Raw genomic sequence first — 55729 nt, 5'->3', positions numbered from 1 at the left:
AGGGCGGGCGACCTGCCGAGGCGGACGATCGCAGGTGAAGACGTACTCCGCCCGTCCCAGGCCTCCCAACGGGAGGGCAGCTCATGCGCTATGAGATCCGCGTCGAAGGACACGTGTCGGAGACGCTGGCCAAGGCCTTTCCGGAGCTGGACCATGTCGTGATCTCCGGTCACACCGTCCTGTTCGGTCCCGTCGTCGACGAGGCGCAGCTGTACGGCCTGCTGGCCCGCTGCCAGTCGCTGGGGCTGCGGGTTCTGGAGATGCGCCAGCTGCCGGAGTGAGCCTCACAGGCTCTCCGTGCGCACCCGCCCGGAGCGGGCGGCGGCGCCCAGCGTCTCGAAGTCGCGCTCGTTCTGGTCGGCGTAGGCCTGGGCGAACACGGTGAGCGCGCGGTCGAAGCGGTCGCTCCCGCCGAGGTAGGCGGCGATGGCGACGGGATCGCCGGAGCGTGCGTGGGCCCGGGCCAGACTGGCCCCGCACAACTGCCCGAACAGGCGCAGCAGATCGGGGTCCATGGTCTCCGGCCGCGCGATGCCCTTCCAGTCCCGCAGCTGCCGTACGTAGAAGTCGCGTTCGCGTCCGTCGATGCCCAGGACGTGCGTCCAGCCCAGGAAGATGTCACTGGTCGTCTGGATCAGCCGCTGGCCCGACACCACACGGCGGCCCTGGTTGTCGTAGGTGGCACCGCCGGTCTGGACCGCGAGCACTGATTCCCCTGCCTCCTTGGCCTGTAGCAGCAACGGATCGTTGTCGTCCCGGCCCAGCAGGAGCATGATCCAGCAGCGCGTGCCGACGCTGCCGACACCCACCACCTTCCGGGCCATGTCGACCAGGCGGTAGTGGCGCAGCAGGCGCCGGCGCTCGGACGACAGGGTGTGCGCGTAGTCCTCCAGGAGTCCCTGGAGTTCCTTCTCCTGCGCGTCGTCCGACGGGTCCGTGAGCAGGTCCTGGAGCGGGGTGATCAGCGGCGGGTCCGGTGCGATCCGCCGACCCTCGGCCGTGACCCGGGTCAGTTTCTCGACGGCCTGTAGGTACGTGCGCGTACGGGCTCGGGCCGTCGCCCCGGCGGTGCGGCGCCTGGCCTCCTTGCTCATCGACGAGGCGAACAGGTTCCGCAGCTGGTCGGCGTCGTCCTGCGCGTACCAGATGTCCAGGGTGCGCATGCCGGCGAACTCCCGGATGCGCTGACGGTAGGACCGTACGCAGGTCAGGACCGCTTCGTCCTGATCCTTGACCGGGAACCCGTTGGCCCGCCCCGCGATCGCGAAGCTGGCCGCCAGCCGTTTGACGTCCCACTCGAACGGCCCGGGCAGCGTCTCGTCGAAGTCGTTGATGTCGAACACGAGATGGCGCTCCGGCGAGGCCAGCAGCCGGAAGTTCAGCAGGTGGGCGTCTCCGCAGAGCTGGACCGTCAGCCCGCTGTTCGGGAGGGGGCCGAGGTCCGTCGCCATGATCGACGCCGCTCCCCGATAGAAGCGGAACGGGGACTCGAGCATGCGGGCGTAGCGGATCGGGACCAACTCGGGGACCCGCGTTGCCGATTGGCGCTCGATCACCCCGATCGGGTCGGGGCGTTCCGGCCCTGCCTCGAACCGCTCGTGCTGTGAACGCGGGACGCGCCTGCGCGCGTTCCTGCCGTACGCCGTCCTGTCGGCCGAGGGCAGGGAGGCTGTGAAATCGCTCGCTGTGGTCATGGTTCAACCTCCGGGAGGAGCAGCCCGCCCGCCGGTCATCCGAGCGTCATCGCGCGCGAGTGTTACCACCCACCTCATCGCCCCGGCGGTGTGTCCGGATCACCCGCCGGGGGTGACCCGGCAGCCTGCGGAGAGCGGGAACCTGAGCCGGTGAGGCCCCGCACACCGCCCCGTCGGCGGTCCGGGAGCGACCCGCCCGATCACGCGAGGAGGAGCCATGACCGAGTCGCGTGGCCCGGCACCGCGCACCGGACCGGAGTACAAGCCGGTCGGGGCGGCCTCCGGACCGACGGGTGATCCCGCGGAAGCGCTCGCGGCGCTCGGACGCTCCTGGACGTGGATCCTCGCCTCGGCGATCGCCACGCTCGTGCCGGGCGTCCTGATCCTGGTCTGGCCCGACGAGACCCTGCATGTCCTGGCGGTCCTGATCGGCCTGTATCTGCTCGTGATGGCGGCGTTCCGGTTCGTCGAGGCGTTCGCCCGGGAGGACACGGGTGAACGGGTGACCCGGCTGCTCCTCGCCCTGCTGTTCGTGCTGGCCGGGGTGCTGTGTCTGCGGAACCCGCTCCAGACCATCGCCGCGCTCTCGCTGATCGTCGGCACCGTCTGGCTGGTGTCCGGCATCCTCACCCTCTACACCGCGATCGCCGCCAAGGACCTGCCCCACCGCGGCTTCGTCGTCGGCGTCGCCGTGATCGGCATCGTCGCGGGGATCGTGGTGCTGGCCCTGCCGTCCGAGTCGGCCCGGGCACTGACCCGGCTGCTCGGCCTGTGGCTCGTCCTGCTCGGCCTGGCGGAAGCGGCGGTCGCCCTCGCATGGCGGGCCGCACTCCGCCGGGCGGGGGTCACGGGGCAGGGCCCCACAGCCGGGAACCCGTAGCCCTCGGGGGAGACACGAACCGGGAGGATCCATGGCCTCGGACCAGACCCCCGACGCGTCCCACTCCGGCGGCACCGAGGAAACCGGCCGTGCCCTGACCCCCGAGGAACGCGCCGAGTACGAGCGCCTGCGCCGGGCCGCGACGGTACGTCACCGGCGGGCGCGCAAGGCCGGTGCCACGGTGCTGTTCGTGCTGACCCTCCTGCTCGCCCCCTTGGCCGTCGTCGCGGCCTGGGTCAACGACGAGGTGTCCGACACCGGCCAGTACGTGAAGACCGTCGCCCCGCTGGCATCGGACCGAGCTGTCCAGAAGGTCGTGACCGACCGGCTGACCGAGCGCGTGGTGCGCCAAGTCGACGTCGACGCGGTGGCGGCCGCGCTGTCGAAGGCGCTGGCCGACTCCGGGGCACCCCCCAGGGTGGTGGACGCGTCGGAAGCCCTCGCCGGTCCGCTGAGGTCCGCGGTGACGACCGTCGTGCGTAACAACGTCGAGCGCGTGATCACCAGCGACGTGTTCCGGCAGGCCTGGGAGGTCTCCAACAGGCGCGCGCACGCCGCGGTGGTGAACGTGCTCACCGGAGAGGGCGAGGGTGCGCTGCGGGACACGGGCGAAACCGTTCAGCTGGACATCGGAACCGTGGTCGACGAAGTACGGCAGCGCCTTGTCGACCAGGGCTTCGACCAGGCTGCCGCCATCCCGAACGTCGACCGCACCGTCACGTTGTTCGAGACCGAGCAACTGGGCAAGGCGCAGGACGGCATGCGGCTGCTGGACATCATGGGCACCTGGCTGCCCGTGCTGACCGTCGTCCTCGCCGCCCTCACGGTGTGGACCGCTCCCGCACACCGGGTGATGCTGATGATCACGGCTGTCGGCATCGGCGTGATGATGGTCGTGCTGCTCGTCGCGCTGGCCGTCGTACGGCGGGTCTACCTGGATTCGGTTCCCTCCGCGACGCTGCCGCCCGACGCCGCCGGGACGATCTTCGACACCTTCCTCCGTTTCCTGCGCGACAGCGCACGCACGCTCCTCGTCGTCGCCGTGATCACGGCCCTGGCCGCCTACATGTACGGCCCCGGCCGGGTGGCCCGTGGTGTACGGACCCTGGCCCGGCGGGGCGCGACAGCGGCAGGGCAGGCGCTGAGCGGCACCCCGGTCGTGCGCACCGGTTCGACGGGGCGCTGGCTGGACGCCCACTGGTCGTGGACCGGCGGTGCCGTCATCGGGGCGGGAGCGCTGGCGCTTCTGCTCTGGAACCGCCCGACGGTCGCAGCGGTGGTGCTCGTTCTCGTCCTGGTCCTGGTGGTGCTGGCCGTCATGGAGGTGCTCGCCGCGACCGGCGCGGGGGCCGAGGGTGAACCGGGCCGAGCGGAGGCCGGACCATGATCCGGTCACGATCACACGCTCACCCGCCTCGGGTGAGGACACCGGGTCCTTGCCGTGGGCACGCTGAAAACCGAACGGCTTCCGGGCGAGCGCCCTGGACGGAGGAGAGACATGAGCGCGCAGACGTACCTCGCGTACGACTATCCGCTGTTGAGCGCCTTCTGGACCATACTCGTGGTCTTCCTGTGGATCCTGTGGTTCGTCCTGCTCTTCCGGGTCATCGTCGACATCTTCCGTGACGACGACCTGAGCGGCGGGGCCAAGGCCGGCTGGCTGGTGTTCTGCATCGTCCTGCCCTTCCTCGGAGTCTTCGTCTACGTAGTGGCCCGCGGCAAGAACATGGGTCACCGCGAGGTGGCGCAGGCCCGCGCGCAGCAGGAGGCCTTCGACAGCTACGTCCGGGAGACCGCCGGCACCGGCGAGCAGCGGCCCACCAGCGCGGACGAACTCGCCAAACTGTCCGAGATCCGTGCTCGCGGCGACATCACGGACGAGGAGTTCAGCAGGGCGAAGGAACTGGTTCTGAGCGGCCACGGACCCTCGTCACCCACCTCCGGCGGCTGAGAGCACCGGACCACACCGAATGGAGGCAGCAGGATGACCGCCACACATCCCACGCATCCGCGGACGACCGGCCAGGCATGGGCCGGCGGCATGACAATGTTTGCGGCCGTCATGCTCATGATTGGGGGCATACTCGACATCCTGCGAGGCGTCGCGGCGATCGCCGAGGACGACGTCTTCGTCACGACCCAGAACTACGTCTTCGAGTTCGACCTCACCAGCTGGGGCTGGATCCACCTGGCCCTGGGCGCGGTCGCCGTGGTCGTCAGCATGGGACTGTTCCAGGCGTCGACATGGGCCCGCTTTGCGGGTGTTGGCATCGCCGCGCTGGTCATCATCGCCAACTTCCTTTCCCTGCCGTACTACCCGGTCTGGTCGGTCGTGATGATCGCGATCTCAGGCTTCATCATCTGGGCTCTCTGTGTGACGCGTGACAACGAGTCCGCCAGGTCGGCCACTTGACCGAGCGGTGCCGGCAGCGGCAGCACGGGGGACGCGGTCTGGTCTAGAGTGCGTCGGGTGGACGCGTTGACAACTGAAGATCCGCCCCGCATAGGCCCGTACCGCATGCTCGCGCGTCTTGGCGCCGGCGGTATGGGCCGCGTGTATCTCGCGCGCTCCGAGGGCGGGCGTACGGTCGCCGTGAAGGTGGTCAAGGCCGAGTTCGCCCAACACCCGGAGTTCCGGCGAAGATTCGCGCTGGAGGTGACCGCCGCGCGGCGCGTCGGCGGGAGTTGGACGGCGCCCGTCCTGGACGCGGACACCGACGCGGCAACTCCCTGGGTCGCCACCGGATACGTAGCGGGCCCGGATCTGCACAGCGTGGTCGCCAAGGAACACGGTCCGCTGCCCGAGTACTCGGTGCGGGCCCTCGCGAACGGTCTCGCCCACGCCCTGCACGCCATTCATGGTGCCGCGCTCGTCCATCGCGATCTGAAGCCCTCGAACATCCTGCTCACCATCGACGGGCCGCGCGTCATCGACTTCGGTATCGCCAGAGCCCTCGACATGGTGGCCGACGGGGTGAGGACCCATACCGGAGCCGTCATCGGCTCACCGGGGTTCATGTCCCCCGAGCAGGTGCGCGGGCAGCGACTCACTCCGGCCTCCGACGTGTTCTGCGTCGGCACCGTCCTCGCCTACGCCGCGACCGGCCACATGCCGTTCGGCACGGAGGACAGCGGTGTGCACGCCGTCATGTTCCGGATCGCCGAGGAGGAGCCGGATCTGACCGGCGTTCCGCCCGGGATTCTCGAACTCGTACGGGGCTGCCTGGCGAAGGATCCCACCGTGCGGCCCACCGTGGCTCACCTGTTGGCGTGGACCGCCGACGCCGACATCGAGAACGGTCACCCCTGGCTGCCCGGTCCGCTGCTCGCGGAACTCGGGCGGCACGCGGCCCAACTCCTCGACGCGGACGCCCCCGCCCATGAGCCGCGCCCTCCGGCGGTACGCATCGCAGCGCCGCAGCCACCGACCCCTACCGGGGGTGCGGGCGAGGGCCCGACACGCCGGCCTCGCCGCCGCTCCCGCGCCGCGTGGATCGCGGCCGCGACCGGTGTCGCCGTCACGGCCGCCACCGCCGTCGTGCTCACCCAACTCCCCGACGGTGAGGCGGGCGACGATCAGCAGGCCGGCGTCGATTCGGCCTCCGGCGCCCAGAGCGGCAGCGGCTCCGCCGGCCAGCAGGCGGCGAAGTTCGGCGGTGCCTGGGCGGGCCTCGTGCAGCGCACGGACAGCTCGATCTCCGACGAGCACGAGTATCTGCGCGTCGATGTCGACGGGAGCGCCGCGCCGGGGGAGAAGGCTGTGGACTTTCTCTATCTGAGCAAAGACACGTACTGCAAGGTCGAGTCGAGACTGGGGTCGAAGAAGGGGAACACGATGGCGCTCACCTCCTTCGACGTGGTGAAGGCGGTTCCCGCCACGGCCGCCCGGGGCGCATGCGACCTGAGCAGGTCCGGTGGCCTCAAGTCCTCGGCGGGCAGGCTCACTTGGGCGATGGGGGACATGACAGCCGAGCTGAAGCCCATGGCGCGGCCCGCCGGCGGGCCGCTCCCCGACAAGTTCCTCGGCACGTGGAGGTCCGAGATCCAGGGCACGCTGACCATCAAGCGGGGTGCGGTGGGCAGGAAGGTCGGCACGTACACCGGGTGGTCGATCGACTGGCGCTGCAACGGCACCTCGGAGCTGGTGTCGGCCACGAAGAACATCGTGACCCTGAGCCCACTGGAACTCGACGCAGCCACCCCGAGGAACATCGGCTGCCCGCACGGCGTACCCCAGACCATCACCTGGAAGTCGAAGAACCAACTGGAGCTGCGCTACCCGGAGAGCATCGCGGTGCGCCTCACCCGCGTCGAGTGACGTCGACGAGGGCCATCCGGTCGTCCAGGACTTCGTCCGCTGCTGCTTGGAGTACGGCGTCGCGCACTGGCCGATTCATGGCGCGGCCATCCACACCCCAAGGCGGAGCAACGCCCTGGCAACGAGCCAATATTGCAGGTCACGGCTTGGCCAACCCCTTCCCGCACGTTGGTGACAAGTTCATCACCCGCCCCTGATGCCCGGCGCCGACCCGGGCGAAGAGTGTTCGGCGGCCCGTCTCCCCACCCGGGCCGACCGTCACCGCGGAGCGCTTCCGGCGCTCAAGAAGGGGCATCATGGCTGAGTTGACCCGCCGTAGACTTCTGGGTTCCGCCGCCGGCGCGCTGGGCGGCGCCGCGGCCCTCTCCCTCCTCCCACCGAGCCTTCAGAAGGCCGTGGCAGCCGAACCGCCCAAGCACAGCTCGTTGCGGGACATCGAGAACGTCGTCCTGCTGATGCAGGAGAACCGGTCCTTCGACCACTACTTCGGCACCCTGTCGGGCGTCCGCGGCTTCGCCGACCCGCACGCACTCAAGCTCGGCAACGGACGCTCCGTCTTCTACCAGCCGGACGCCGAGAACCCGAAGGGCTACCTCCTGCCCTTCCACCTGGACACCCGTACGTCCAGTGCGCAGGCCATCCCGTCCACGAGCCACGCCTGGTCGGTGCAGCACGAGGCGTGGAACGGCGGCAAGATGGACCAGTGGCTGCCGGCCCACCGCAAGGCCGACGGCGTCAACGGCCCGTATGTCATGGGCTATTACACGCGCGAGGACATCCCGTTCCAGTTCGCGCTCGCCGAGACCTTCACCATCTGCGACCACTACTTCTGCTCGGTGTTCGGCCCGACCTGGCCGAACCGGCTGTACTGGATGACCGGCACGATCGACCCCGGCGGCACGCAGGGCGGACCGATCCTGAGCAACGTGGCGCCGACGCCGTACCGCTGGACGACGTACGCCGAGCGCCTCCAGGCGGCCGGGATCAGCTGGAAGGTGTACCAGCAGGACGACGACTACGGCTGCAACATGCTGGAGCAGTTCGCGACGTTCAAGAACGCGCAGCCCGGCTCCGACCTGTACGAGCGGGGTGTGCGACCGCAGCCGGAAGGCACGTTCGAGGACGACGCCCGCAACGACCGCCTCCCCGCGGTGTCATGGATCATGCCGACGAGCTACCAGTCGGAGCACCCGGACTATCTGCCGGCTGCGGGCGCCGACTTCGTCGCCTCCAAGCTCGAGGCGATCGCGTCCAACCCGAAGGTGTGGCGCAAGACCGCCTTCATCCTCAACTACGACGAGAACGACGGCCTGTTCGACCACGTGGCCCCGCCGACCCCGCCCGCGGGCACTGCGGACGAGTTCGTCCAGGGGCTGCCGATCGGCGGCGGGTTCCGTGTCCCGGCCATTGTCATCTCACCCTGGACGGTGGGTGGTTGGGTGGCGTCGGAGAGGTTCGACCACACTTCGGCGCTTCAGTTCCTGGAGCGCTTCACCGGAGTCGAGGAGGCGAACGTCAGCGACTGGCGGCGCGCGACCTTCGGTGACTTCACCTCCGCGTTCCGCTTCTCGGACGCCCGTCCCCGCCCGCCCCGGCTGCCCGACGACACCGCCGAACAGCTGGAGAAGGCGAAGGAAGAGGTGGCGACCCTGCCGAAGCCGACGCTGCCGGGAGCCGACCAGACGTTCCCGCGCCAGGAGCGGGGGCGCCGGCCGCACGTCTGACACGGACAAGGCCGTATACCTCAGATGCTGACCGGGACCGCGGGACTCCCCGCGGTCCCGGCCTCTGTTTAAGCCTTGCCTTATATAAGTCGACGATGGCATAGTCGGCCCCGTGCACGCCTTCGATGTCCTTGGAGATCCGGTCAGGCGCCGGATACTGGAGCTACTCGCATCCGGTGAGCAGGCGTCGGGCGAGATCAGTGCCGTGATCCGGGACGAGTTCGGGATCTCCCAGCCGGCCGTCTCTCAGCATCTGCGGGTGCTGCGGGAGAGCGGCTTCACGTCCGTGCGTGCCGACGGCACCCGGCGGTTGTACGCCGTCGACGCCGCGCCGCTGCGTGAGGTGGACGCCTGGCTGGAGCGGTTCCGGGGGTTCTGGGAACAGCGGCTCGACGCGCTCGGGACGGAGCTCGCGCGGGGCAGGCGCGAGCGCAGGCTGAGAGAGGCAAAGGAAGTGAGCGGGGATGAGTGAGATCGTCGACGAGATCAACCGTCTGCATCGTGAGGTCGGCGTCCGCGAGGTCGAGGCGGGCGAGGCGAGGACGGTACTCCTGCGCCGGGCGTACGACGCCGAAATCGCCGACGTGTGGGACGCGGTGACGTCACCGGAGCGGATCAGCCGCTGGTTCCTGCCGGTCACCGGCGAGTTCAAGCTCGGCGGGCGCTACCAGCTGGAGGGCAACGCCGGCGGCGAGATCCTCGAGTGCGCCGAGCCGACCCGGCTGCGCGTGAGCTGGCTGTACGGGCCCGACCCGGGCTTCAGTGAGGTCGAGGTGCGACTCACGCCGGACGGCGTGGACCGCACGGTGCTGGAGCTGGAGCATGTGGCCGTCGTGCCGGACGACTTCTGGGGCCAGTTCGGGCCCGGCGCGGTCGGGATCGGCTGGGACCTGGGGCTCCTCGGACTCGCCAGGCATCTGACCGGCGGCGGGATCGGCAGGGAGGAAGCGGAAGCCTGGGGCAAGACGCCCGAGGGGAAGGAGTTCATGACGCGCTCGGGCGAGGAATGGGGCGCCGCGTATACCGCCTCCGGAGCCGATGCGCAGGTCGTGGCCGTCACGACGGCGGCGACGATCGCTGCCTACACGGGAGCGTAGGAGTCGCACGTAGCTCGAAACATTCGAACCAGAAGACGACTTCAGCCAACTCGTATTGCCTCCTGCGCCATCCGTTGACGCCATGGGGGCCCGGCCGTATGTTCTCCCGCGCCATTCGGAAATCGTTCCGAAACTTTCGATATCGCGAAGAAGGGGAACAGATGGCTACCCGTACGTCCATCGCTCAGCCTTCCGTGCGCTCCCGTGCCCGCACGGCGCTGGTCCTCGGCATGGCGAGCCTGCTCGCCGCGGCCGGGATCTCAGCCCTGTCGGGCACCGCCGAGGCGGCCAGTACGCTCGGCGCCGCGGCCGCCGAGAAGGGCCGCTACTTCGGCGCCGCGGTCGCCGCGAACCACCTCGGTGAAGCCGACTACGCCGCCACGCTCAACACCGAGTTCAACTCGGCGACACCCGAGAACGAGATGAAGTGGGACGCAGTCGAGCGCACCCGCAACACGTTCACCTACGGCGCCGCGGACCAGATCGTCAGCCACGCCCAGAGCCGAGGGATGAAGGTCCGCGGCCACACCCTGGTCTGGCACTCCCAACTGCCCAGCTGGGTGGGCGCGTTGGGCGCGGCGGACCTGAGAACGGCGATGAACAACCACATCACCCAGGTCATGGGCCACTGGAAAGGCAAGATCCACTCCTGGGACGTCGTCAACGAGGCCTTCCAGGACGGCAGCAGCGGTGCCCGGCGCAGCTCGCCCTTCCAGGACAAACTCGGCAACGGCTTCATCGAGGAGGCGTTCCGCACCGCCCGCGCCGCGGACCCCGCCGCCAAGCTCTGCTACAACGACTACAACACCGACGGCGTCAACGCGAAGAGCAATGCCGTCTACAACCTGGTCAGAGACTTCAAGGCACGGGGCGTCCCGATCGACTGCGTGGGCTTCCAGTCCCACTTCAACAGCGCGTCTCCCGTCCCGTCCGACTACCAGGCCAACCTTCAGCGCTTCGCCGACCTCGGCGTGGACGTGCAGATCACCGAACTGGACATCGAGGGCTCGGGCACGGCCCAGGCGAACAGCTACAGCAACGTCGTACGCGCCTGTCTGGCCGTCTCACGCTGCACCGGCATCACCGTCTGGGGCGTCACCGACAAGTACTCGTGGCGCGCCAGCGGAACGCCCCTGCTCTTCGACGGCAACTACGCCAAGAAGCCCGCCTACACGGCCGTACTGACCGCCCTCGGCGGTACGGGCTCCGGCGGTACAGCCGCCTGCAACGTGTCGTACAGCAAGGCGGAGGAGTGGAGCGACCGCTTCAACGGCAAGGTGACCGTCACCGCGGGCGGTTCGGCGATCAGCACCTGGACCACCACCGTCACCGTGACGTCACCCCAGAAGATCTCCGCGACCTGGAACGGCACCCCCACATGGGACAGCAGCGGCAACGTCATGACGATGAAGCCGAACGGCAACGGCACCCTCGCCGCCGGAGCGTCCACGAGCTTCGGATTCACCGTCATGAACAACGGCAACACCGCAGCCCCCACGGTCGGTTCCTGCACGGCATCCTGACCCCCATACCCGGCGCGGCGGCGGACCGGGTCACCGCGCCGGGTCGTCGCCCGTCGGGGCGTACGACGGCAGGAATACGGCGAAACAGGCGCCCCCTTCCGGCGCCCGCCCGGCGGTGATCGTGCCGCCGAGCCGCGTGGTCAGGCGGTGGGCGATGGCCAGGCCCAGGCCGCTGCCGACGGGCCGCACCCCGCGATAGCGATCGGTGAGCGCACCCCGCTCGAACGCGACGGCCACGTCCTCGTCCGTGAGGCCGGGACCGCCGTCGCGTACCTCCAGCCGGGCGCCGGAGGCCTCCGGGCGCAGGGCCAGGACGAGGGGGCGCCCGGCCGGGGTGACCCGCAGCGCGTTCTCGGCGAGGCCGTCGATGAGCTGCCGTACCCGGAAACCGTCCGTGGTGATCCGCAGCGGGCGTCCCGGACGTTCGGCGCGGAAGTCGACGTCGTGCCGGGCGCAACGTGCCGACCAGGCGGCCGCCGCATCCGCGACCAGGGCGTCCAGGTCGACATCGGCGACGTCCAGACGGAAGTCGTCGGCTTCGAGGCGGGCCAGCGCGAGCAGGTCGCCCACGAACCGCTCCAGCCGCTCGATCTCGGACCTCAGGATCCGCCCGGCCTGCGGCACCTCGTCGCCGGTGATCACCTCGTCGGCGAGGGCCTCGGCGTAGCCACGTGCCGTGGTCAGCGGGGTACGGATGTCGTGGGAGACGGAGAGCAGGAAGTCCCGCTGCCGGTTCTCGCTGCGGGCCAGCGCCGCGTCCAGCGAGTTGAGCGCGGCGGCCAGTTCGGCCACTTCGGCAGGCCCCTCCGCGGGCACGCGCAGCCCGCGTTCACCCGCCGACAGCCGGTGCGCGGTGGCCGCGGCCGAGCCGAGCGGCCGGGCCAGACGCCGGGCCAGCAGTGCGCCGGCCAGCGCTGATCCGGTCAGCCCCAGTACGAGGGGAAGCACCAGCCCGCCCCGCATCCGGCCGCTCGCCTCGTCGACGGAACTCATCGGCTGGGTCAGCACCAGCCCACCGCCCGCGCGGGTCGGTACCCCTTCGACCAACACCTCCTGGCCGTCGAGCAGCGCGGTCGCCGACACCTTCGCTCCCGCGCGGAGTGCCTGTCGCTGCCCGCCGTCGACGACCGCCGCCGCCGGACCCTGCGTGGTTCCGGAGGGCTGCACGAGCGCGAGCGCCATGCCGCTCGACCCGGCGATCCGCTCCTCACGGGACAGCATCGCCGACGCCAGCGGGGGAGTGCGGGCCAGAACCTCCGCCTGCCGCGACAACTGCTCGCGTTCCTGCGCCTCGGCGGTCGTCCGGATCATCCGCCAGGCGAACAGCCCGGTCAGTACGACGGCCACCGCGGCGACGGTGGTGGTGAGCAGGACGACGCTGCCGGCCAGTGAGCCGCGCGGACGCGCCCCGGTCATCGCAGGGAGTCGTCGGCGACGCTGTAACCGACCCCGCGCACCGTACGGATCGGGCTGGCGTCACCCAGCTTGGAGCGCAGCTGCGAGACATAGACGTCCATCACGCGCGTGTCCCGGTACCCCGCGTAACCCCAGACCTGCGCCAGCAACTGATCCCGGGAGAACACCTGCCCGGGGTGGCCCATCAGAAAGGCGAGCAGATTGAACTCTGTGGTCGTCAACTCCACCGGGTGGTCGTCGACGCGCAGGGCACGGCGACCGGTGTCCAGCGTGAGCCGTCCCAGCCGGCGCACCGGATCCCGCTGCGGGCCCGCGGCACGGCGCAGCAGGCTCTTGACGCGGGCCACGAGCTCATGGGGTGAGAACGGCTTGGTGAGGTAGTCGTCGCCGCCGAGCTCGAGCCCGAGGATGCGGTCGGCCACCTCGTCCCGCGCGGTCACGAACATCACCGGAGTCCAGTCGCCCTCCTCCCGCAGCCGACGGCACACCTCCACTCCGTCGATGCCGGGGAGTGCGATGTCCAGCACGATCGCCACCGGACGCAGCCTGCGGACCGCGGCCAGAGCCCCTTCGCCGTCGGACTCGACATGCACGCCGAAGCCCTCCCGGCTCAGATAGCGCCGCTGAAGATCGGCGATGTTCCCTTCGTCCTCGACGACCAGGACGAGGCCCTTGTTCTCCGGCATATGTCTCTCCTCGCACCCCGGAACACACAGCCATCCCGGAACACGCAGCCGTCCCGGAGCACCGGGGGATGCCCCTGATGCTAGTCAGCGCCTCCGCGCCCGAGCGCCCGCGCCGCCGATCCTTACACCGCCCGAACACTGGCCGAACCTCCCGCTCGTACGGCTGCTCCAGGCTGGCGCCGAGATCGAGCAACGGGAGGACAACGTGAACAGCATGAGCACCGCCGTACCGCGCCGCACCCGGATGACCGCGGTGGCCGTCACCGTCGCCGCCGCGGCGACCGGGCTGGTATGGGCGGCGTCCACCGGCACATCCGGCGCCTCGACGGCCGCGGACACCTCGCTGGTCCTGCTCGCCGACAGCAACCCCATGGCCGTGGCCGACGACGACCCGCACCCCCTCTCCGGCCGGCTGCCGTCGGAGCTCCGCGCCGACCTGCGCGAACTGCGCACCCTGGAACCCGAACAGCGCCGTGCGGCCGCCGCCCGGATCTGGCAGGACGCACTGGCCGGTGACTACGGCGCACGTGTGCGCATCCGGGCCCTCGAAGCCCGGCACCGCTACGAGGGCCTGCCGGAGGAACTCCGCGACGACATCGAGGACTTGCGCGGACTCGACGACGAGGAGCGGGACGACGCGCTCCACCACATCCGGGACAAGGCCTTGGACGGCGCGTACGGCGACCGGATCGCACGCTGGGCGCAACGCCGGGCCGAGGTGTGGAAGGAGGACTGATCCGAGGCACACCCGCCGTGTCGCGTCAGAAGGCCAGGTCCGCCTTGGAAATGCGGCAGTGGACGCCCTTGACGATGTCGACCACCTGGGAGACCTGGAAGTCGGCGGCCGCGCTGAGGTAGGCGAGGGCAACCGGGCCGGGTACGGAGAAGCGCTCGTCGAGGAGGGTGAGGGCGTCGCGTACGGCATGGCGCATCGCCTCGTCGAGGTCGGTGTCCAGGCCCATGACGATGTGCTCGGTGTCGGTCTCGGCGAAGGGGGCGCGCAGGCGGGACGCGAGTCGGCGGAGGGCGGGGTCGCGGTGGACGGTGAGGCGGAGGGTCGCACGCAGAGGGGCTTCGAAGGCGGTGAGGGCCACTTCGCCGTCGCCCTGGGAGAAGTGCGGGTCGCCGGCGTAGAAGAGGGCGCCCTCGACGGCGACGGGGAGGAAGAGGCGGGCGCCGACGCCGAGGTGGCGTACGTCGAGATTGCCCCCGTGCGGGCCGGGAGGCACCGAGTGGACCGGGGCTTCGGTTGCGGGAGCGGTGCCCATGATGCCGAGGAAGGGGCGGAGCGGGAAGCGGATGTCGCGACCGTCGCCCACGGGGAGGCGGCCACGGCCGTCATCGTCGACGGTGGCGACCAGGCTGACCGGGTCGGGGCCGGGGCCCTGGGGGTATTCGCCGGGGAGCGCGCCCTTGCCGTGGCGGTTGCTGATCACTCCGTAGGGGGCGCGTCGGCGCAGGCGGAGGACTTCCACTTCGAGTACGTCGCCGGGCTCGGCCCCCTGGATGTGGACGGGGCCTGTGACCACGTGCGGGCCGTGGGCGGCGGGGTCGTGAAGGCGGGTGGAAGCGGCGAGTTCGGCCGTGTCGTGGAGGATGCCGTGGATGCCGGCCGCGGCGAAGAAGGCGGCCGGGTCTCGGCCCTGGTCGGCGAGGATGCCCTCGTGGCTGATGGTGTCGAGGGTGACGCTCGCGCCGGAGGGGACCGAAAGGGCCGGCTTGGAGAGGGTGTTGGGGAGCAGACCCCAGTGCACTGCGGCCGGGTCTGCGGGCAGGTAGTGGTCGCCGTCGACGGGGCCCCGGTGGGGTTGGAGGAGGGTCACAGGGCTTCCTGGAGGTCGGCGGCGGTGAGGGTGAAGCCGAAGCACTGGCGGACGTTGTAGACGGTGGCGTCCATGCAGTACGCGGGTGAGGTGGTGGCCACCGCGTCCTGAAGCATCAGCACGTCGTAGCCGAGACTCGCCGCGTCCATGAGGGTGGCGAGGACGCACTGGTCGGCGTTGACTCCGGCGAACAGCAGCGTGTCGGCGCGGAGATTGCGCAGGACGCTGTCGAGTTCGGTGTCCTGGAAGCCGCTCATGCGGTACTTGGCGATGTGCAGGTCGTCGGGTGCGGCGAAGAGGGGTGCGGTGATGTCGGCGGACGCGCTGTCGCGTTCCAGAACCCTTGCCCCGGTGGGCAGTTGGGAGCCGAGGCCGCCTCCGGTTCCATCCTGGTCGTAGACGTGGAGGACGCCGGGCGGGAGGTTTGCGCGGTCGGGGCGGTTGCCCCAGTTGAGCCAGACGACGGGGACGTCGGCCGCCCGGAGCGCGGGGAGGAGCCGCTGGAGTACGGGGATGGGGGTGCGGGCCGGGGACACGTCCACGCCGATCGAGGCCAGCCAGCCGTCGGGCGAGCAGAAGTCGTTCTGCATGTCGATGACGACGATCGCAGCCCTGGCCAGGTCGAGCGTCAGGATTTGAGGCTGAGCCTCCACGGTGACCGGGCGGGCCGGGAGTTGCGGGCGACGGAGGTCGATGTGCTTGGCGTCCGCGCGCCAGGAGTTGCGGGAGTTGGGGCCGATCTCATGCATGGGTCAGCTCCAGGAGGGCGTGGTCCGTGCCCGGTGCGCCGATCGCGCAGAGGCCGACCGGGAGGTCGCGGACCCGGAGCCGGGGCATGGTGACGGCGGGCAGCCCGGCGAGCGAGGCAAGGCAGGTGAGGCGGAGGGTCGCGGCTCGTACGGTCTCGACCTCGGCCGGTGTCGCATCCGCGCGGGGGGCCGGGCTGCTCGTGGCGGGGAGAAGCAGCGCCGTGCCGGGCGGGAGGGCTTCGACGACGACCGAACGGGCGGACAGGAGCCCGGAGTTGGCGTCACGCAATTCGCCCTCCGCGACCTGGCTCCCCCCGGCGAACCGGGCCTCGATGTCGGCCCCCAGCGCGCCCGTGTGCTTCCCGATCCACTCCCCGTGCGCGGCCCACGCCTCGGCCGCCTGGACGGTACGGAAGGCGGGCAGCCACTCCTCCAGGTGTGGGGCCATGCCGGTGTCGGTCCGTACGAGCTCCAGGCCGGTGCGGAGGGAGAGCGCCCGGCATGCCGCCTCAAAGGATGCCTGGACGTCGGGTTCGGCGAGCGCGGTGAGGGCGTCGTCGACCAGAAGCGTGGTCATCGGGGCTTCGTCGTCCCGGGGCAGGAGCACCTTTGCCGCTGTACGCAGCAGGTCCGGGTCCCGGGCAAGCAGTCCCGCCGTGTCGAAGGACGGGGCCAGCGGGAGCAGGCCGCCGGTGGGGACGGTTCCGTGGGTGGGGCGCCAGCCGTAGAGGCCGCAGTAGGAGGCGGGGACCCGGATCGAGCCCGCGGTGTCCGTGGCCAGCCCCAGATCCGCCCAACCGCGGGCGACCGCCGCAGCCGGGCCGCTGCTGGAGCCGCCGGTGATCCGGCCGGGGGCGGCGGGGTTGACGGGGGAGCCGTAGTGGATGTTGGTCCCGGCGAGACTGAAGGCGAGTTCGTCGGTCTGGGCGATCCCGGCGAGCTGGGCGCCGGCGCCGAGCAATTCCCTTACGGCGTCGGCATGTCGGTGCTCCATCGGCGCTTCGGCCAGCCACTGCGGGTTGCCCCCGCCGATCCGCTGCCCGGCAACGGCGAAGAGGTCCTTGACGGCTGTACGTACACCGGCGAGCGGCCCCTCCTCCGCCCCGGCGACCAGCGGCTCGCCCACGACCCGCCACACCGCGGGGTCCGGAGCCTCGTCCCCCACCGGGCCCGGCACCGCGCTGACGTGCGCGGCCGCGATCCGCCAGCCCTCGCCCGTCAGCCGCCACACCTGTGTCTGCATCCCGCGCGACCCGTCGGCCCGCAGCGTTTCGGCGGTCAGTACCGCGATGTCCTCGGCGATCCGCACCTCATGGACGCGCTCGACCGTACGGGCCGGGGCTCCCGAGCTGCGGCCGCGACGGAAGTCCGAAATGGCCGCGTGCCCGCTCAGCACCATGGAACCCTCGGCGCGCACCGTGTCCGGGGCGTCCAGGAACCAGTGGTCGAGGCCCGCCACGTCGTTGGCGCCGAGGGCCTGTTCGTACGACCAGAAGGCGTCGAGGAGTTCGCTCATCGGGCGGCTCCGAGGACGGCCAGGTCAGCGTCGTCGAGCACCGCGCAGGGGCCGCGCTGGATCAGGTCGGCGAAGCCCTCGTCGGGGGACATGATCGTGAGGGTGTAGAGCCGCTCGGTGGCCGAGGTGTTGGTGATCCGGTGCTTGGAGCCGACGGGCAGGACCAGCACGTCGCCGGGTGCGAGGTCGCGTTCGTGCTCGTCGCTGACCGCGCGGCCCTCGCCCGCGAGCACCACGAAGGTCTCCACGGACTCGGGGTGCCAGTTGAGCGGCTGGGCGCCGCCCGGCTCCCACACCTCGAAGACGACGGTGGTCGGTGAACCGTCGGCCGGTCCGGTGAGGACGGCGAGCTTGACCGTGTCGCCCGCGGTGATGTGGTGGGCGGTGATCTCGCTGAGCGGCTTGTGGAGCGGGGGGATGGCCATGGCGGGTGTCCTCGACGTCAGGCGTTCAGGAAGGCGTTCAGGAAGAAGGCGTTCAGGAAGAAGGCGTTCAGGAAGAAGGCGGTCAGGGGGAAGGCAGGAAGCGGGCGCATTCGCGTAGTGCGGCCGCGTTGTCGGCGATGGTGGTGTCGACGAGTTTGCGGCCGAGTTCGGGGGTGGCTCCGGTGGGATCGCCGATGACGCCGTTGCCCGTACCGAAGTCGTCGCTCGTCCAGCCGAAGGAGACGGACTTGCCGAAGCCGATGTGCTCGTAGGCGGTCAGGTGCTGGGGGACACTCCGCTCGGCCAGCGACATGTCCACCGTATCCGGGTGGAGGTGGAGCATCGCCGCGGTCTCGTTCAGCCCGCCGTGCACTCCGAGACCCAGTTCGCCGGACGGGGACGCGCCGCCCTGGTCAGCGGGGAGTGCGGCGTGCAACAGGAAGGTGAACAGACCGTATTTGGTGCGTAGTTCACGCAGAGCGACTCCCAGCAGCGCGCTGTTGCCGCCGTGCGCGTTGAGGAACGCGAGCCGCCGGACGGGGCCCTTGGCGAGAGAGCGTCCCAGGTCGTCCAGTACCGCGAGGAGCGTCGAGGCGCTGAGCCACAGCGTCCCGGGCGACCAGGCGTGTTCGTCGGACTTGGCGTATGCGAGGCCCGGCAGCAGCGTGATGTCGCAGCTGTCGGATGCGGCCAGGGCGGCGCCCTGCGCTGTCGCCTCCGCCATGAAGTAGTCGGTGGCGACGGGAAGATGGGGCCCGTGCTGCTCGATCGCGCCGACGGGAAGGACGGCCACGGTGTCGGCGGACAGGTCGGTGACCGACGGTCCGCTGAGGTCGGTGAAGTGGGTGAAGGCCATGGTCAGCGCGCTCCCAGGAGGTGGCCGGGGTTGAGCAGCCCCAGCGGGTCGGCGGTGCGGGCGGTGGCACGGACGAGGTCGAGGCGCCGGTCGACGTACCAGTTGTGGACGTCATGGACGCCGACGCCCAGTGCCTCCAGGGCGGCGATCCCCTCGTACACGGTGGCTTCGTCCTGGTAGTGCGCCATCAGCATGCCGACGGTCCCTGAGCGCATCCCCTCCAGGTGCAGCACCGTGCCGGGGAAGACGGCCTTGACCGCCGTCGGGTCGCCGAGCAGTACGTCGCCGCCGACCTCCAGGTGGAAGTAGCCGTCCTTGGCCTTCATCAGGTGGTATGTCGGGTGGTTGAAGGAGAGCGAGGAGATGAGGGCGGGACCGTGCGGCGCGGGACGTACCTCCGTCACCCGGCCGCCGTGCTTCTCGATGATCGCCCGGGCGTCGTCCTCGGCCTGCTCCTCGATGATCGCGCGGACACTGAGCGCGGCCGGGTCGAGGGCGGGGTCGGCCTCGAAGGTCTCGACGAGGCCGGGCTCGTCGAGGGAGACCAGGCGTGGCGCGGGCTCCAGGCTTACGAGGTCGGAGAGGGCGGCGGTGGCGGACGCCCAGTCGTCGAAGGAGGCGAAGAGGCCGGTCCAGTCCCGGGCCGGCTGGAGGGCGACAGTCGCGGTCGTGGTGATGCCGGTGGTGCCGTAGGCGTGGATGTACGGGAGTGCTTCCTCGCCGCGAACGGTGAAGGGCTCGGCCTCCGCTGTGCACGGGACGACGGTCAACTCCCGTACGAAACCCTCGCCGTTGGTGCCGTTGGCGAGCGATCCCGTGCCGCCGTTCCCGCCGCAGAGGAAGCCGCCGAGCGATGTCCCGAAGGTGGAGGGGAACATCCACAGCTCCTGTCCCAGTGTGCGCGCATGCGCCTCCAGGTCGGACATCTTCGCGCCCGCCTCGGCCCTGATCCACCCGTCGCCCGCGCCCAGGATGCGTCCGCATCCGGTGAGGTCGAGGACGGCGCCGCCGTGCAGCGGGATCGCCTGGCCGTAGTTGCCGGTGCCCTTGCCGCGCGGGGTGAGCGGGATGCGCAGGCGGTGGGCGAGGGCGACGAGGGGTTGGACCTGCTCGTACGAGGACGGGCGCAGCACCACCTCGGCGCGACCGGCGGGGAGCTTGGCGGCGAGGATCGGCGACATGTGCGCCCAGTCGCGGGACGCCTTGTCGAGGGCGGAGTCCTCGCGTACGACAGCGTCCACGCCCAGCAGTGCGGCAGCCTCCGTACAGAATTCGTCGATGCCGGGGGTGCGGTGCGTGGGGCCTGGGCCGGCGCCCGACATCGGGTCGTCCGCGACAAGTTCGGTCATCCGGCGCAGTTCGGTGGCGGACAGGGTCGTGCCCTTGGGGTCGACGGCCATCACTTCATTCCGATCTCGGTGTCGATGAATTCGTTGGTCGCCAGGTCGTCGGCGCTCAGCCCGGCCGGGATCTTGACGCCGCCCTCGGCGAGGATCGGCCCGAAGGTCTTCAGGGAGTCGGCGACCCGCTTCTCGTCGAAGCTCGCGATCGAACCGTCGGCCTCGTTGCCGAGGATGCCGAGCTTGACCATCTCCTTGGCGGCGTACTGGCCGGTGCCCTTGGAGTAGACCCAGCTCGTGCCGTACTGCTTGACGATGTCGTCGATGAGCGTGATCGCTGTGTCCGGTGCGGCGGCGAAGTCGGCGGCCGACTGCTGGATGACGGGGACCAGCTTCTTCAGACAGGGGCTGAGCTTCGTCAGAGCGCCGGTGCGGACGGAGAGTGCCTGCGGGTAGACGGTGTAGCCGACATCGGCCAGCAACTGGAACTTGACCGGCTTGTTCCAGGCGGTGATCTCGTGCTCGTAGAGGTACGGTTCCGCGGTCGCGAAACCCTGCTGGGCGATGGAGGGGTCGGCGACGAAGCGGGACGGCGCGCTGTCGTAACTCCCGTCCAGCTGGCTCTTCTTGATGAGCCCCTTCGACACCAGCATCGGGGCGAAGATCTCGCCGTCGCGGTAGACGACCTTGGCGCCGCTCTTGCCGATATCGGCGACGGTCTGCCAGTCCGGGTGGGTCTTGGGGTCCCACATCAGGACCTGAGGGCTCTTCTTCATCAGCGCGGCGACCGCGGTGACGGGTTGCTTGCCGGCCGCCTGGATGGCGCTGTCGGTGGTGACCATCCCGAGGGTGATGGACTGGTCGATGTACATCTGCGAGGCCGGGCTCTGGAACCCGACGGCCGAACCTCCCGCCCGTACCTGGATCTTGACGCCGGTGTCCTTGCCGCCGATGACGAGCGGGCCGGTGACCCGCTTCTTGTCGGTGTCGACGGTGTAGCCGGGGCCGACGAGGTTGTAGATCGGACCGTGTTCGGCCTCGGGCTCCCAGTCGGCCTGGACGACGACGGTGGCGGGGCAGACCTTGTCGAGGCGCTGGGCAGCGGGGGCGGGCTTGAGGTCGGCGGACGAACCGGCGGCGGTGGTGGCGCCGGCGCCGCAGCCGGTGGCGGCGAGAAGGAGCGAGGCGCTCAGTCCCGCAACAAGGCTTCTTCTGGCGGCAATTGGCATGACTGTCTCCCGGAAGGGGCTGTGACGGGGAAGCGGAGAGGGGGTGGGGCCGGCTGAGCAGGTCGGGTGAAATCTCCTGCGGTTGGGAAGCGCCCCGAAGGGGCGCGGGGCTGTATCGATTTGCGGCTCCGCCGCGTGGGCGCGACCAGCCACGACGGTGCCGCAGACGGTCGACGGCATATCGCGGCACAGCCGGCGGAGCGCTCAGCGGCCGGACGCGTGCCAGGAACCGACGGCGAGGCGGGACAGGAGCGTGAAGAGCGCGAAGACGGCGACCCCGAAGAGGGAGGCGAGGATGATCGCGGCGAAGAGGTCCTCGGACTGGAGGCGTGAACGGTAGACGTCGAGGAGTGTGCCGATGCCGGGCGCGCCCTGTTTGAAGAACATGTCGCCGACGATCGCGCCGATGACGGAGAGCCCGGAGGAGGTACGCAGCCCGGTGAAGATGGCGGGGAGTGCCGCGGGCAGTTCCAGCTTGCGCAGGCGGGCCCAGCGGCCGGCCTTCTGGAGGGTGAAGAGGTCGTGGTGTGCGCGGTCCACGGACTGTAGTCCGAAGAGGGTGTTGGCGATCAGCGGGAAGAGGGCGATGAGGACGCAGACGACGACCCGGCTGGTGAAGCCGAAGCCGAACCAGAGGCCGATGAGAGGGACGATGGCGAGGATCGGGACGGTCTGCAGGATGACGGCGTACGGATAGAGGGACCGCTCCAGCCAGCGGGCGCGGCTCATCACGACGGCCCCGGTGATGCCGAGGGCGGCGGCGATGGCGAGCCCGGCGAGAGCGACCTGCGCGGTGAGGGCGAGGGCCTGGAGCATGGGCTGAAGGTGGGTCCAGTCGAGGACGGCGACCTGGAGGACCTGGTGCGGGGGCGGTACGAGGAAGCGCCGAGCGGGGGCGAGAAGCAGATAACTCGCTGCGTACCAGAGGCCGATGGCGACGGCGAGCGAGCCGACGGGAGCGAGCAGTGCGACGGGGCTGCGGCGTGTGCGGACGGACGCCTCGGCGGCAGGGAAAGCCTCGACCGTGAGGCCGGCGGCAGCATCGGACTGGTGCACGGGGGTCTTCCCCTCGTGGTCCGGAGCGACAGCGTTCGAACCGGTGAGGGCCGGTTCGGAAGCGGCAGACGGTTCGCCGCTCGGGCCGACCGCGTCCGGGGCGGCAGTGGTCGCGTGGGCAGTCGGCGCGTCGGCGGCCGTGGCAGCCGGGGTGTTCGTGGTCACTGGGCGTCTCCTCGCAGGGCTGCGGAGACCGCGCCCGCGATCGCGGCGAACTCCGGTTCGTAGCGCAGCGATGCGGGCCTTGGATGGGCGAACGGGACATCGAACTCGGCGGTGATGCGTCCGGGCCGGGCCGACATCACCACGACCCGGTTGGCCAGGAAGACCGCCTCGGTCACCGAGTGGGTGATGAAGAGACCCGCGAATCCCGTCTCGGCGAAGATCCGCTGGAGCTCCTCCTGCATACGAAGCCGGGTCATCTCGTCCAGAGCGCCGAAGGGTTCGTCGAAGAGGAAGAGCGCGGGGCTCATCATCAGCGCACGGGCCAGCGAGACCCGCATCCGCATCCCGCCCGAGAGCTGTCCCGGCAACTGCTCCTCGAAGCCGTCGAGGCCGACGAGACGGATGGCGTCCATGGCGCGCTCGTGCCGTTCGGCCTTGGGACGGCCGGCCAGTTCGGCCGGTAGCGCCACATTGGCGAGGACGCTGCGCCAGGGCAGCAGGGTGGCGTCCTGGAAGACGTAACCGATGTCCCCGCCCGGGGTGCTGATCTCGCCCGCACTGGGAGCATCGAGACCGGAGGCGAGCCGCAGCAGGGTGGACTTGCCGCATCCGGAGGGGCCCACGACCGCCACGAACTCCCCGGCCCCGACGCGGAGATCCACACCCGAGAGTGCGGTGGTCCCGCTGTCGAAACGCTTGTCGACGGCTACGAAGCTCAGCGCCGTCTGCACTGCTGTCGCCACGTCGACTCCTTCCTTCAGGACTTTGATGCGTTCACCGATGTTCGTAGCATCAACATTTGTTGTTTCGGGGGGATGTCCCGGGCGTTTACGCCCTGGACCAGTCAGAGCGCTTCGCGGATCACCGTGGTACGGCTCACCGCTCGCCCGCCCTTGAAGACGATCCGGTCCGGGTACGAGGCCCCGACAGCCCCGGAGAGCGAGTCGGCCCGCACGGCGAGGAGGTCGGCGATCGCACCCTCGTACGGCCCTGCGGCGGGCAGCCCGAGGACCGTGCGGGCGCCGGTGGTCACCGCGTGGACGGCCTCGGGCAGCGTCAAGTGACCTGCCGCGACGAGGAGTCCGGCGGTCTCCAGGGGGTCGGCCCTGCCCACCGGGTTGAAGGGGTCGCGGATGTTGTCGCCGCCCCCGGCCAGGGGCACGCCCGCGTCCAGGAGGGCGCGTACGGCGGTCAGACCGCGTGGGGTGCGGGCAGGGGCGTCGCGGCCCTGGAGGTAGAGGTTGGTGAGCGGCAGTGCGACGACCCCGATCCCGGATGCCGCCGCCTCCTTGGCGATCCGGGCGGCCTCGGCCGGGTCCAGGCCGCCAAGGCCCACGCAGTGGCCGGCGGTCGCGCCGTGGGCGAAGCCCCGCTCCCGTACCGCCTGGGCGAGCAGCAGCAGATCCTTCGGGTCCGGACGGAGATGCTCGTCCGCATGCAGATCGACGCCGACGCCGTGCCGCTCGGCGATGGCCAGGGTGCGGGCGACAGCGGCCTTCGGGTCGTCGGAGAGGTGCGGGCAGCCGCCGAGCAGGTCGGCCCCCGACTCCAGTGCCTCGTCGAGGATGTCGTCGGACGCCTCGATGTGCAGTACGGCGATCTGAAGCGCGACCCGCTCGCTCAGTTCCTCGCGCAGTCGCAACAGCGCCCGCAGCCCCCGGAGCGGATCGGGGCCGGGCAGGACGTCGGCGTGGGTGCGGACGGCGGTCGCACCATTGGCGACCAGCTCGTCCAGGGCACGGCGGGCCCTGATCAGTACGTCCTCCTCCGTCACCTGCTCGGCATAGCCTTGCCAGGCGGCGACCGCCCCCGGCAGGTCGCAGGGCGGTGCACCGGCCAGGTCCCAGGTGAGGGCCTTGTCGAGGTGGGCGTGGGGTTCGGCGGGGGCGGGCAGCAGCATGAAGCCGGAGAGGTCCATCTCCCCGCATACGGAGGGGAGTTGACCGGTCCGCGCGACGGCCGACACTCGCCCGTCCTCGATCAGTACGTCCCGGACCTGCCCTTCGGGCAGCCGCGCCCCGCGCAGCAGCAGTGCCGTCGCCGTCATCGTGCGTCCCCGTTCTCCGGTGCGGTGAGTACCGCGAAGCCGTCGAAGGCGTGCCACATCGCGGGCGCGCCGAACATGTCCTGGCGGCGGACCGGGCGGGTCCGTCCGCGCGCCACCTGGTCGAAGGCTTCGGCGACCCGTCCCACGAAGTAATGGCCCTCACGGTGGCGGAGGTTGTGCCCCAACAGGGCTGTTCTGACCGGCAGTTCGGCCAGTCGCCGAGTCGATGCGGCGAAAGCGGGTACATCGGCGCCCGGCACATGGGCGAAGAAGGTGCCGCTGATCAGGGTGTCGCCGGCGAGGAGCTGGCCGCTCTCCGGCTCCCAGAGGCAGATGCCGTCGGGCGAGTGGCCGGGGGTGTGCAGGACGTGCAGCCTCCGCCCGCCCAGGTCGAGCTGCTCTCCTTCCCTGAGCAGCCGGGTCGGTCGCACCGCTTCGATACGCCACTGGGTCAGTTCGGGGACGGGCCGCACCTCGATCCGTGAGTCGGTGAGGAAGAAGCCTTCGGCGGAGAGTGCGCTCAGCTCGATGTAGCGCTGTCGCATGTCCTGGGTGATGTGCTCGTACGTCTCGAGCCACTCGCGCGGTGCGGGCTCGTCGTGCAGGTCTGCGCCCACCTCGTGGACGGCGAAGTCCTTGGCCTCGCCCACCAGTGAGGCGTTGCCGCCCCGGTGGTCGTAGTGGTGGTGGGAGTTGACGACGAGCAGCGGCAGCGAGGTCAGCGCACGCACTTCGCGACCGATGTCCCCTATGCCCATCCCGGTGTCGTACAGCAGGGCGAGGTCGTCGCCCACGACGAGATAGCTGTTGACGTGCCCGGGCTCGGCGAGGAGGAAGGTCCCGGGTCCGGTCTCCTGTACGGAGAACCAGTCGTGCTCGCTCATGCGCCGATGCCGTGGTAGCGGCGGGCGTGGTGGACGAGCGCGCCGGTCCCGCCCCGGCCGGGGACGATCTCGTCAATGCCGGCGATCAGCAGCAGGTGGTCCCCGGCCGCCACCTCTTCCCGTACGCGGCACAGAACGGCGTGCGTGCTCTGCGCCAGCAGCAGCGGCACACCTCCCTCTCCTGCCGTCCACTCCAGCCCGGCGAACCGGTCGGCGGCCGGATCGGCGAACCGCCGCGAGACGGATTCGCCGTCCGCGGCAAGGATGTTGAGGGCGAGTCTGCCGCCGTCCTGGAGCAGCGGCAGGGTGCGGCTGCCGCGCTGGACGCCGATCGCCAGCAGCTGCGGCGTGCGACTGAGGCTCATCACGGCGGTGCTGGTGAATCCCGCAGGTGTGCCATCGGCTGCGGCGGCGGTCACCACGCAGACGCCGCCCGCGAGGGCGGCCATGGCATCGAGAAACCCGGCCGTGGCGGGTCGATCGGCAGTGGTCGCGGTCATTCGGGCTCCTCGCCTAGAATGTTCGTCACATCAACATTGAGCGTAGGAGACTTGTGTTTCGCGGGAGTAAATCCCTCTCCGAAGTGACCGCTTAGGATTTCCGCCATGGCAGACCGCCCCACCGAAACCCCCGCCGATCCGGACCAGCAGCTCGGCGACGCGATCCGTCGGCTGCGCAAGAAGCGCGGCCTCACCCTTGTCCAACTCGCGGGCAGCGCGGGCCTTTCGCACCCCTTCCTCAGCCAGCTGGAGCGCGGGCTGACCCGCCCGAGCATGCCCTCGCTGCACCGGATCGCCCAGGCACTCGGCACCACCCAGCAGGCCCTGCTGGCGCACGCGGCAACGTCCCCCGCCGACATCCATGTCGTACGGGAGGGGTCCGGCACCCCCGTGGCCAACAGCGGCGGCTCGGCCCGGATGCTCGGGGCACCGCAGTTCGCCGTCCATCCGGTCGAGTACACGGGAGGACCCACCGGCTTCGAGGAGTACTACGACCACCCGGGCGATGAGTTCCTCTATGTGGTGCACGGCGCGATCGAGGTCGACCTACTGGGCCCCGGCGGCCGCGAACTGCACCGCCTCCATGCCGGTGACAGCCTGCTCTACCCGGGGGGAACCCCGCACCGCTGGCGGGTTCTGGAGGATCAGGACCCTTCCGGGGTGCACATCCTCACCGTACAGAACGCCCCTCGCTAGAAGCTGCGTCCGATCCTGCGTCTCGAACGCCTGGGCCCGGGCGACAGCCTCGTCCACCCGGGTGGCGTCCCGCGCCGCCGGCGTGCGCTCGGCTCGGCGACCGCGAGGTGCGCGGTCGCCCTGGCACCCGCGCTATGGGACGTATTCCGCCGGGGTGGTGGACGTCGGCCGGGTCTGCTTCTCTGCCTCTGCCTCGTCGTCCGCCGTGCGTGCCGGGCGGGTCCGGTTGAAGGCCAGGTTCAGCCCGAACGCGATCAGGGTCGCGCTCGTCACCGGTGAGCCCAGCACGATGCGCACACCGTCCGGGAAACGGGAGTAGAGGTCCGGTGCCACGTCGGGCGCCATGCCCACGCCGATCGACACGGCGACGATCAGCAGGTTGTGCGTTCCCTCGAACTCGACCTTCCGCAATGTGCTGATGCCGACGGCGGCGACCGTGGCGAACATGACCAGTCCCGCCGCGCCCACAACCGGTCCGGGCAGCCCGGCCACCACCGCCCCCAGCTTGGGAACCAGGCCCAGGACAACCAGGATGGCGCCCGCGACGGTGGCCACATGGCGGCTGCGCACCCGGGTCATCGACACCAGGCCCACGTTCTGGGCGAAGACGGTGTCGATGAAGGCGTTCATCACTCCGCCGAGCACCCCGGACAGTCCGTCGGCGGCCAGCCCGCGCGCCATGTCCGCGGTCGTCAGCTCCTTGCCGGTGAGTTCGGCGACCGCGATCAGGTCCGCGGTCGACTCGGCGAACAGGACCAGCATCACGACACACATGGAGATGACCGCGACAGGCGGGAACTCGGGCGCGCCGAAGTGGAACGGAGCGCTCACCCCGATCCAGTTGGCGCCACGAGCGGCGGACAGGTCCACCATTCCCAGCGGTACCGCGACCGCGGTACCGGCCAGCAGCCCGAGGAGGACCCCGGTCTGAGCCAGAAAGCCCCGGCCGAACCTCGCCACCAGCAGGATCACGATGACGACGAGGGCGGCGAGGGCAAGGCGCGACGGCGCCGCGTAGTCCGCCGCCTCGGGGTCGCTCCCGACGACAAGGTTGACGCCGACACCGATGAGCGCCAGGCCGACCACGGTGATCACCACACCGCTCACCAGCGGCGGGAAGAAGCGCGCTGCCTTGGCGAACGGCCAGGCGACGAGCAGGCCGAAGATCCCGGCGGCGAGCATCGAACCGTATACGGCCTGGAGCCCGTACTCACCGGCGATCAGGATCATCGGCGTCACGGCGGTGAAGGCCGCGCCGGCCATCACGGGCATGCGGACGCCGAGCACCCGCCCGACGCCCGCGCCCTGGATCATCGTGACGACGCCCGCGACCAGCAGGTCCGCGTTGATGAGCAGAGCGATGGTCGAGGCATCGAGCCCGGCGGCCGCGCCGAAGACGAGCGGCACCGTGACACAACCCGTGTACATCACCAGAACGTGCTGGAGACCCAGCACCGCGAGCCGCCCGAACGGCGCCCGTTGCTTCGCGGACATCATCACAACAGCCCCTCTACCGTGCGAAGTTGGCGGCGATGCGCTGCTGGATGTACTGCTCCGCCGTGATCGGCGGATACCGGCCCTCCGGCCCCTCGATCACCACGTCACGGTCGGCCTGGGCGAAGAACGCGATGCTGTAGCGGGCGCCCCGGTCCTCGCCGGGGCCCGGGGACTTGACCCGGTGGAAGTTGGACGGAAGCCGGTCGTCGCTCCACCGCATCAGCATGTCGCCGATGTTGCAGGTGATGGAGTCGGCCGAGGGCACCACGGGAGTCCATTCCTGGGCCTCGGCCTCCTTTCCCGGGCACACCTGCAGTCCGCCTTGGCCGTCCCGCTGGAAGAGCAGCGTCAGGCAGTCGAAGTCGGTGTGCGCACCGGCCCGCCACACGCTCGGGTCGGGCTCGGCGTCCTCGGGGAGCGCGAAGTAGTGCAGCATCCGCAAGGTGGACTGGTAGTGCTCGCTCCGCGGGTCGTGGGCGCGGGCGAAGAAGTCGCTGTCGTAGCCCAGCTTGTCGGCGAAGCAGGACAGGACCCGCATCGCCACCTCGCGGCAGCGCGTTTCGAAGTCGAGGGCGCGCAGCCGGAACTCGGGCAGGACGTCGTCGGGCCAGAGCCCCTCCATGTGAGGGCGGGTGACCTGGTACGACTCCTTCTGGTCCGGTGTCCCGACGGACGGCCTGACCTGGGTCATGGACTCCCACCCGGAGTTGAGGCCCTTCTTCAGCCCATGCCGGGCCTTGTGGCCCTCGGGCAGCGCGAAGAATCCCTCGGCGTTCGTGAAGGCCTCGTCCACCAGGGCCTGTTCGATGCCGTGGTTGACCAGCTGGAAGAACCCGATGTCCGTGGCCGCCGTCCACAGCTCCTCGGTGATCTCGGCCTTGCGGGCCTCGAAGTCGGAGAGGTCGATGCGGCGGATCTCGCGCGCCGTGGTCTCGGTTCCGGCCCCGCCCATGCGGGTTTCCTTGTCGAGTTCGGCGAGGCCGTACGTCGATTGAGGCGTCGCGTGCGGCGTGGCACGCGTCGTGATGTCAGTCATCGCGGCAAGTACTCCTGAGTACGTCGGAGTGGTGTTCTCCGAGTCCTACGAGGTGCAGTCACCGCCCCTGCACCCCCACCGCGGACACACAGAGGTCCGCGGGCACGGTCGGCCTCGGACCCGTCCGTGGGCCCGGCGCCGTGGGCTGGCATACGCCCCGTCGACAGGGGCCATGCGCGATGAAGCCACCCTGGCGGCACCGTGTTTCGTCCGGGAACCAGTTCTGTTACTGCGACAGCACGTCCACGAGGAACGCCGTCAGGATGAACGCGTCGCGGGCATCGGTCTTGGCCTCGCCCGGGTACACGGTTGAACGCTGCTCCGCTACCCGTGATGCGGAGGATGAGGCGGACGCGGCGGCATGGTGGTCAGGCCGGGGGCCGGCTCGGGCCAGACCAGCAGGACGGGGCAGGGGGCGTGGTCGACGACGAAGCGGCTGGTGGGGCCGAGGCTGTGCGGGCCCAGGTGGGTGCGGTCGCCGTCACGGGCAAGGATCAGCAGGTCGGCTCCCTCGGCCGCGGCGACGACCTCGCGCTCGACGCGGCCGGTGCGCACGGTGCGAGTGCAGGGACGGTCCAGGCGGTCGGCGGCGGCCCGCAGCAGCTGCTGGGCGGAGGCTGCGGCGAGGTGTTCCATCCGTGTGCCCGGGTCGAGTTCGGGGTGACCGCGGCCGAGCAGCCCGGCGAAGGCGCCGTGCGCAGCGCCCGGCACATCGTGGGCGGTGACGTGGAGGAGGGCGATGTCGGCGTCCGCGGGGGCGTGGGTGCGGGCGGCGTCCACGCAGGCGGGCCAGGTGGCTTCGACGATCCAGACGACCACCGACATGGGATCAGCCTCCTCCGAACGCGGCCAGTGAAGCCCACAGTGCCAGCACCGCGGCGCACAGGCTCGCCGGTACCGCGTACAGGCCGAGCCGGGTGAACTCCCCGAGCTCCACCTCCGCGTCGTGGGCGTGGACGATACGCCGCCACAGCAGGGTGGCCAACGAGCCGGCGTAGGTGAGATTGGGGCCGATGTTCACCCCGAGCAGCACCGCGAGAACGGCGCCGGGGCCGGACGCGGAGGCCAACGGCAACAGCACCAGCACCGCCGGCAGATTGTTGATCACGTTGGCCAGTACGGAGGCCAGCGCGGCGATGCCGAGCAGGGCCGCAAGCCCGGTGCCGTGGGGGATCAGATGCCCCAGGGCCGTGTCGAGCCCGTTGTCCACGACCGCGCGGACCACGATCGCGAGCGCAAGTACGAAGGCCAGGAACGGCACCGAGACGGAACGCAGCAGCGCCTTCGGGGTGGTACGGCGCCGGAACAGGGCCCGGACGGCGAGGGCCGCCGCGCCGGCGAGGGCGGCCCAGGCCGGATCGATCCCGACGGCCGAGGTCAACACGAACCCGGCCAGCGTGCACACCACGGTCACCAGGGCGAACAACGGCAGTTCGGGCGCGTCGGTCGTGGGCGGGGCGTGTGCCCCGGCATCCAGGTCGGTGGCGAAGAAGCGCCGGAAGACCACGTACTCGACGGCGATCGCGGCCAGCCACGGCAGCGCCATCAACGCGGCGAACCGGGTGAAGCTCAGTCCGCTGGCCGCGAATGCCAGCAGGTTGGTCAGGTTGGACACGGGCAGAAGCAGGGAGGCCGTGTTCGAGAGATGCGTGCAGGCATACACATGCGGCTTGGGGCGGGCGCCGAGCCTGGCTGCCGTGGCGAACACCACCGGGGTGAGCAGCACCACCGTGGCGTCCAGGCTCAGTACGGCGGTGATCGCCGACGCGGCCAGGAACACCTGCGCCAGCAGTCGGCGCGGCCGACCCGCCGCCGTACGCGCCATCCAGGCACCGCAGGCCTGGAACAACCCCTCGTCGTCACAGAGTTGGGCGAGGACCAGCACGGCCGCCAGGAAGCCGATCACCGGTCCGAGCCGTTCGGCTTCGTCCAGCGCATCGGCCGGGGAGATGGCCCCGGTGGCAACCACCAACACCGCGGCCGGAACCGCGACCACGGCTTCCGGCCGGCCGAAGGGACGGACGACGGCACAGACCAGCACGAGCACGAGCATGGCCGCGGACAGCGTCTCCGCGAGCGGGGCGTTCAGGTTCGGGCCCTTCCGCGCAGCGGCGGACGGGCCGCCGGTGGATCTCCCCGAACGGTACTTCGTTGAAGTAAGACCGCCCCTGACCGGAGCAGCCCCCGGTGCTCAGTCGCCGCGCACGGTCCGCTTCGCGAGCTCGTACGCCGGAAGCATCTCCTCGTGCTCCTCGGTGTCGAGCCCGCCCAGGTGCAGGACAACCGGACCGTCGGGCGTGACGACGGTCAGGGCGCGCTCCTTCTTCGTCTCATCGAGGATCTCGCTGGTGTAGAGGTACTCCACCTCCACGCCATCGAGGCCGTCGCCCGTCGTGAACGTCCGGTATGCCTCCTTGCTCGCACCGCTCTCGGCCGCGACGAACGCCTTCAGCACGGCGCGCGCGTCGTCCTCGCCCGGATCTCCCGTCCAGACACGGATGAAGCCGATGTTGCCCGCGGGCTTGGCGTCGATCTCGCACGCGAGGGTGACCGGGCCCTGGTGGAGGAGCGCGTCGGTGATGTCCTCGGCCAGTTCTCCGTCGGAGCCGTCCGAACTGCTCGCGCCGGCCCCGCTCTCGGCGGATCCGCCGTCCACGGCCTCAGCCGTCCAGTCCTCGGCGATGTCGAAGGTGACGGGGAGCTCGCAGGCCGAGCCGGCGCCACCAAGGGTGCCCCCACTCGCGGCGACCGTACCGCCCGCCCCGTCGGCGCTCGCCGACACTGTCGCGTCCCTGTCCTTCTCCTCTGTCGGCGCGGCCTCCGAACACCCCGTCAGCAACCCCGCCAACAGCATCACCCGCACCGCACCACGCCACGCGTTCCCCGCCCTGACCTGCATCGCAGCCCCTCCCCAGTGACCAGGCGGCCACTGTATCCGAAGGAGGCCGACTGGCATGACCTGCGAGATTTGCCTAAAGGTCTTAGGTAGCTGCACAATGCTATTCGCTGAACGAGAGGAAGGTTATGGCGCGCGTAGGACTGACCACGGAACGCCTGATCCGGGCGGGTGCGGAACTGGCCGACGAGATCGGCTTCGACCAAGTCACCCCCTCGGAGCTCGCCAGACGCTTCGACGTCAAGGTCGCGAGTCTGTACTCGCACGTGAAGAACTCCCAGGACCTCAAGACCCGGATCGCCCTGTTCGCGCTGGAGGAACTGGCCGACCTGTCCGCCGACGCGGTGGCCGGGCGGGCCGGCAAGGACGCGCTGACCGCCTTCGCGAACGTCTACCGCGACTACGCCCACGAACACCCCGGCCGTGCGGCGGCCGCCCGGCTGAGACTCGACCCCGAGACGGCAGCCGCGAGTGCCGGGGTCCGGCACGCCCGGATGACGCGGGCGATCCTGCGCGGCTACGACCTGGCGGAACCCGAGCAGACACACGCCGTGCGGCTGCTGGGCAGCGTCTTCCACGGCTACGCCAGCCTGGAAGGCGCGGGAGGATTCAGCCACAGCGCCCCCGACAGCGAGGAGACCTGGACGCGGATCCTCGACGCCCTCGACGCCCTGTTGCGCAACTGGCCCGCCCGCCCCACCCCTTGATCGACAGGCTGAGGACATGAACACCGAGCACGACTGGATCACCACCCCCGTCACCGCCGAGCTCCTGCGCGGCGCCCTCGACGTGGAGCGCACCGAACACGGGGTGCTGCCGCACCGGCTGCCCGCGTGGGCGCGTGCCCAGAACAATGACGCCCAGCTGGCCATGGCCGAGTCCCAGCCCTCCGGCGTGCGGCTGGCCTTCCGTACCCGGGCCACCGCCGTCGAGCTGGACACGTTGCCCACCAAGCGGGCCTATGTGGGCGTGCCGCCCCGACCGGACGGCGTGTACGACCTGATCGTCGACGGCCGCCCGGCCGGACAGACAAGTGTCAAGGGCGGCAAGACGTTGACGATCGACATGGCCGCCGGCACCGCCGAGACACAGGCCGGCGTGCCCGGAACCCTCCGCTTCACCGGTCTGCCCGAGCGCGACAAGGACGTCGAGATCTGGCTGCCGCACAACGAGACCACGGAAGTCCTGGTCCTGCGTACCGACGCCCCTGTCCAGCCCGCGCGGGACCCGGGCCGCAAGGTGTGGCTCCACCACGGCAGTTCCATCAGCCATGGCTCCGACGCGGCCAGTCCCACCACGACCTGGCCCGCGCTCGCCGCCACCCTCGGCGGCGTGGAGCTGATCAACCTGGGCCTCGGCGGCGGCGCACTGCTCGACCCGTTCACCGCCCGCACCATGCGCGACACCCCCGCTGACCTGATCAGCGTCAAGATCGGCATCAACCTGGTCAACGCCGACCTGATGCGGCTGCGCGCCTTCGGTCCCGCGGTCCACGGCTTCCTCGACACCATCCGCGAGGGCCACCCGACCGTGCCCCTGCTGGTTGTCTCGCCCATCCTGTGCCCGATCCACGAGGACACGCCCGGTCCCTGCTTCCCCGACTTCAGCGAGATCAGCGAGGGACGACTGCGCTTCGGCGCCGCCGGCGACCCCGCGGAACGCGCTCAGGGGAAACTGACCCTGGGCGTCATCCGGGACGAGCTGGCCCGGATCGTGGAGCAGCGGGCGGCCGACGACCCGCACCTGCGCTACCTCGACGGCCGCGAACTCTACGGCGAGGCCGACTACGCCGAACTGCCGCTCCCCGACGCACTCCATCCGGACGCCGCCACCCACCGCCGTATGGGCGAACGCTTCGCCGAGCGTGCCTTCACCGCCGACGGCCCGCTCTTGAACGGCGGCGCCTGAAACCGGTACGGGGCGAATCGCTCCGACGTGCCGGGTCGATCGGACCGTCGTGTAATGGCGGTGTTGATCGTGCCGCCGGACAGAGAAGGCCGAGGCCATGCCACCCACCCGGGACGGGGGGACCGCTCCGAAGGGGCGTCTGCGCAGGCTGGGGGAGTGGTGTGCCCGCCACTTCGTGATCGTCATCGTCTCGTGGCTCGTCGCCCTGGTCGCGCTCCAGGTGGTGAACCGGTCCTTCGGCGGGGAGTACTCGGACGACTTCTCCCTGCCCGGCGTCCAGTCCCAGGAAGGCCTCGACGTCCTGAAGGAGCACGATCCGGCGGCCGGCGGGTACGGCAGCCAGATCGTGCTGCACGACGCGGACAAGTCGTTGTCCTCGCTCGGTTCACAGATGTCCACCACGGTGAGCGATCTACAGAAGCTGCCGCACGTCCTGTCCGTCCAGAACCCCCTGACCGCCCCGGGCACGTCCGACTCCACCGATTCCTCCGGGCAGTCGCAGAAGAACGTCGGCCCGCTGTCCTCCGACGGCAAGACCGCCTACATCACCGTCCGTTTCGACGTACAGCCCTCGACCCTCGGGGACGACTACCTCGACGGAGTCGACGACGCCGTACAGCCGCTGCGGGGAGCGGGGGCCCAGGTCGAGTACGGAGGGCCGCTCGGCGAGCTGGCGCGCCCGGCTGCCGACGACCGGGTCAGCGAGCTGATCGGCTTCGCGGTGGCGATCGTCGTCCTGCTCGTCGGCTTCGGCAGCGTGATCGCGGCGGGCCTGCCGCTGGTGTCGGCGCTCATTGGCGTGATCTGCGGCCTGGCCTGTCTGGGCCTGCTGGCCGCGGCCTTCACCTTCGCCACCGTGTCCCCGACGCTGGCCACGATGATCGGCCTCGGCGTCGGCATCGACTACGCCCTGTTCCTGATCACCCGCCACCGGCAGAGCCTGATGGACGGCGCGGACCCGGTACGCGCGGCCGGGCATGCCACTGCCACCAGCGGCCGGGCCGTGCTCGTGTCCGGCTGCACGGTGATCGTCGCGCTGGCGGGCCTGTACGCGTCCGGTGTGAGCTTCATCGGCAAACTCGGCGTGGCCGCCGCCGTGACCGTCGTCTCCGCGGTGATCGGTGCACTGACCCTGGTGCCCGCGCTGCTGGGTCTCATCGGCACCCGCATCGACCGCTACCACGTGCGCCGTCCGGTGGCGGAGAGCGACGCGGCCCCCGGCGAGACGCCCCAGGGAACGTGGCACCGCTATGCGCAGCGGGTGGAGCGCAGCCCCTGGCAGTTCCTCGCCGCGGGCGTCACCACGGTCGTCGTCCTGGCCATCCCGGTGTTCTCGATCCAACTCGGCCACATCGGCGACGGAGCAGACCCCACGTCCTTCACCGACCGGCGCGCCTACGACCTGATGACCGACGCCTTCGGGCCCGGCTCCAACGGCCCGCTCACCGTCGTCATCGACCAGACCAAGGTGTCCTCCTCCCAGCGGTCCGACCTCGGCTCGCAGGCCCAGAAGACCCTCGACGGCGTCGCGGGCGCGGCCACCGTGACACCGCTGACGCCCACGCAGGACGGCGACGTGCTGATCGCCACGGTGTACTCGGAGAAGTCCCCGCAGGACGCCGACACCACGGACCTGACGAACCGTCTGATCGACGACACCCTCCCCGCGGCGGTCGCCGGCACCAGTGCCGAGGGCTACGTCACCGGTACCACCGCCTCCCAGGTCGACTTCCGCGACATCGTCGCCGCCCGTCTGTTCCTGATCATCGGCGTCGTCGTCGCCCTCGCCTTCCTGATCATCCTGGCCGTCTTCCGCGGTCTGCTGGTCGCCCTCAAGGCCGCCGTGCTGAACGTGCTGTCGATCGCCGCGTCCTACGGCGTCGTCGTCGCCGTCTTCCAGTGGGGCTGGGGCGGGCCCGCGCTGGGCGTGGCCGGCAAGGTGCCCATCGAGAGCTATGTGCCGATGATGATGTTCGCCATCATCTTCGGGCTGAGCATGGACTACGAGATCTTCCTGCTGTCGAGGGTGCACGAGGCATGGCTGCGCACCGGTGATGCCAAAGCGTCGGTCGCGCACGCCCTGGAGATCACGGCCCGCGTCATCACCTGCGCGGCGCTGATCATGATGAGCGTGTTCGCGGCGTTCATCATCAGCGACAACATCGTGGTCAAGATGCTCGGCCTGGGCCTGGCCGTCAGCGTCCTCATCGACGCGACCGTCGTCCGTCTGCTGCTGGTTCCGGCCGTGATGACACTGCTGGGCTCGCACGCCTGGTGGACACCCCGATTCCTGGACCGGGTGCTGCCGCACATCGACGCCGAGGGCGAGAGCGAACGGAAGTGACCCGGTGGCGGGCGTCGATGTACCGGATGCGGTCCCGGGGTAGGTATGCCGGCGGTGGTGCGGCCGGCAGGTCGTCACCAGGCCGGTGGCGGACATGAGGAGAAGTCCATGGACTACTACGATCTCGGCACCCACTCCCGCCCCGTGACGACCACGTCCGCCGAGGCACAGCTGTGGTTCGACCGCGGCCTGGTCTGGACGTACGCCTTCCACCACGAGGAAGCAGCCCGCTGCTTCCAGGCCGCCGCCGTCGCCGATCCCGGCTGCGCCATGGCCCAGTGGGGCATCGCCTACGCCCTCGGCCCCAACTACAACAAGCCGTGGGAGGCCTTCGACGGCGACGACCTGGAACGCACCGTCGACCGGACCCATGCCGCAGTGGAACTCGCCCACGACATGTCGGCCGGTGCCACTCCCGTCGAGCAGGCCCTGATCAAGGCGCTGCGCGCCCGCTATCCGCAGGCCCAGGCGGTGGAGGACTGCTCGGTGTGGAACGCGCCGTACGCCGACAGCATGCGCGCCGTCTACGACCTCGCCCGCGACGACCTGGACATCGCCACGCTGTACGCGGACGCCCTGATGAACCTCACGCCCTGGCAGCTGTGGGACCTTCCCACCGGCGAGCCCGCCGAGGGCGCTCGCACGCTCGACGCCAAGGCCGTCCTCGAACGCGCACTGGCCACCGAGGAGGGGGCACGACACCCGGGCCTCCTGCATCTGTACATCCACCTGATGGAGATGTCCCCGACCCCGGAGACGGCCCTCCCGGTCGCGGACCGGCTGCGCGACCTGGTGCCGGATGCCGGGCACCTCCAGCACATGCCCTCGCATCTCGACGTGCTCTGCGGCGACTACCGGCGCGTCGTGTCGGACAACACGCGTGCAATCGTCGCCGACGAGAAGTTCCGCGCGCGCTCCGGCGCGATGAACTTCTACACGCTGTACCGGTCGCACAACTACCACTTCAAGATCTACGGCGCGATGTTCCTCGGCCGGTCCAGGACCGCTCTGGACACCGCCGCCGAACTCGAAGCGTCCATCCCCGAGGAACTGCTGCGGGTGCAGAGCCCGCCCATGGCCGACTGGCTGGAGAGCTTTCTGGCCATGCGGGTCCATGTACTGATCCGCTTCGGGCGCTGGACGGACATCCTCCAACTGCCCATGCCCACCGACCCGGAGCTCTACAGCGTGACCACCGCGATGCTGCACTACGCCCGCGGCGTGGCCCTGTCGGCCACCGGCCGCGTCCCGGAGGCCGAGACCGAACGCGAGCTGTTCCGCCGGGCGCTCGCCCAAGTCCCGCCCACCCGCATGCTGTTCAACAACACCTGCGCCGACATCCTCGCCGTCGCCTCGGCGATGCTGGACGGCGAGCTGGAGTACCGCAAGGGCAACCACGACACCGCCTTCGCCGCACTGGAGCGGGCGATCGACCTGGACGACCACCTTCCCTACGACGAACCCTGGGGATGGATGCAGCCCACCCGGCACGCTTACGGCGCCCTCCTTTTGGAACAGGGCCGCGTCGCGGAGGCCGAAGCGGTCTACCGCGCCGATCTCGGCCTGGACGACACCCTCCCGCGCGCCCTACAGCACCCCGGCAATGTCTGGTCCCTGCACGGCTTCCACGAGTGCCTGCTCCGTCTCGGCCGGACGGGGGAGGCGCGCATCGTGGCCCAGCAGCTGAAGATGGCTGCCGCCATGGCGGACGTCCCCGTGGAGGCGTCCTGCTTCTGCCGCCTGGAACGGGCGTCGGACGACGACGCCAAGGGCGACTGCTGCGACACGGAGCACTGACCGCGGCCGACCGGTCGTCCTCGCGGTCGTCAGGGATCACCAGTGGCCGAAATTTAAAGCAGTCGCTTGACGTAAATTTTGCTCACCTGTTGACTGCACGCATGCCCACCCCCCACACCTCATCCGGCCCCGTCCCCACCAACCCTGACGAACTCGGCCTCGACCTCGAGTCGTTGCGGGCCCGCTACCAAACCGAGCGGGACCGCAGAATCCGCCCCGACGGCGGCTCGCAGTACCAGCGGCTCGCCGGTGAGTTCGGCTACTACGCCGACGACCCTTACGCCGAGGCGGAGTCGAGCCGCGAGCCGCTGACCGACCGCGTCGAAGTCGCCGTCATCGGCGGCGGATTCGGTGGACTGCTCGCCGGCGCCCGGCTGCGGCAGGCGGGCGTCACCTCGATCCGGGTGATCGAGAAGGGCGGCGACTTCGGCGGCACCTGGTACTGGAACCGGTACCCCGGCATCCACTGCGACATCGAGTCGTACGTCTATATGCCGCTGCTGGAGGAGGTCGGCTACGTCCCGCAGTGGAAGTACGCCCCCGGAGAGGAGATCCGGGGCCATGCCCAGGCGATCGGCCGGACCTTCGACCTGTACCGCGACGCCTGCTTCCAGACCCAGGTCACCGAACTGCGCTTCGATGAGGCCGAGTCGGAGTGGATCGTCACCACCGACCGGGGCGACCGGATGCGGGCCCGCTTCGTCGTGACCGCCAGCGGCACCCTCAGCGAGCCCAAGCTCCCCGGCATCCCCGGCATCACCGATTTCAAGGGCCACACCTTCCACACCAGCCGCTGGGACTACGACTACACCGGAGGAGACGCCGACGGAGGCCTCCACCGGCTGGCCGACAAGCGCGTCGCTGTGATCGGCACGGGCGCGACGGCCATCCAGTGCGTACCGCACCTCGGGGCCGACGCCCAGCAGCTCTACGTGTTCCAGCGGACGCCGTCCTCGGTCGACGTACGCGGCAACCGCCCCACGGATCCCGGCTGGGCCGAGTCGTTGACGCCCGGCTGGCAGCGTCGTCGTATGGAGAACTTCCTCACGTTGGTCACCGGCGGTCTGGTGGACGAGGATCTCGTCGACGACGGCTGGACCCGGACCGCCCGGCTACAGCAGAAGCTCATCCCCAGCGAGAGCCACCGTCGGCAGCTGCCGCCCGAGGAGCGGGAACGGGCGTACGAGATCGCCGACTTCCAGAAGATGAACGACATCCGTGCCCGCGTCGACGCGGTCATCGAAGACGCGGGCACGGCCGAGCTGCTCAAGCCCTGGTACCGCTACATGTGCAAGCGGCCCACCTTCAGCGACTCCTACCTGGAGACCTTCAACAGGCCGAACGTCACCCTCGTCGACACGGCCGACAGCCACGGCGTGGAGCGGATCACCGAGGGCGCGGTGGTCGTCGGGGGCCGGGAGTTCGAGGTCGACTGCATCATCTTCGCCACCGGATTCGAGGTCGGTATGTCGGGCGTGGTCACCGGGCGCCTTCCCGTCCACGGCAGGGGCGGTGTCACCCTGACCGAGGCGTGGCGGCAGGGCCCCAGGACCCTGCACGGCTTCTACAGCCACGGTTTCCCGAACCTCTTCCAGCTGGGCCCGCTACAGAACGCCAGCGCGGTCAACTTCGTCCATGTCCTCGACGAACAGGCCGCCCATGTGGCCGCTGTCGTGGCCGCCGCGCGTGACCGGCGGGCGGACCGGGTGGAGCCGAGCGCCGAGGCCGAGGCCGCCTGGGTGGCGACGATCCGTCAGAAGGCGGCCGACCTCTACCGGTTCCAGGCCGAGTGCACCCCCGGCTACTACAACAACGAGGGCCGGCCCCGGCAGCGCAGCGAGTCGTACGGCGATGGACCGGTCGCCTTCCACGACCTGCTGGAGAAGTGGCGCACCGACGGCGGCCTGGACGAGGTCCTCGTCCACGGCGACGGCGGCCCGGCATGACGGCGCAGTCGGCCAGTCGATACGCCACCGGTGACGGCAGCCCCGGCCGCAGCGCCCGCTGGGACATCGCCCGGCTCAACCCGCCCAGTCGGCTGTGGGGTTCCAACGGCGTCGCCTTCGGTCCCGACGGGCGGTTGTACGTCGCACAGTTCCTCGCCGGCCAGATCAGCGCGGTGGATCCGGCGACCGCCGACATCGAGGTGATCGTCCCGATGGACGGCCCCGTCCAGTCGCCGGACGACCTCGCCTTCGGCGCCGACGGGTCGATGTACATCGCCGATCTCGTTCCCGGGAGGGTGTGGCGCCGCAGCCCCCAGGGCGAGTACACGCTCGTGTCCGACCAGGTGCGGGTGCCCAATGGCATCACCTGCGTGGGAGACCGGCTCTTCGTCAACGAGATGAAGATGAACGGCCGGCTCCTGGAACTCTTCCCCGACGGCCGCGATCCCGTGGTGCTCACCAAGGGACTCGCGCTGGGCAACGCGATGCAACTCGGCCCGGACGGCTGTCTGTACTACCCGCACATGGTGACCGGCGACGTGTGGCGCATCCCCGCCGACGGCGGCACACCCGAACGCGTCGCGCAGGACGTGCACGAACCGGTCGCGGTCCGCTTCGACCGGGGCGGCGTCCTGACCGTGCTCTCCCGGGGCGAGGCCGGCATCGTGACCAGGATCGACCTGCACGGCTCCGGCGCCCGGACGGTGGTCACCAGCGGGGTCGTGGGCCTGGACAACGCCGCCTTCGACGCGGAGAACCGTATGTACGTCTCCAGCTTCGCCAGCGGCGGCGTCACCGAGATGCATCCCGACGGCCGCACCCGCGAGATCGTGCCCATCGGACTCGACGGCCCCTTCGGGCTGACCGTCGACCTGGGCGGCACCGTGTACGCGGCGGACCACTACCGCGTGGCCGCCCTGCCACGGACCGGCATCCGCGACCCCGGCGAGGTGCGCACGCACGGCCACCTCCAGCTGACCCACTCGGTCACCGCGGACGACGGCCTGCTCCACACCACCTCGCAGTACGGCGAGGTCAGAACCCACGACCCGGCGAACGGCACCACGCGGGTCCGGGTGAGCGGACTGAACCGGCCGACGGGCATCACCACGGCGCCGGACGGCCGGACCGTGTTCGCCGAGACGGGCGCCGGACGGATCATGGCCCTGGACGCGGCCGACACCCTCACCGTCCTCGCCGAGGGCATCGGCCATCCCGTCGACGTGGCGTTCGACGCCGAGGGCCGCTGCTACGTCAGCGACGACGAACTCGGCGCGGTGTTCCGCATCGACGACATCGACGGCGAGGCCACGCCGGTCACCCTGGCTGACGGACTCCGGGCCCCGCAGGGGCTGGCGGTCCTGGGCGACGAACTGTTCACCGTGGAGACCGGTCGGCGCACGCTCACGGCGATCTGCCTGGCCACGGGGGAGTGCCGGGTCGAGGCGGAGGACCTGCCGGTGGGCCTGCCCCCGGGCACGACCCGTGGCCACCCCGCGCTCTTCACCCACAGCATGCCCGGCGCCCCCCGCTCCTTCGCCGGCCTGACCACGGCTCCGGACGGCACACTGCTGCTGTCGGCGAACGGCGAGGGCACGGTGCTGCGGCTACGACGCACGCACGGAACGGAAACGGCCACGTAGGACCGCGTCAGCCGCGTGGCCGCTCCAGCGTCAGCAGCAAGCCCTCGACGGCGCCGGGGCCCACGCGGCCCTTGACGTCGGCGGACGTGATGGCCTTGAGCGCCCAACCGTCCTCGGCATGCTTGTTGAGGACCTTCTCCAGCTTGCCGCTGTCCAGTGCGTCGCCGATCAGCGATTCCCGGAAAGTGACGACCTTGTACTCGTACGTGTAGGGGTTGCTCATGGCTACGGGGCTCTCCTGCGCGTCGGTTGGTGTGTCGGGGGCCCACCCAATCACTGTTCGGAGCCGTACACAGCGGCGAACCCGTCCCACGCGGATACCTTTGTCGAAGTTTCATGCGGAGGGACATCCATGGAAACGGCAGGTACCACCGGCGACATAGGCGGCCGAGGAGCGGATGCTCCCGACGGTTTCGCGGAGTTGCGGGCGCGCGAATTCGGCTACCTCGACGAGGGCGGACACACCTACCTCGACCACACGGGTGCCGGGCTTGCCCCGCGCTCCCTCGTCATGGGGAGCGCGGAGCGGATCACCGGCGGGCTGTTCGGCAACCCGCACTCCGAGAGCCCGGCATCCCGCGCCTCCGGACTCCTGCTCGCCGAGGCCCGCCAGGCGGTTCTTCGGCACTTCAACGCCGACCCCGCCGAATACGCCGTGATCTTCACCCCCAACGCGACGGGCGCCCTGCGGCTGGTCGGCGAGGCGTATCCCTTCACGCGCGGCGCCGGACTCGTGATGTCGCTCGACAACCACAACTCGGTCAACGGCCTGCGGGAGTACGCGCGGGCACGGGGAGCCGGGACCGCGTACGTGCCCGTGAGCGGACCCGGCCTCCAGATGGACGAGAGGCGACTGCGGGCCGCTCTGTCCGCACGTGGCCGGGGACTCGGCCTCGGCCGAGGCCGTGCCGGCGGCCGTTCGCGCGGGCTGCTGGCCTATCCGGCGCAGAGCAACTTCACCGGCGTCCAGCACCCGCTGGAGTGGATCGCGGGCGCCCAGGCGTACGGCTACGACGTACTGCTCGACGCGGCTGCCTTCGTACCGGCCAACGCCCTGGACCTGAGCCGGTACCACCCGGACTTCACCGTGGTCAGCTGGTACAAGGTCTTCGGACATCCCACCGGTATCGGCAGTCTGATCGCCCGCCGGGCGGCCCTCGCCAGACTGCGCCGCCCCTGGTTCTCCGGCGGCACCATCTACGCGGTCAGCGCCCAGGCCCAGTGGCACGTCCTCGCCGACGACGAGGCCGCCTTCGAGGACGGCACGGTCAACTTCCTGTCCATACCGGATGTGGCCGCGGGACTCGCCTGGATCAACGGCATCGGCATGGACCGCGTACACGCCCACGTCACCGCGCTGACCGGCCAACTGCTCAAGGGATTACGGACGTTGCGGCACAGCGACGGCACTCCGATGGTCCGGGTGTACGGCCCCCGGAACGCCGACGCGGCCCGCGGCGCCACGGTTGCGCTGAACGTGCTCGGAGCCGACGGCCGGATCGTCGACGAACGCGTAGTCACGCGCGACAGTGCCGCGCGCGGTATCTCCCTGCGCACGGGCTGCTTCTGCAATCCCGGCGCCGGAGAAGCGGCCTTCGCCCTGCCGCTGCACCGGCTGCGCTCGGCGGCGCGCAAGCAACTCGGTTCGCTGGAGGACTACTTGGAGCTCCTCCGGCTGCCGTCGGCGGGCGCCGTCCGCATCTCTCTGGGGGTGTCGTCACAGCCCAAGGACATCGACACGTTCCTGAAGTTCGTGACACAGACCTATCGGGACCGGGTGCCCGGGGCGGCGGGACTGGCCGCGCGGGTGGGTTGCTGACCCCGCGGTGCCCGAGGAGTGGTCTCCGGCCGAGAGTTCATCGCCCCGCCCGGCTCCTCGCCGCCCCGTCCCGGCACTTGCGCACCAGAATCAGCCAGGTCAAGACCAGGAACACCAGTGTGAAGCCCGCCAGAATCAGCCACCCCCGGTCCGCCGGATGCCCGAACGAGTCGCCGTACGAGTCCAGCAGCGGCGGCCCCAGCGGCGAGCCGCCCGCACGCCACAGCGGCTCCAGACCGACCCCACTGCCCAGCGCCTCGAACGCCCAGCGATTGGTCATCGCCCAGCTGATCGCCTCCCCGGCGACCGTCATCCGAGGGACGGGCACGAACGCCCCCGAGAACAGCACCTGCGGAAAACAGAGCAGCGGCAGCATCAGCGTCGCCTGTCCGGGCTCCGACACCGCTGCCGACGCGAGCAGTCCCAGCGAGAGTGCGGCAGCGGAGGCCAGCACACTCGACGCGAACAGCGACCCGTACGTGCCCCATCCCGCCGCGGGCAGCCGGTCCAGGGCCCGCAGCACGAGGAGCAGCAGCGCATCGGCGAGGGCGAGTACCGGCAGCATGGTTGTGAGCTTCGAGGCGATGTACGGGCCGATCCGCAGCCCCGCGAGCCATTCGCGGCGCAGCACGGGCAACTCGGTGCAGATCTGAAGCAGGCCGTACGTCAGCCCGAAGAAGAACGCGCCGAACGCGATCCAGAACATGATCATCGCCGTCGACCCGGGATCCGGTGCGACGGGATCGAACGCGCCCGCGCGGAACAGCACCGCGAACATCGCCACGATCATCACCGGCGACCCCGCCAGGACGGCGACCGAAAGCCGGTTGTGGAGCAGCAGCGCCGTACCGCGACGCGTGAGGAGCGCCCACTGGCTCAGGGCACCAACGCGCGGCGCTCTCGGAGACGGTGACACGGCATCAGACCGGTCGGCGTCGTCGGGCGTGGCACGCTCGACGCGCGCCCCGCCGGCCACCGCCTCGTACACCTCCTCGACGGTGCGGGCCCCGAACGCCCCGCACAGCGCGGCCGGTTCACCCGCGTACGCGACCTCGCCACCGGAGGAGAGGAACACGACCTGGTCGCAGCGGAGCAGATCGGCGAGGACATGGGTGGTCAGCACAACGGTGGTGCCGTCCTCGGCCAGCGCGCGCAGGGTCCGCAGCAGGGCCGCCCCCGTGACCGGGTCGAGACCGGACGTCGGTTCGTCGAGGAACAGCACCCTTGGCCGGGTGAGCAATTCGACGGCGATACTGGCCCGCTTGCGTTCACCGCCGCTCAGCGCGCGTACGGGTGTGGCGGCCCGGTCCGAGAGGCCGAGGGTGTCCAGGACCCGGTCCACGCGGGCGGTGACGGTCTCGGTCGGCGTCCCCGGAGGCATGCGCAGGCCCGCCGCGTACACCAGCGTCCGGTGCAAGGGCAGCTCGCGGTGGATGATGTCCTCCTGCGGAACGAACCCGAACTCCGGCCCCGGCGGCCCGGGTTGCGCCCCGTCGTGCAGTACCTCACCCTCGGTCGGCGCGCTCAGCCCCGCCAGCGTCTGCAACAGAACCGTCTTGCCCGCACCACTGCTCCCGGCGATCACGGTGAGCTGTCCCGGAGCGACATCGCACGATATGTCGTGCAGCACCCGACCGACCCCGCGAACCTCCCGGCTCACCCGACGCGCCCGTAGGCGCAGGCCGTTGACGGAAGGAACGGGTACATCGATGGGTGCGCGTGGGTGCATCGGCGGCGTCGACATGGGTGCAGCATGCCAGGGCGGCCTTCGCTCGGTCAGTGTTGGTGACGGTGACCTCTTCGAGGACACAGCGGTACGATGAGGGCATATATCTCTCCGTTCTGTCTGGGCTCAACCGGAGCGAGGGAACATGGCCGCCGCCGAGGATGCCGCGCCCGCCGGGCGACCCGCGGGGCTGAAGGCCAATGCGATCGGTTTCGTCGACGCCCTCGTCATCGGGCTCAATTCCACCTCTCCCGCGTACTCCCTCGCGGCCGTCATCGGCCCGGTCGTCGCCCTGGTGGGGATCTACGCGCCCGGCGTGATGGTCGCGTCCTTCGTACCGATGCTGCTGATCGCTTCGGCGTTCTACTACCTGAACAAGGTCGATCAGGACTGCGGTACGACCTTCTCCTGGGTCACCCGAGCCATGGGCCCCTGGGCAGGCTGGCTCGGTGGGTGGGCCATCGCGATGACCGGAGTCCTGGTCGTGGGTTCGCTCGCCGATGTGGGCGTGACCTTCGCCCTGCTTGCCTTCGGCCTCGACAGCTGGGTGGACAACACCTTCGTGCGGCAGTTGCTCACCGTACTGCTCATCCTCGTGATGACGGCCGTGTGCGTCATCGGCACCGAGCTCTCGGCCAAGGTGCAGAACGTCCTCATCCTGGCGCAGGTGGCCTGTCTGCTGATCTTTGTGGGTGTGGCGCTCCACAGCGTCTATGCCGGCACGAGCAAGTACGACTCGGTCGACCCCGCGTTCAGCTGGCTGAACCCGTTCGGTGCCGGTGGCGCGGCGCTGACCGGCGGGCTGCTCCTGGGCGTCTTCATCTACTGGGGCTGGGAATCGGCGGTCAACCTCACCGAGGAGGTAGAGGACTCGGCGACCGCCCCCGGCAAGGCCGGCCTCTGGTCGACCGTCATCCTGCTGGTGACCTACGTGTCCGTGGGGTTCGCGGTCGTCGCCTACGCCGGCCCGGCGTTCCTGGCCGAGAACGCCGGGGAAGAGGAGTTCGTCTTCGCCCAGCTGGCCACGGACGTACTGGGCGGCTGGGACTGGCTCCTGTTGCTGGCCGTCTCCACATCGGCCATCGCCTCCACGCAGACCACGATCATCCCGGCGTCGCGTACGGCGCTGTCCATGGCGCGCCGCCGGGCGCTACCCGCGCACTACGGCCACATCAGCCCGCGCTTCCGCACCCCGGACGTGAGCACCTGGTGGGTCGCCGGTATCGCCATCGCCTGGTATCTCGTGGTGAACCAGATCAGCGCCAACGCCCTCTTCGACTCGCTCACCGCGCTCTCGCTGCTGATCGCCTTCTACTACGCGCTCACGGGCCTCGCCTGCGCGGTCTACTACCGTCGCCATCTCTTCGAGAGCGTCCACAACCTCCTGCTGATCGGCCTCGGCCCCCTGGTCGGGTCCGGACTGCTGGCGTGGCTCCTGGTGAAGTCGGTCTCCGACATGTCCGATCCGGAGAACTCCTACAGCGGCACCTCGTGGCTCGGCCTGGGCCCCCCGCTGGTCATCGGCATCGGGATCGCCGTCACCGGGGTGCTCATCATGATCGTGTGGCGTCTGCGGGCGCCCGCGTTCTGGGCAGAGCGGCCGAGCGTGGCCGACCCCGCCCTGGTCCACGGCAAGGAGTCCTGAGATGTCGGTCGTCCTGGGATACGGCGAATCCCCCGGCGCCGCCCGCGCACTGCGCATCGCGGTCGAGGTGGCCGCCGCGTTCGACGAGCGGCTCGTACTGGTCTACGGCGCCGCGGCCCCCGGTCCCTCGGGCGAGGAGTACAGGTCCCACTACGACGCCATCCGCGAGGTGGGCCGCACCGGTCTGGAGCACGCGGTCGTGGAGGCCGACCGGGCCGGCGTACCGGCCATCGTCGAGGTGATCGACGAAAAGCCGGCCCAGGCCCTGATCGACGCGGCGACCCGCCACGCAGCACGCGTCATCGTCGTCGGCAGCTGGGGCGAGAGCCCGATACGCGGCGCCCTCCTCGGTTCGACGCCCCACAAGCTCCTGCACATGTCGAGCGTGCCGGTCCTCTGCGTCCCGCCCGAGGAGTGAGGGCTGCCGGCTCAGGCGTTCACGCGCTTGCCCCTACCGGCCGTCGGAGCAGATAGGCGGCCGCGGAAGAGACCAGGACGGCCATACACGCGATGAACACCAGCCCCGCGTTCTCCAGGCCGATCGGACCCGTCAGTACCCCCACACCGATGACCGGCACCGAGATGCCCGCGTAGGCCACCACGAACAGCGTCGAGATCACGGCCGCGCGCCGGTCCGCCGGAGACGCCTCGGCCACCGCGGACAGCGCCCCGCGAAACACCAGTCCCTGTCCGACCCCGCCGACGATCGCGCTCAGCACCAACAGCGCCAGCAGGTCCCACCGCAGCGCGCCCGCGAGCAGCGCCAACCCGGCGAGGAGTCCGGCGCAGCCCAGTGGCAGCGAGCGCGCCACCCCGAACCGGCCGACGGCCAGTTGCCCGGCGGTCGAGGCGAAGAAGGCCAGCGCGACGACCAGCCCGCTCACGGCGTGGTCGTGCACGTTCAGGGACTCCGTGAGGAAGGCCGGGCTGACCGACGTGAACACACCGAACAACGCGAAACCGGCGAACGATGCGGTCGCCGCCGGCCCGAACACCGCCCGCACCTGCGCGGGCAGGCCCGGCGGCTGCGGCCGTACGGTGCGCAGCGGCCACCGCTCCCGTACGGTCTCCGGAAGCCACAGCAGGACCATGGCCGAGCAGGCGATCAGGGCGAGGTGTACGACGAACGGCAGGTGCAGCGGCCACGGCGCGTACTGTGCGAGCACCCCGGCGAGCAGCGGACCGCAGCCCAGTCCGCCCATGTTGGCGGCCGTCGCCACGAACGTGGCCCGCGAGGCGCCGCCATGTGGTGCCAGCTCCATCACATACGCCGTGGCCGCTCCGGTGAACAGACCGGCGGACAGTCCCGACAGCAGCCGCCCCGCATACAGCCAGCCCAGCCCGGTGGCGGACAGGAAGCAGACGGCACTCGCGGCCGCGAGGCCCAGGCCCCACAGCAGCACCGGACGCCTGCCTACGGCATCCGAGGCATTGCCCGCCAGCAGCAGCACGCCGATGACCCCGAAGGCGTACACGGCATACACGACGGTGACCGTCAGCTCGGAGAACCCGAACTTCTCCTGGTAGAGGGGGTAGAGGGGGGTCGGCAGCGTGGTGCCTGCCATACACACGGCGAACACCGCCCCACCGAGCAAGCACGCACGCCACCCTCGGCGATCACTGTCCATGGCGCCGACGGTAACCCGTAGGGGAGAGCCCGGGGCGTGTGCCGAACCCGCCGTGTCGGGGCGAGATCGTCAGGACAGGACGGCACACGTGGATGTCGCCGTGGTCCAGGCGATGGCGCCCCAGGCCGTGCGCCGGGTCAGGTCTGGTTCTCCATGCCGACGGCCTGGCGGAGTTCCTCGCCGGCGGCTCCCGGTTCCTGCCGCTGGATCTCCAGCAACGCGGCTGCGATGGCGTCGAGCTTGCGCTGGATGGCGTGCTCGGCTCGCCGTTCGGAGTTCTTCAGCAGTGCCAGAAGCAGCAGCGACACTGCGGACATCGCCTCGCCCACCACCAGGAGCCACTGCGTGGGCAGTTTGAGCAGGTGCGCGGTGATCGCGCCGGCGACCAGAACGAGGCACACGCCGAAGAAGGTGGGAGAGCTCGTGAAGTTCGAGGCGTGTTCCGCCAGGCGCGTGAACCGGCCCTGCCGGTCGCCGTCACGGTGCGCGGGATGCTGAGGTGCCATGAGATCGCCTGCCCGCTTCACGAGGCACTCCGGTCAGCAGGGGCCCCCAGGGACCAGCCGGACACATCGCCGAGCCGTTCACTCACCACAAGTCCTCTCTGGTACGTACTTCCGGGTCACGTCGGCGGCGATCCGGCCTCGATGAACCCGTCCTCGCTCCGTTCCACTCGCCTGGGCGGAGTCAGAGGGGCATACGGCCGCGGGTGCGGCGGCCGGCCGAACCGCTGCGGCTCACGGCGCGTGAGCTGGTGCGGAAGGGCTTGCTGAAGAACCTGCCGAGGACGCCGGGTGCCTTGTTGCCTGCGCGCGCACCGACGCCGAGCGAGCGCTGCGTGCCGCGTTCGGGGTGGCGGGAGAAACGGGGGACGAGGAAGGCCAGCACGGCCAGGACCACACATACGGCGACTATGCCGACGACCATCATGAATCTGCTCCCTTGACTGGTTGAGGGAGAGACGAGTGCCCCGTCACGGCAATGCGTACCGCGAAGGACTGAATGCTGTCAGGCGCGTCTTCGGACTGATCTGGAAGACCGGGACAACGGTGGCGGAGGATCCGTCCCGTCCGACGTGCGTCAGTGTGGAGCGATCGACGCCTCGGCTGCTGCCTTGATCCGGGCGCCGAAGTTGTCGGCGTCCTTGCGGGCGGCGGTGAGCGCCAGGCCGACGAGGAGCTTGCCCAGGCCGTGGCCGTCCAGAACGTTGAAGATGCGGACCCGAGTCGTGCCGCCCTCCAGCGACTCCAGGTCGTAGCCGCCTTCGCGTGCCGTCACGCTGTTCTTCGACACCTCGGCCCACCGGATCTTCACCGGGGCTTCGAGGTCGGTGATGCGGAACTCCCTGGCGGACTTCATCCCGGCATCCTTGACGGTGCTCCGGAAGACCGTCCCCACGGAGGTCGGTGCGTCGGGGACCCGCTCGATCCTGAGCACCCGGGGGCTGAACTCCGGATCGTGGCGTCCGTCGGCGAGGTAGGCGAACACTTCCTCGACGGGCCGATCGACCTCGACCAGCGCTTCGAACTGTCCTGACATGGGCACTCCTGATGGTCGAGCCGCAACGCGCCTGCGTCCCCTCGGCGGACGTCAGACGGCCCCCCGGGCCGCGTGAATCTGCTCGCGCACGCGCGAACGAACGCGGGAGCCGCGCGGTACCGCCGGCCCCCGTCGTAGCAGCACTTCGACTTTACGGGAGTGCCGGGCATCCAGCGAGGCGAGCGGCACGACCAGAAGGACGCTGCCCCAGAGTTCCGCGTCGCGGCGCGGCTGATCGATTCGCCCCCGTCGGTGAAGGGAGTCGACCGCTCCCTTCACCGACAGCCGCGTGCTTTCGTGCCTCGCGCGTCAGCAGCTCAGGTTGCCGCCCGGGTCGACGCCCAGGAGCTGGGTGAACTGCTGGTATTTGTCGATGCGGCTCTGTACCTGCGACGGATTTCCGCCGTTGCACTCCAGGCTGCCGTTGATGCTGCGAATGGTCTCGCCGAATCCGGCGCTGTTGACCATGGCGTTGTGCGGCGTCATGGTCCCCGGGCCGGTCTGCGTGTTCCAGTACCAGAGTCCGGTCTTCCAGGACACCGCGGAGTCGTTCTGCACCAGGTCGGGGTTGTTGAGCAGATCGATGCCCAGGGCGTCGCCCGCCGCCTTGTAGTTGAAGTTCCAGCTCAGCTGGATCGGTCCACGGCCGTAGTACTTGTCGTTGCCCGCGGGACAGCCGTACGGCTGGCTTGCGTCGCAGTAGTGCGGGTAGTTGGCCGTGTTCTGTTCGACGACGTGGACCAGGCCGCCCGTCTCATGGCTGACATTCGCCAGGAAGGCCGCGGCCTCCTGCTTCTGGACCGTTTCGCTGCCGGTGGTCGTGAAGCCGGGGTAGGCGCTCAGCGCGGCCGTGAGACCGCTGTACGTGTAGAACGAGTTCCGGCTCGGGAACATCTGGTTGAACTGGCCTTCACTGACGACGAAATCGGCCGCAGCCGCCGACTGTTCCGCCTCCGCGGGTACGGCGAGGGTCATGAAGGAGAGCAGGGCAGCCGAACCGGTCGCGGTCAGCAGCCCGAACGTACGTCGACGCATGGGGATCACTCCATGGATCAGGCGCGCGAGAGCGCGTGTCTCCCCTCGGAGGGGAGTGGTGGGGGGTGTGGGTGGGGGGTGGGTCCGCCGGTGAACTGCTGCTTCAGCCGCCGACGTTGACGTCGATACAGGCGTAGAAGGCGTTGGCGGTGTTGGAGATGTTCCACACGGCGAGCACCTTCTGCTGGCCGCTGAGGCCGCCGAAGTTCACCTGGTGGGTGACGGTGGAGCCGGGCTGGGCGCCATTGTCGTTGAACTCGGCGATCTTCTGTCCGCCGGCGAAGTACTGCCAGGTGCTGGTGGCGTGACTGGCCGTCAGGGTCCACTGGAACTGAGTGCTGCTGCTCACCGGAGTGACTTTCCAGCCCTTGCTGTCGTCATCGAGCTCGGCGAAGCGGGAGTTGCCGCCGCTACAGCTCGTCAGCCCCTTCGGACCCTCGACGCTCTGCGGCTCGTACTTGATGTCGCCACAGCTGACCGTCCCGGCGGCACACTGTGCCTGCCTGCTGGGCGGGTTGGAGATGTAGCCGTGTGCGCTCGCGGAAGCTGCGGGCAGGCTCACGGCGATCACCGGGGCGAGCGCCGCGCCGATGAGTACGGCTGTCTTCTTCTTCATGTGCGTGTGTCTCCTTCACTACAGGTCTTGCCGCGGATGTACCGGGTTGTGGGGAACCTGGTACGCGGGTCGACTTCTCGTGGGTGGGGCCAGGAGTGCGAAGGCGTGCAGAGCGAATCCCGTGTGCAGACGCAATGGGGTGCGCCCGCCCGGAGGGGATTTGCTACTTGGACTAGACCATACCCGTGGGCGTGGTCACGTCAAGGGTGTGGTCCGATAGGGCCGTTGGGAAAATCGTTCACTCGCGGTCGGCATGGCGATCGCGAAGGGCCACGCACGTCGGTGCGTGCGCTCCGACGTGCGTGGCCACCCTCGCCCCGTCACCGGGCCGCGGCGTCAGCTGCTGGGGACCGTGTCCTCGAACGTGGTGCCTGCACCGCGGTACGCCGTCACCTTGGCGGCGACCTGCGCCGGCGTGAGGACCTGGTCCTTGACGTGCAGGACGTAGTCGACCTGCTGGTCGTACGCCCGCGCGGTGGTGCTGGTCTGGCCCGCGAGGTCGATCAGCCACTGGTTGAAGTTGATCGACATCGGCCGCTCGGGCAGGTACGCGGAGTCATGGGTGCCGAAGAGCTGTCCGTCGATGTAGTACTTGATGGTGCTGTTGTCGATGGTCAGCACCAGGTCGTGCCAGCCGGCGAAGCTCTGCCGGGCCTCGGTGTGCTGGTTGACCGCCACCCACGGGTCGGGCTGGTACGTCTCCCAGGACGTCGTGTAGAGGATGTTCGACGGCTCGCCCCAGCCGCCGTTGGGCAGGTACTCGAAGTCGTACTCGGCGTAGTCGTCCGCCATCGGTGCCGTGAGGTCGTTGATGGTGAAGAACGTCTGGACGAGGTGGTCGCCGTCCGGGCCGGACCTGGGCGCGTCGCTGAACCTGACCCGGGCCGCGTAGGTGCCGTTCTTGAACTTCCTGGCCTGGGTGAGGATCTCGGTCTGTTCGGTGCTCGCTCCGGTGCCTGCGGTCGAGGTCTCCAGGTTCATGATGGAGTTGCCGCCCGTGCCGGCGAAGGTGACGTTCTCGGGGGCCCAGGTGGCGCCGGGCACGCCGGGGCCGCCGGAGTTGGAACGCACGCTCCAGCCGTGCGCCGAGATGTTCGGGTCGCTGTGACTGCTGTAGTTGAAGTCGTCGAACAGCGAGGCACCGTCGGCCGGAGGATCGGTGGGCGGGTCCGTCGGCTCGTTGCCCGCGGGGGCCGTGCCCCACAGAGTGTTTCCGGTCAGCTGTGCCGTGACCTTGGACCAGTCGCCGTACGCGGTCTGGGAGCCGCCGAAGGAGTAGTCGTCGCTCTGGTTCAGCGGCGCCCATGTCGACTGGTAGAAACGCAGTTGCAGGTCGCCGGTGTCGGCGCCCGGGGCGAGCGAGCCGGCACCGGACGTGAAGCCGATCTCCAGGTAACGGTCTGCCGTGGCGGTCGGGTTGGCGAGCGTACCGAAGGTGCCCGTGACGTTGGCGCAGCCCTTGACGGCCCAGGAGCAGGCGAAGCGATAGCTCGCGCCGGCCGAGTCGGCCTTGAAGTAGTAGCGGACCTTGACGCTGCTCAACTGCACGCTCGTGCCACCGGTGTTCTTGACCTTGAACCAGGGTTCGGCCTGGTCGGCACTGGCTCCCGTGGCGCTCGTACGGTACTGAACGCTGAGCCCGTCGGCGGCAGCGCTCGCGGTGGTGGCGGGGAGTGCGGTGAGCGCGGCGGCGCCCATGGCCACCGCGACGGCGGTGTGAGCGGTGGCGCGTAGCCGGTTCTTCGTCAGTCTCATCCTTGTTCCTCTCCAGAACGGTGGGGGCTTCCCGGAACGGGACGTCGAGGGGTCAGGGGTGGTAACGGACGCCGAGGGCGTCGAGTCGGGCCGTGTGCTCGCCGAGTCGGGACCGGAAGTCGGCCCAGTCGGTCGCTCCGCTCCAGCTGCGGTCGGCGAGGGCGCAGAGCCGCGGGTACGTGAGGTATTCGAGGTGCGCGGGCGTCGTCACGAACTCCGTCCACAGCTGCGCCTGCGTACCGAGCACCCGCCCGGCCGCCTGGGCGTCGGCGTCCTCGGGTACGGGGTCGTGGCCGTGGACGGCGGCCAGATCGACGACGGCGCCGGGCTGGGCCGGCGGCTCGTGCGGGTCGTCGGACTGGGCGTAGTCGAGGTAGGAGGCCCGGTGGTACGCGTTGACGACGGGGTGGCCGCGGCGGGCGGCCGTCAGGGTGTGGGACGCGTCGCGCCAGGTCATCACGGTGAAGTCGAGGGGCAGTTCGGCGCCGGTCTCGGCCCAGCCGACCGGGCGGCGTCCGTGCCGGACGAGGAAGTCGCCGATCTGGCCGAGAAACCAGCCGTGCAGGGCTTCCGGGTTCGCCAAGCCCTCCGTGGCGGCTCGTTCGCGTGCGGCGGCACTGTGCGTCCACTCGGTGGTGGGGCACTCCTCGCCGCCCAGGTGGATGTACGGCGAGGGGAAGACGTCCATGACCTCGTCGAGGACGGTGCGGCAGAAGTCGAGGGCCTCGTCGTGGACGCCGAGGACGGTGTCGCACACGCCCCAGCGTGTCCAGACGTCGAGGGTGCGCTCGGGGTGGTTGCCCAGTCGGGGGTAGGCGGCGAGGGCGGCGCGTACATGTCCGGGCATCTCTATCTCCGGCATGACGGTGACACCGCGAGCGGCCGCGTACCGGACCAGGTCGGCGAGTTCGGCCCGCGTGTACGAACCGCCGTGCGGGACGCCGTCGTACGTGTCGCTGCCTGCCGGGCCGATCTGGGACTCGGCGCGCCGGCCGCCGACCTCCGTGAGTTTGGGGTAGGCGGCCACCGGCATGCGCCAGCCCTGGTCGTCGGTGAGGTGCAGGTGGAACACGCTGATCTTGTGCAGGGCCAGCACGTCGACGTAGCGGCGCAGATAGGAGACGGGCTGGAAGTGGCGTGCCACGTCCAGCATCGTGCCGCGCCAGGGGTGGCGCGGGACGTCGGTGATGTCGGCGCACGGCAGCAGCCATCGCGTGCCCCGCTGCGGGGCCTCCGACAGGGCCTGCGGGGGCAGGAGTTGACGGATCGTCTGGATGCCGCGCAGCAGACCCGTGGGATGCGCGGCGCGCAGCAGTACGGCGTTCGGGTCGATGACGAGGGCGTATCCCTCTTCGCCCAGCTCGCTGAGGCCGGAGTCGAGCGCCAGGGCGAACTGGCCGTCCGGGGACGGCCGTAGAGCCAGTCCGGTGGCGGGGGAGAGCAGGGTGCGCAGCAGCTCTGCGGCCGGTTCGGCGCCTTGGCCGATGTGCAGTGATGTGTCGACGTCGAGGGTGAAGTGGCCTGGCCGGAACGCGGCCTCGGTGGGACGAGGTACGAGTGCGGGCATGGTTCGCCTCCGGAACGGGTCGCGGGGGTATGGGGGTCAGCCCTTGACTGCGCCGGCGGCGAAGCCGGAGGTGACATGGCGCTGAAGCAGCAGGAACACCACCAGCGCCGGGGCGGCGAAGAGGGTCGAGGCGGCCATGGTGGCGCCCCAGTCGGTGCCGAAGACGTTCTGGAACGAGGACAGCCAGACGGGCAGGGTGCGGTTGTCCTGCTGCTTGATGATCAGGAAGTTGGCGTAGGTGAACTCGTTCCAGGCCGTGATGTAGCCGAACAGTGAAGTGGCCATCAGGCCCGGTGCCAGCAGCGGGAACGCGATGTGCCGGAACGCCCCGAGCCGGGTGCAGCCGTCGACCTGGGCGGACTCTTCCAGCTCCGGGGGGATCGTGGCGATGAAGCCGCGCAGGACGATGACGGTGAAGGGCAGCGTCATCATGAAGTAGACGAGGGTCAGGGTCGGCAGCCGGTCGAGCATGTCGGTGTCCCGGGAGATGATGTAGACCGGGATGATCAGTGACTCCCAGGGCGCCATCTGGGCGATGAAGACCATGAGCATGAACTGCCGGCGCCCCTTCCACTTCATCCGGGCGACGGCGTAGGCGGCGCCGAGCGCGATGACGAGGGCGAGCAGGACGGCGGTCAGCGTGACGAGGATGCTGTTGCGCCAGAACAGGCCGAAGCCGTCGGCACCGACGGCGGCGCGGAAGTGGTC

General features: G+C 70.2%; 52 protein-coding genes (1 of these 52 running past the window's edge). 21 read left to right on the top strand and 31 right to left on the bottom strand.

What is annotated here, in order from left to right:
* Nucleotides 1-83 precede the first annotated feature (83 nt).
* Nucleotides 84-281 (top strand): hypothetical protein, encoded by a 198-nt coding sequence (locus tag KCH87_RS43520; RefSeq protein WP_210593487.1) that lies wholly within the window; start codon nt 84-86, stop codon nt 279-281.
* Nucleotides 282-284: 3 nt separating this feature from the next.
* Here KCH87_RS43520 and KCH87_RS43515 read toward each other — a convergent pair whose 3' ends face one another.
* Nucleotides 285-1694: a DUF2252 domain-containing protein gene (locus KCH87_RS43515; RefSeq protein WP_210593486.1), complete on the bottom strand. Its 1410-nt coding sequence runs from the start codon at nt 1692-1694 to the stop codon at nt 285-287.
* 217 nt (nt 1695-1911) lie between these two features.
* Between KCH87_RS43515 and KCH87_RS43510 the strand changes: the two genes are divergently transcribed.
* The 9 genes from KCH87_RS43510 to KCH87_RS43470 all read left to right on the top strand — a co-directional run bounded on the left by KCH87_RS43510 (nt 1912) and on the right by KCH87_RS43470 (nt 11236).
* Entirely contained in the window at nt 1912-2574 is a 663-nt protein-coding gene (locus tag KCH87_RS43510; RefSeq protein WP_210593485.1) for an HdeD family acid-resistance protein, read from the top strand.
* A 31-nt stretch (nt 2575-2605) separates the two neighbouring features.
* The gene (locus KCH87_RS43505) at nt 2606-3961 is read left to right on the top strand and encodes a hypothetical protein (protein ID WP_210593484.1); all 1356 of its coding nucleotides are present in this window, start codon (nt 2606-2608) and stop codon (nt 3959-3961) included.
* 111 nt (nt 3962-4072) lie between these two features.
* On the top strand, nt 4073-4525 hold the full coding sequence (locus KCH87_RS43500; protein WP_210593483.1) for an SHOCT domain-containing protein: 453 nt from the start codon (nt 4073-4075) through the stop codon (nt 4523-4525).
* Between the two features lie 33 nt (nt 4526-4558).
* The gene (locus KCH87_RS43495; RefSeq protein ID WP_210593482.1) at nt 4559-4987 is read left to right on the top strand and encodes a hypothetical protein; all 429 of its coding nucleotides are present in this window, start codon (nt 4559-4561) and stop codon (nt 4985-4987) included.
* Between the two features lie 57 nt (nt 4988-5044).
* Nucleotides 5045-6892, top strand: coding sequence for a serine/threonine-protein kinase (locus KCH87_RS43490; RefSeq protein ID WP_210593481.1), 1848 nt, complete (start codon nt 5045-5047; stop codon nt 6890-6892).
* A gap of 296 nt (nt 6893-7188) precedes the next feature.
* On the top strand, nt 7189-8616 hold the full coding sequence (locus KCH87_RS43485) for an alkaline phosphatase family protein (RefSeq protein WP_210593480.1): 1428 nt from the start codon (nt 7189-7191) through the stop codon (nt 8614-8616).
* 112 nt (nt 8617-8728) lie between these two features.
* Nucleotides 8729-9088 (top strand): helix-turn-helix transcriptional regulator, encoded by a 360-nt coding sequence (locus KCH87_RS43480; RefSeq protein WP_210593479.1) that lies wholly within the window; start codon nt 8729-8731, stop codon nt 9086-9088.
* Entirely contained in the window at nt 9081-9713 is a 633-nt protein-coding gene (locus tag KCH87_RS43475; RefSeq protein ID WP_210593478.1) for an SRPBCC family protein, read from the top strand. The genes KCH87_RS43480 and KCH87_RS43475 overlap by 8 nt, the downstream gene beginning before the upstream one ends.
* Nucleotides 9714-9874: 161 nt before the next feature.
* Nucleotides 9875-11236, top strand: coding sequence for an endo-1,4-beta-xylanase (locus tag KCH87_RS43470; RefSeq protein ID WP_210593477.1), 1362 nt, complete (start codon nt 9875-9877; stop codon nt 11234-11236).
* Nucleotides 11237-11266: 30 nt separating this feature from the next.
* Here KCH87_RS43470 and KCH87_RS43465 read toward each other — a convergent pair whose 3' ends face one another.
* Nucleotides 11267-12652 (bottom strand): sensor histidine kinase KdpD, encoded by a 1386-nt coding sequence (locus KCH87_RS43465; RefSeq protein ID WP_210593476.1) that lies wholly within the window; start codon nt 12650-12652, stop codon nt 11267-11269.
* On the bottom strand, nt 12649-13338 hold the full coding sequence (locus KCH87_RS43460; protein WP_210593475.1) for a response regulator transcription factor: 690 nt from the start codon (nt 13336-13338) through the stop codon (nt 12649-12651). Before KCH87_RS43460 ends, KCH87_RS43465 begins: the two co-directional genes overlap by 4 nt.
* 214 nt (nt 13339-13552) lie before the next feature.
* Here KCH87_RS43460 and KCH87_RS43455 point away from each other — a divergent pair, with 214 nt between their 5' ends.
* Complete coding sequence (locus KCH87_RS43455; RefSeq protein WP_210593474.1) at nt 13553-14074, top strand: hypothetical protein; 522 nt, start codon at nt 13553-13555, stop codon at nt 14072-14074.
* A 25-nt stretch (nt 14075-14099) separates the two neighbouring features.
* Here the strand turns inward: KCH87_RS43455 and KCH87_RS43450 are convergent, their stop codons facing one another.
* The 12 genes from KCH87_RS43450 to KCH87_RS43395 all read right to left on the bottom strand — a co-directional run bounded on the left by KCH87_RS43450 (nt 14100) and on the right by KCH87_RS43395 (nt 25928).
* Nucleotides 14100-15161 carry an acetamidase/formamidase family protein gene (locus KCH87_RS43450; RefSeq protein WP_210593473.1) on the bottom strand — a complete coding sequence of 354 codons (1062 nt, stop codon included), beginning with the start codon at nt 15159-15161 and terminating at the stop codon, nt 14100-14102.
* Complete coding sequence (locus KCH87_RS43445; protein WP_210593472.1) at nt 15158-15910, bottom strand: cysteine hydrolase family protein; 753 nt, start codon at nt 15908-15910, stop codon at nt 15158-15160. Before KCH87_RS43445 ends, KCH87_RS43450 begins: the two co-directional genes overlap by 4 nt.
* A complete protein-coding gene (locus KCH87_RS43440) occupies nt 15903-17426 on the bottom strand; it encodes an amidase (protein WP_247197683.1) in 1524 nt (507 codons plus the stop codon). Before KCH87_RS43440 ends, KCH87_RS43445 begins: the two co-directional genes overlap by 8 nt.
* Complete coding sequence (locus tag KCH87_RS43435; protein ID WP_210593471.1) at nt 17423-17851, bottom strand: cupin domain-containing protein; 429 nt, start codon at nt 17849-17851, stop codon at nt 17423-17425. Before KCH87_RS43435 ends, KCH87_RS43440 begins: the two co-directional genes overlap by 4 nt.
* Before the next feature lie 82 nt (nt 17852-17933).
* On the bottom strand, nt 17934-18707 hold the full coding sequence (locus tag KCH87_RS43430; protein WP_210593470.1) for a creatininase family protein: 774 nt from the start codon (nt 18705-18707) through the stop codon (nt 17934-17936).
* Between the two features lie 2 nt (nt 18708-18709).
* Nucleotides 18710-20107, bottom strand: coding sequence for an FAD-binding oxidoreductase (locus KCH87_RS43425; protein WP_210593469.1), 1398 nt, complete (start codon nt 20105-20107; stop codon nt 18710-18712).
* Complete coding sequence (locus KCH87_RS43420) at nt 20107-21276, bottom strand: hypothetical protein (RefSeq protein WP_210593468.1); 1170 nt, start codon at nt 21274-21276, stop codon at nt 20107-20109. Before KCH87_RS43420 ends, KCH87_RS43425 begins: the two co-directional genes overlap by 1 nt.
* 204 nt (nt 21277-21480) lie before the next feature.
* Nucleotides 21481-22497, bottom strand: coding sequence for an ABC transporter permease (locus KCH87_RS50595; RefSeq protein ID WP_308299058.1), 1017 nt, complete (start codon nt 22495-22497; stop codon nt 21481-21483).
* Entirely contained in the window at nt 22494-23240 is a 747-nt protein-coding gene (locus KCH87_RS43410) for an ABC transporter ATP-binding protein (RefSeq protein ID WP_308299057.1), read from the bottom strand. The genes KCH87_RS50595 and KCH87_RS43410 overlap by 4 nt, the downstream gene beginning before the upstream one ends.
* 101 nt (nt 23241-23341) lie before the next feature.
* On the bottom strand, nt 23342-24544 hold the full coding sequence (locus KCH87_RS43405; RefSeq protein ID WP_210593467.1) for an amidohydrolase family protein: 1203 nt from the start codon (nt 24542-24544) through the stop codon (nt 23342-23344).
* Complete coding sequence (locus tag KCH87_RS43400) at nt 24541-25428, bottom strand: MBL fold metallo-hydrolase (protein ID WP_210593466.1); 888 nt, start codon at nt 25426-25428, stop codon at nt 24541-24543. The genes KCH87_RS43405 and KCH87_RS43400 overlap by 4 nt, the downstream gene beginning before the upstream one ends.
* Entirely contained in the window at nt 25425-25928 is a 504-nt protein-coding gene (locus KCH87_RS43395; protein ID WP_210593465.1) for a flavin reductase family protein, read from the bottom strand. The genes KCH87_RS43400 and KCH87_RS43395 overlap by 4 nt, the downstream gene beginning before the upstream one ends.
* Before the next feature lie 105 nt (nt 25929-26033).
* On the opposite strand from KCH87_RS43395, the gene KCH87_RS43390 reads away from it, so the two are divergent.
* Nucleotides 26034-26624 (top strand): helix-turn-helix domain-containing protein, encoded by a 591-nt coding sequence (locus tag KCH87_RS43390; protein ID WP_210593464.1) that lies wholly within the window; start codon nt 26034-26036, stop codon nt 26622-26624.
* A gap of 132 nt (nt 26625-26756) precedes the next feature.
* Here KCH87_RS43390 and KCH87_RS43385 read toward each other — a convergent pair whose 3' ends face one another.
* From KCH87_RS43385 to KCH87_RS43365, 5 genes are all read right to left on the bottom strand, one after another.
* Nucleotides 26757-28118: a nucleobase:cation symporter-2 family protein gene (locus KCH87_RS43385; protein ID WP_247197682.1), complete on the bottom strand. Its 1362-nt coding sequence runs from the start codon at nt 28116-28118 to the stop codon at nt 26757-26759.
* A 16-nt stretch (nt 28119-28134) separates the two neighbouring features.
* Nucleotides 28135-29157, bottom strand: a complete 1023-nt coding sequence (locus KCH87_RS43380) for an isopenicillin N synthase family oxygenase (protein WP_210593463.1) — start codon at nt 29155-29157, stop codon at nt 28135-28137.
* Nucleotides 29158-29481: 324 nt separating this feature from the next.
* Nucleotides 29482-29982, bottom strand: coding sequence for a universal stress protein (locus KCH87_RS43375; RefSeq protein WP_210593462.1), 501 nt, complete (start codon nt 29980-29982; stop codon nt 29482-29484).
* A gap of 4 nt (nt 29983-29986) precedes the next feature.
* Complete coding sequence (locus KCH87_RS43370; RefSeq protein WP_374199099.1) at nt 29987-31210, bottom strand: SLC13 family permease; 1224 nt, start codon at nt 31208-31210, stop codon at nt 29987-29989.
* A 138-nt stretch (nt 31211-31348) separates the two neighbouring features.
* Nucleotides 31349-32056 carry a lipoprotein gene (locus KCH87_RS43365; protein WP_210593461.1) on the bottom strand — a complete coding sequence of 236 codons (708 nt, stop codon included), beginning with the start codon at nt 32054-32056 and terminating at the stop codon, nt 31349-31351.
* Nucleotides 32057-32181: 125 nt separating this feature from the next.
* Between KCH87_RS43365 and KCH87_RS43360 the strand changes: the two genes are divergently transcribed.
* The 6 genes from KCH87_RS43360 (at nt 32182) to KCH87_RS43335 (ending at nt 41691) form a co-directional block, all read left to right on the top strand.
* The gene (locus KCH87_RS43360; RefSeq protein ID WP_210593460.1) at nt 32182-32760 is read left to right on the top strand and encodes a TetR/AcrR family transcriptional regulator; all 579 of its coding nucleotides are present in this window, start codon (nt 32182-32184) and stop codon (nt 32758-32760) included.
* A 16-nt stretch (nt 32761-32776) separates the two neighbouring features.
* Entirely contained in the window at nt 32777-33961 is a 1185-nt protein-coding gene (locus KCH87_RS43355) for a GDSL-type esterase/lipase family protein (protein WP_210593459.1), read from the top strand.
* 97 nt (nt 33962-34058) lie between these two features.
* Nucleotides 34059-36305 (top strand): MMPL family transporter, encoded by a 2247-nt coding sequence (locus KCH87_RS43350; RefSeq protein WP_210593458.1) that lies wholly within the window; start codon nt 34059-34061, stop codon nt 36303-36305.
* 108 nt (nt 36306-36413) lie between these two features.
* On the top strand, nt 36414-38102 hold the full coding sequence (locus tag KCH87_RS43345; protein ID WP_210593457.1) for a hypothetical protein: 1689 nt from the start codon (nt 36414-36416) through the stop codon (nt 38100-38102).
* Nucleotides 38103-38203: 101 nt separating this feature from the next.
* Nucleotides 38204-40048, top strand: a complete 1845-nt coding sequence (locus tag KCH87_RS43340; RefSeq protein ID WP_210593456.1) for an NAD(P)/FAD-dependent oxidoreductase — start codon at nt 38204-38206, stop codon at nt 40046-40048.
* A complete protein-coding gene (locus tag KCH87_RS43335; RefSeq protein ID WP_210593455.1) occupies nt 40045-41691 on the top strand; it encodes a PQQ-binding-like beta-propeller repeat protein in 1647 nt (548 codons plus the stop codon). Before KCH87_RS43340 ends, KCH87_RS43335 begins: the two co-directional genes overlap by 4 nt.
* Nucleotides 41692-41698: 7 nt before the next feature.
* On the opposite strand, the gene KCH87_RS43330 is transcribed toward KCH87_RS43335, so the two are convergent.
* Nucleotides 41699-41914 carry a DUF4177 domain-containing protein gene (locus KCH87_RS43330; protein ID WP_210593454.1) on the bottom strand — a complete coding sequence of 72 codons (216 nt, stop codon included), beginning with the start codon at nt 41912-41914 and terminating at the stop codon, nt 41699-41701.
* Nucleotides 41915-42043: 129 nt separating this feature from the next.
* Between KCH87_RS43330 and KCH87_RS43325 the strand changes: the two genes are divergently transcribed.
* Complete coding sequence (locus KCH87_RS43325) at nt 42044-43510, top strand: aminotransferase class V-fold PLP-dependent enzyme (protein ID WP_210593453.1); 1467 nt, start codon at nt 42044-42046, stop codon at nt 43508-43510.
* A gap of 37 nt (nt 43511-43547) precedes the next feature.
* Here KCH87_RS43325 and KCH87_RS43320 read toward each other — a convergent pair whose 3' ends face one another.
* Complete coding sequence (locus tag KCH87_RS43320; protein ID WP_247197681.1) at nt 43548-45254, bottom strand: ATP-binding cassette domain-containing protein; 1707 nt, start codon at nt 45252-45254, stop codon at nt 43548-43550.
* A gap of 127 nt (nt 45255-45381) precedes the next feature.
* On the opposite strand from KCH87_RS43320, the gene KCH87_RS43315 reads away from it, so the two are divergent.
* Together KCH87_RS43315 and KCH87_RS43310 are read left to right on the top strand one after the other, a co-directional pair.
* Nucleotides 45382-46881: an APC family permease gene (locus tag KCH87_RS43315; protein WP_210593452.1), complete on the top strand. Its 1500-nt coding sequence runs from the start codon at nt 45382-45384 to the stop codon at nt 46879-46881.
* A gap of 1 nt (nt 46882) precedes the next feature.
* Nucleotides 46883-47299 (top strand): universal stress protein, encoded by a 417-nt coding sequence (locus KCH87_RS43310; RefSeq protein WP_210593451.1) that lies wholly within the window; start codon nt 46883-46885, stop codon nt 47297-47299.
* Nucleotides 47300-47318: 19 nt separating this feature from the next.
* Here KCH87_RS43310 and KCH87_RS43305 read toward each other — a convergent pair whose 3' ends face one another.
* The 9 genes from KCH87_RS43305 to KCH87_RS43265 form a co-directional block, all read right to left on the bottom strand.
* Nucleotides 47319-48509 (bottom strand): MFS transporter, encoded by a 1191-nt coding sequence (locus tag KCH87_RS43305; protein ID WP_210593450.1) that lies wholly within the window; start codon nt 48507-48509, stop codon nt 47319-47321.
* A gap of 137 nt (nt 48510-48646) precedes the next feature.
* Nucleotides 48647-49015, bottom strand: a complete 369-nt coding sequence (locus KCH87_RS43300) for a low affinity iron permease family protein (RefSeq protein ID WP_210593449.1) — start codon at nt 49013-49015, stop codon at nt 48647-48649.
* Between the two features lie 181 nt (nt 49016-49196).
* Nucleotides 49197-49439, bottom strand: a complete 243-nt coding sequence (locus tag KCH87_RS43295) for a DUF6411 family protein (protein WP_210593448.1) — start codon at nt 49437-49439, stop codon at nt 49197-49199.
* A gap of 150 nt (nt 49440-49589) precedes the next feature.
* The gene (locus KCH87_RS43290; protein ID WP_210593447.1) at nt 49590-50048 is read right to left on the bottom strand and encodes an SRPBCC family protein; all 459 of its coding nucleotides are present in this window, start codon (nt 50046-50048) and stop codon (nt 49590-49592) included.
* Between the two features lie 309 nt (nt 50049-50357).
* Nucleotides 50358-51083: a chitinase gene (locus KCH87_RS43285; RefSeq protein ID WP_210593446.1), complete on the bottom strand. Its 726-nt coding sequence runs from the start codon at nt 51081-51083 to the stop codon at nt 50358-50360.
* Nucleotides 51084-51186: 103 nt separating this feature from the next.
* Nucleotides 51187-51699 carry a lytic polysaccharide monooxygenase auxiliary activity family 9 protein gene (locus KCH87_RS43280; protein ID WP_210593445.1) on the bottom strand — a complete coding sequence of 171 codons (513 nt, stop codon included), beginning with the start codon at nt 51697-51699 and terminating at the stop codon, nt 51187-51189.
* A gap of 336 nt (nt 51700-52035) precedes the next feature.
* Nucleotides 52036-53454: a cellulose binding domain-containing protein gene (locus KCH87_RS43275; RefSeq protein ID WP_210593444.1), complete on the bottom strand. Its 1419-nt coding sequence runs from the start codon at nt 53452-53454 to the stop codon at nt 52036-52038.
* A 52-nt stretch (nt 53455-53506) separates the two neighbouring features.
* Nucleotides 53507-55021, bottom strand: a complete 1515-nt coding sequence (locus tag KCH87_RS43270) for a beta-N-acetylhexosaminidase (RefSeq protein WP_210593443.1) — start codon at nt 55019-55021, stop codon at nt 53507-53509.
* Between the two features lie 36 nt (nt 55022-55057).
* On the bottom strand, nt 55058-55729 hold the 3' portion of the coding sequence (locus KCH87_RS43265) for a carbohydrate ABC transporter permease (protein ID WP_210593442.1). 192 nt of this gene lie beyond the right edge of the window; only the last 672 of its 864 coding nucleotides appear in the window; its start codon lies beyond the right edge, outside the window; the stop codon is at nt 55058-55060.

This window comes from Streptomyces sp. GESEQ-35 (genome assembly GCF_017948485.1).
In the GTDB taxonomy this organism is placed as follows: domain Bacteria; phylum Actinomycetota; class Actinomycetes; order Streptomycetales; family Streptomycetaceae; genus Streptomyces.
This window is presented reverse-complemented; position numbering and strand designations above follow the sequence as displayed.

What these genes read in the sequence shown, in the direction of transcription:
- KCH87_RS43335 (WP_210593455.1), top strand. Translation starts at nt 40,045, where the DNA reads ATGACGGCGCAGTCGGCCAGTCGATACGCCACCGGTGACGGCAGCCCC.
- KCH87_RS43340 (WP_210593456.1), top strand. Translation starts at nt 38,204, where the DNA reads ATGCCCACCCCCCACACCTCATCCGGCCCCGTCCCCACCAACCCTGAC.
- KCH87_RS43420 (WP_210593468.1), bottom strand. Translation starts at nt 21,276, where the DNA reads ATGCCAATTGCCGCCAGAAGAAGCCTTGTTGCGGGACTGAGCGCCTCG.
- KCH87_RS43440 (WP_247197683.1), bottom strand. Translation starts at nt 17,426, where the DNA reads ATGAGCGAACTCCTCGACGCCTTCTGGTCGTACGAACAGGCCCTCGGC.
- KCH87_RS43505 (WP_210593484.1), top strand. Translation starts at nt 2,606, where the DNA reads ATGGCCTCGGACCAGACCCCCGACGCGTCCCACTCCGGCGGCACCGAG.
- KCH87_RS43485 (WP_210593480.1), top strand. Translation starts at nt 7,189, where the DNA reads ATGGCTGAGTTGACCCGCCGTAGACTTCTGGGTTCCGCCGCCGGCGCG.
- KCH87_RS43470 (WP_210593477.1), top strand. Translation starts at nt 9,875, where the DNA reads ATGGCTACCCGTACGTCCATCGCTCAGCCTTCCGTGCGCTCCCGTGCC.
- KCH87_RS43510 (WP_210593485.1), top strand. Translation starts at nt 1,912, where the DNA reads ATGACCGAGTCGCGTGGCCCGGCACCGCGCACCGGACCGGAGTACAAG.
- KCH87_RS43310 (WP_210593451.1), top strand. Translation starts at nt 46,883, where the DNA reads ATGTCGGTCGTCCTGGGATACGGCGAATCCCCCGGCGCCGCCCGCGCA.
- KCH87_RS43520 (WP_210593487.1), top strand. Translation starts at nt 84, where the DNA reads ATGCGCTATGAGATCCGCGTCGAAGGACACGTGTCGGAGACGCTGGCC.
- KCH87_RS43385 (WP_247197682.1), bottom strand. Translation starts at nt 28,118, where the DNA reads ATGTCCGCGAAGCAACGGGCGCCGTTCGGGCGGCTCGCGGTGCTGGGT.
- KCH87_RS43500 (WP_210593483.1), top strand. Translation starts at nt 4,073, where the DNA reads ATGAGCGCGCAGACGTACCTCGCGTACGACTATCCGCTGTTGAGCGCC.
- KCH87_RS43515 (WP_210593486.1), bottom strand. Translation starts at nt 1,694, where the DNA reads ATGACCACAGCGAGCGATTTCACAGCCTCCCTGCCCTCGGCCGACAGG.
- KCH87_RS43285 (WP_210593446.1), bottom strand. Translation starts at nt 51,083, where the DNA reads ATGCGTCGACGTACGTTCGGGCTGCTGACCGCGACCGGTTCGGCTGCC.
- KCH87_RS43350 (WP_210593458.1), top strand. Translation starts at nt 34,059, where the DNA reads ATGCCACCCACCCGGGACGGGGGGACCGCTCCGAAGGGGCGTCTGCGC.
- KCH87_RS43460 (WP_210593475.1), bottom strand. Translation starts at nt 13,338, where the DNA reads ATGCCGGAGAACAAGGGCCTCGTCCTGGTCGTCGAGGACGAAGGGAAC.
- KCH87_RS43430 (WP_210593470.1), bottom strand. Translation starts at nt 18,707, where the DNA reads ATGGCCTTCACCCACTTCACCGACCTCAGCGGACCGTCGGTCACCGAC.
- KCH87_RS43360 (WP_210593460.1), top strand. Translation starts at nt 32,182, where the DNA reads ATGGCGCGCGTAGGACTGACCACGGAACGCCTGATCCGGGCGGGTGCG.
- KCH87_RS43425 (WP_210593469.1), bottom strand. Translation starts at nt 20,107, where the DNA reads ATGGCCGTCGACCCCAAGGGCACGACCCTGTCCGCCACCGAACTGCGC.
- KCH87_RS43315 (WP_210593452.1), top strand. Translation starts at nt 45,382, where the DNA reads ATGGCCGCCGCCGAGGATGCCGCGCCCGCCGGGCGACCCGCGGGGCTG.
- KCH87_RS43330 (WP_210593454.1), bottom strand. Translation starts at nt 41,914, where the DNA reads ATGAGCAACCCCTACACGTACGAGTACAAGGTCGTCACTTTCCGGGAA.
- KCH87_RS43280 (WP_210593445.1), bottom strand. Translation starts at nt 51,699, where the DNA reads ATGAAGAAGAAGACAGCCGTACTCATCGGCGCGGCGCTCGCCCCGGTG.
- KCH87_RS43345 (WP_210593457.1), top strand. Translation starts at nt 36,414, where the DNA reads ATGGACTACTACGATCTCGGCACCCACTCCCGCCCCGTGACGACCACG.
- KCH87_RS43395 (WP_210593465.1), bottom strand. Translation starts at nt 25,928, where the DNA reads ATGACCGCGACCACTGCCGATCGACCCGCCACGGCCGGGTTTCTCGAT.
- KCH87_RS43445 (WP_210593472.1), bottom strand. Translation starts at nt 15,910, where the DNA reads ATGCATGAGATCGGCCCCAACTCCCGCAACTCCTGGCGCGCGGACGCC.
- KCH87_RS43475 (WP_210593478.1), top strand. Translation starts at nt 9,081, where the DNA reads ATGAGTGAGATCGTCGACGAGATCAACCGTCTGCATCGTGAGGTCGGC.
- KCH87_RS43300 (WP_210593449.1), bottom strand. Translation starts at nt 49,015, where the DNA reads ATGGCACCTCAGCATCCCGCGCACCGTGACGGCGACCGGCAGGGCCGG.
- KCH87_RS43455 (WP_210593474.1), top strand. Translation starts at nt 13,553, where the DNA reads ATGAGCACCGCCGTACCGCGCCGCACCCGGATGACCGCGGTGGCCGTC.
- KCH87_RS43325 (WP_210593453.1), top strand. Translation starts at nt 42,044, where the DNA reads ATGGAAACGGCAGGTACCACCGGCGACATAGGCGGCCGAGGAGCGGAT.
- KCH87_RS43295 (WP_210593448.1), bottom strand. Translation starts at nt 49,439, where the DNA reads ATGATGGTCGTCGGCATAGTCGCCGTATGTGTGGTCCTGGCCGTGCTG.
- KCH87_RS43370 (WP_374199099.1), bottom strand. Translation starts at nt 31,210, where the DNA reads ATGCTCGTGCTCGTGCTGGTCTGTGCCGTCGTCCGTCCCTTCGGCCGG.
- KCH87_RS43355 (WP_210593459.1), top strand. Translation starts at nt 32,777, where the DNA reads ATGAACACCGAGCACGACTGGATCACCACCCCCGTCACCGCCGAGCTC.
- KCH87_RS43275 (WP_210593444.1), bottom strand. Translation starts at nt 53,454, where the DNA reads ATGAGACTGACGAAGAACCGGCTACGCGCCACCGCTCACACCGCCGTC.
- KCH87_RS43290 (WP_210593447.1), bottom strand. Translation starts at nt 50,048, where the DNA reads ATGTCAGGACAGTTCGAAGCGCTGGTCGAGGTCGATCGGCCCGTCGAG.
- KCH87_RS43435 (WP_210593471.1), bottom strand. Translation starts at nt 17,851, where the DNA reads ATGGCCATCCCCCCGCTCCACAAGCCGCTCAGCGAGATCACCGCCCAC.
- KCH87_RS43390 (WP_210593464.1), top strand. Translation starts at nt 26,034, where the DNA reads ATGGCAGACCGCCCCACCGAAACCCCCGCCGATCCGGACCAGCAGCTC.
- KCH87_RS43365 (WP_210593461.1), bottom strand. Translation starts at nt 32,056, where the DNA reads ATGCAGGTCAGGGCGGGGAACGCGTGGCGTGGTGCGGTGCGGGTGATG.
- KCH87_RS43270 (WP_210593443.1), bottom strand. Translation starts at nt 55,021, where the DNA reads ATGCCCGCACTCGTACCTCGTCCCACCGAGGCCGCGTTCCGGCCAGGC.
- KCH87_RS43405 (WP_210593467.1), bottom strand. Translation starts at nt 24,544, where the DNA reads ATGACGGCGACGGCACTGCTGCTGCGCGGGGCGCGGCTGCCCGAAGGG.
- KCH87_RS43400 (WP_210593466.1), bottom strand. Translation starts at nt 25,428, where the DNA reads ATGAGCGAGCACGACTGGTTCTCCGTACAGGAGACCGGACCCGGGACC.
- KCH87_RS43305 (WP_210593450.1), bottom strand. Translation starts at nt 48,509, where the DNA reads ATGGACAGTGATCGCCGAGGGTGGCGTGCGTGCTTGCTCGGTGGGGCG.
- KCH87_RS43375 (WP_210593462.1), bottom strand. Translation starts at nt 29,982, where the DNA reads ATGTCGGTGGTCGTCTGGATCGTCGAAGCCACCTGGCCCGCCTGCGTG.
- KCH87_RS43465 (WP_210593476.1), bottom strand. Translation starts at nt 12,652, where the DNA reads ATGACCGGGGCGCGTCCGCGCGGCTCACTGGCCGGCAGCGTCGTCCTG.
- KCH87_RS43495 (WP_210593482.1), top strand. Translation starts at nt 4,559, where the DNA reads ATGACCGCCACACATCCCACGCATCCGCGGACGACCGGCCAGGCATGG.
- KCH87_RS43380 (WP_210593463.1), bottom strand. Translation starts at nt 29,157, where the DNA reads ATGACTGACATCACGACGCGTGCCACGCCGCACGCGACGCCTCAATCG.
- KCH87_RS43320 (WP_247197681.1), bottom strand. Translation starts at nt 45,254, where the DNA reads ATGTCGACGCCGCCGATGCACCCACGCGCACCCATCGATGTACCCGTT.